We start from the raw sequence: 45,238 nt of genomic DNA, 5'->3' as shown, positions 1-45,238 counted from the left end.
TCATCTCGGGGTTGCAGCGGAAGATGACCAAGCAGGGCAACGCGTGGGCGATCGCGACGGTGGAGGACCTCGCCGGTTCCATCGAGTGCATGTTCTTCCCGGCGACGTATCAGCTGGTGTCGACGCAACTGGTCGAGGACGCGGTGGTGTTCGTCAAGGGCCGGCTCGACAAGCGTGAGGACGTGCCCCGCCTCGTCGCCATGGAGATGCAGGTCCCCGACCTGTCCAACGCCGGGACCAACGCCCCCGTCCTGATCACCATCCCGACGGTGAAGGTGAGCCCGCCGATGGTCACCCGCCTCGGCGAGATCCTCAGCCACCACCGCGGCAACAGCGAGGTGCGGATCAAGCTCCAGGGCGCCCAGAAGACCACTGTGCTCCGGCTCGACCGGCACCGGGTGAAGCCCGACCCGGCGCTCTTCGGCGACCTCAAGGTGCTGCTCGGCCCGTCCTGCCTGGCGGGCTGAACCTCCGGAGCGCGGCGCGGCTCAGGGGCGCACCCGATGCGGGTGCGCCCCTGAGGTGTATCCGTACTCGCGTCAGTTGTGGCCGAAGCGACGCTGGTGCTTACGGGCAACATCCGCAGGGCTGCCCTGGGCCTGGGCCTGCGGCTGGGCCTGCGCCTCCATGGCAGACTTCTGGGCCTCCTCCTGGCCGCGCTCGGCGGCCTGGGCGCCCTTCTGCTGCTGGTTGCGGTCGCGATTCTTGTTCTTGGCCATGGTGATCTTCCTCCTGAGGGGGATCCGGGGGCCATGACGCGATCAGACTCACATAAGTGTGCGAATGGTGCATTTCGGATAATTACCGTGAGTCATCAGGCCTGTCGGCGGGTACAGAGCCGATACGCCACGCCGAAGATCGAGTTCGGGCCGTTAACCTCCCCGAGGTCGGGCAGACTCGAAGGAAACCCGAAGTAACCTCCAGGATCCGCCGGATCTCCCGATCCTTTGAATCTCCAGGTCCCCGCCCGGGATCTGTGGGACCTTCGGGCACCTTCAGGAATCCAGGGAAAGAGGGTGGATCGCGTGGACCGCTGCATCGTCCTGGTGGACGCCGGGTATCTGCTGGGAGCCGCCGCGAGCCTCCTCGCGGGAGAGCCGTCCCGGTCCAGGATCACCGTCGATCACGCCGCCCTGATCCAGGGCCTGCGCGAGCGCGCCGAGTCCGACACCGAGCGCCCCCTGCTGCGGATCTACTGGTTCGACGGCGCCCCCGACCGCGTACCCCAGCCGGAGCACCGCAGACTGCGCGTGATGCCCCGCGTCACCGTCCGCCTGGGCGCCCTGACCCGCAGCGACGGACGCTGGGCGCAGAAGGGCGTGGACGCCGCCATGCACGCCGAGCTGACCGAGCTGGCCCGCAACCGCGCCTGTTCCGACGTCGTCCTCGTCACCGGTGACGGCGATCTGCTGCCCGGCATGATGGCCGCCAAGGAACACGGCGTCGCCGTCCACCTCTGGGCCGTGCAGGCCGCCGACGGCGACTACAACCAGTCCGAGGACCTGGTCGCCGAGGCCGACGAGCGCCGCGTCCTGGACCGCACCTGGATCACCAAGGCCGTCCAGGCCAAGGAGCTGACCGGGGTCTGCGCGCCGACGCCCGCCCCGCGCCCGGAGATCGCCGCGATCCTCTCCGCGCCGCTGCCCGAGTCCGCGCTCGCCACCGGCGCCGACCAGGCCCGCCCGCCCGCGCCCCCGCACCACCCGGCCACCGCGTCCCCCGGGCAGCAGAACGGCGAGCGGATCCCGGCCGCCAAGGGCGTGCCCACCCCCAAGGACCTGGCGGCGCTGCGCGGCCCCGGCGCGCAGCCCGCGAAGGAACCGGCGAACGCGACCCTGCGCTGGTCCTCCGACAAGGGCTGGGTGGACCGCCCCGGCACGCCCACCGAGCCCCCCGAGGCCGCGGCCCTGCCCACCCTCGCCCAGCTCACCACGGCCGAGCAGCGCTGGGCCGACCGGGAGGAGGACATCACCACCGTCGGCGGCGACCCCTTCGAGGTCGGCCAGGTCTTCGCCCGCCGCTGGCTGGGTCGCCTGCCCGAGCAGCACAACCTCCACAAGCTCGCCACGATGTACCCGCGCATCCCGCACCGCGTGGACGGCGAACTGCTCCGGTACGCGGCCCGCTTCGGCCTCCTCGCCCACAAGGACGACCAGATCGACGAGCACGACCGGTACGCGATCCGGGCGGGCTTCTGGCGCGAGATCGATGTGCGGACCGCCGCCGAGCACGGCCCGATGGGGGAGTGAGGGGGCGCGACGGCGGCCCCGGGCGCCATACCGGACATCGGACCCCGTAGTCTCGTCCTTCGTGAGTACGCGCGCGACAGGGGCGGTCCGGCAAGGGCTCCGGCAGGGATACGGCAGCGATGCCGTCTGCGTGGTGCGCGACCTCGTCAAGGTCTATCCCGCCGCCCGCGGCCGCCGCGGCAGGCCCGCGACGCCCGAGGTGCGGGCCAGCGACGGCCTCGGCATCGAGGTCGGCCGCGGTGAGATCTTCGGCCTCCTCGGGCCCAACGGTGCCGGCAAGTCCACCCTCGTACGCCAGCTCACCGGCCTGATGCGGCCCGACAGCGGCAGCGTGCGCGTGCTCGGCCACGACATCGTGCGCCACCCCGAGCGGGCCGCACGGCTGCTCGCCTACCTGGGGCAGGAGTCCACCGCCCTGGACGAGCTCACCGTCTCCCTCGCCGTCGAGACGACCGCGCGCCTGCGCGGGCTCGACGCCGCCCGCGCGCGGACCGAGCGCGACGACGTCCTCGCGGAGCTCGGCCTCACCGACCTGGCGGGACGGCCCCTGAAGAAGCTCTCCGGCGGGCAGCGCAGGCTCGCCTGCTTCGCCACCGCCCTGGTGGGGGAGCGGCAGCTGCTCGTGCTCGACGAGCCGACCACCGGCATGGACCCGGTGGCGCGGCGCGCCGTGTGGGGCGCGGTCGACCGGCGTCGGGCCGAGCGCGGTACGACGGTCCTGCTCGTCACCCACAACGTCATCGAGGCCGAGACGGTGCTCGACCGGGTCGCCGTGCTCGACCACGGCCGGGTCATCGCCTGCGACACTCCCGGCGGGCTCAAGGAGCAGGTCGCCGGGGAGGTCCGGGTCGAGCTGATGTGGCGCGAGCGGGCGCCCGTCGACGTGCCGGAGGTCGCCGCGCTGCGGTCCTCGGCTGTCGAGTCCGGGCGCAAGTGGACGCTGCGGCTCGCGCCTGAGGAGGCTCGGGCGGCCGTCGCCGCGGTTACTGGCGGGGGCGCCTTTGCCGCCCTGGACGATTTCACTCTGGCCACTCCCAGCCTGGAGGATGTTTATCTTGCCCTTGGCGGGCGCGGTGGAGATGGGCTGGTGAAGGTGTGATCGGTTCCGGCTCTGGTGCTGGTTCTGGCTACGGTTCTGGCTCCGGTTCTGGCTCTGGCTTCGGTTGTGGTGGGTTTTTCTGTGCCGCCGCTGCGCGGCGGATGTCTCCCACCCGCCCACCCGTTGCCCGGAACCGGGACGGCGGAGTACGGACGGTGCGGGCGGGGCTCGGCCTTGCGGGGCGGGGCGGCTGTGTCCGTCCGGTCGGCCTTGCGGGGCAGGGTGGCCGTGTGGCTCATGGGTGTGCTCCGTGTCAGCCCATGCGTAAGCGTCAGGACGTCGGCAGGAAGGTTGTCCGTTGAGTGCCGTTCCCCTGGAAGCCGTCGTGCGCGCCGAGGAGGGTGCCGTGCGGGTGCCGGACGCCGCGGCGCCGCTCGGGGCGCGGGCGCGGCTCCTGCCGGCCCTGGCCGCGGTCTACCGGGCGCAGCTGTCCCGCGCCCGGGTGGCGCGGATCCCGCTGCTCTTCGTCGCCACGTTCCAGTCCGTCGGGATCATGATCCTGATGCGGGGCGTGGTGGACGGCGGCGGTGAGGCGCACGCCGTCGTGGCCGGTTCCTCCGTCCTCGTGGTCGCGTTCGTCGCGCTGAACCTGCTCGCCCAGTACTTCGGCCAGCTCCGCGGCGACGGCGGCCTCGACCACTACGCCACCCTGCCGGTGCCGCCCGCCGCCGTCGTCCTCGGCGCCGCCGCCGCGTACGCGTCCTTCACGGTGCCCGGCACCATCGTCACGGCCGTCGTCGGCTGCGGTCTCTTCGGGCTCCCGCTGACTCACCTGTGGGTGCTAGCCGCGGTGATCCCGCTCTCCGGCGCCGCGCTCGCCGGGCTCGGTGCGGCGCTCGGCCTGCTCGCGCCGCGGCCCGAACTGGCCACCCTGCTCGGGCAGATGGGCATGTCCGCGGCGCTGCTGCTGGGTGTGCTCCCGGCCGAGCGGATGCCGGAGCTGCTGCAGTACGCGCGCGACCTGCTGCCGTCCACGTACGGCGTGGAGGCCCTCGCCCGCACCTTCGGTCCCGACCCCGACTGGGGCGCGGTCGCCCTCGACCTCGCGGTGTGCGCGGGCGTCGGCGTCGCCTCGCTGGCCGTCGCCACCTGGGCCTACCGGCGGGCGGCCGTCCGCTGACCCGGATCCGCCGTCCGGTGGCGCGGCGCACAGGCGGAGCTGGCACCATGTGTGCGTGACCGCACCGCTTAACCCTCCCCAGCCACCGCACGGCAAGCCCGACGACAGCGACCCGTGGCAGGAACCCGCGCGGGCCGCGGGGCCCGTGCCCGAGCAGGCGCACGAGGAGGACGGCCCCGGCATGAGGACCGAGCTGCGGGACGCCGCGGTGATCGCGGTCGCGGTGGCCGCCTCCGGCGTGCTGCTCGGGCTCCTGTGGCTGTGGCTGGCGCCGCGCGTGCCGCTGATCGCCGACGACAAGGCGGTGTTCCTCAAGGACACCGAGGGCGAGCAGGCCATCGGGGTCGACGGAACGTTCACGCTGCTCGGGCTCGCGTTCGGGGTCGTCGCCGCGCTCGTGGTGTTCCTGGTGCGCAGGCGCGGCGGCATCCCGCTCGTCGTGGGTCTCGCGGCGGGCTCCCTGCTCGGCGCCGTGCTCGCCTGGAAGGTGGGCGTGTGGGCCGGGCCCGAGACGGACGTGGTGGCGCACGCCAAGTCCGTGGGGCAGGGCGTCGTCTTCGACGCGCCCATGGAGCTGAAGGCCAAGGGTGTGCTGCTCGCGTGGCCGGTCGCCGCCATGGTGGTCCAGCTGGCCCTGACGGGCCTCTTCGGGCCGAGGGACCCCGAGCCCCTCTCCTCGTACGACGACGGCTACCGCGACCCGTACGGAGCACCGGAGCGGTAGCCGCCACCTGTCCCGGCGGGCTCGGGGGCCTCAGGCAGGGCGTCTGCCGTGGTTGGCCTTGCCCTTTTTGATCCGCCACTTCCGCTTGCGCGTCTTCTTCGACATGGGAGTGGTCCTAGTCGAGGACCGGGGTCCCGTCGAGGGTTCATTCACGCCCGATCGGCGCGAGCACCGCGCCGGTGAGCGCCGCCAGGTCGGCGGGGGACAGCTCCACCTCCAGGCCGCGGCGGCCCGCCGAGACACAGATCGTCGCGTGGCCGTCGGCCGAGTCGTCGAGGACCGTGCGGAGCTGCTTGCGCTGGCCGAGGGGTGAGATGCCGCCGCGGACGTAGCCGGTGGTGCGCTCGGCCGCGGCCGGGTCCGCCATCGTCGCGCGCTTGCCGCCCACCGCCGTGGCCAGGGCCTTCAGGTTCAGCGTCCCGGCCACCGGCACGACCGCCACGGTCAGCTCCCCGTCGACGTCGGCGACCAGTGTCTTGAAGACCCGGTCCGGCGAGACGCCCATCGCCTCCGCGGCCTCCTGGCCGTAGCTGGGGTGCGCGGGGTCGTGGTCGTAGGAGTGCAGGGTGAAGGCGGTGCCCGCGCGGGTCAGGGCGACCGTCGCGGGAGTGCCGCCCGCCTGCGTCTTCTTCTGCTTCTTCGCCACGCTGCTCGTCACTTCCCGGCTTCGTAGGTCGGTTCTTCCTGGCCCGGTGGGTCGGTTCTTCCCGGCCCGGTGGGTCGGTTCTTCCCGGTCCGGTGAGTCAGTTCATCCCGGTCCGGTGGGGCAGTTCTTCCCGGCCCGGTGGGGTCGCTCGGCGCTGCCTCGTGGGTCGGTCGGGGCCGCCTCACGTATCAGTTGAGGCCGCCTCACGTATCAGTTGAGGCTGGTCGTGCCGCGCGTCAGTTCCGTCGCGGGCAACGACGGCAGATTGCGGATGATCGCGGTCTCGGCGCGCAGCACGGTCAGCTCGTCGCGCAGCCGGGAAGCGGTGTCGTCCGCTTCGAGGAGCCGCTGCTTGGTGGGGGTGTCGAGGACGGCGGCGGCCGCGACCAGGTACGACACCACCGACGGGTCGTCGGGCAGCTCGGTGCCCGACGACAAGGAGCGCTCCCGGGCGCCCGCGAGCCGCTTCTGGTACGAGCGGAAGGCCCGCAGCACGCCCTCGGCGAGTGCGCCCGCCTCCTCGCCCGGCTTCTCCTCCAGCGGTTCGAGTTCGGCGGTCAGGAACGGTCCCGAGGCGTCCACCGAGCGTAGCCGGACCCGGGTGGTGCCGGTGGCGAGGACCTCGAAGCCGCCGTCCTCGCGCTCACGGATGGTCGCCGCGTCCGCGACGCAGCCCACCTCGTGGAAGGCGCGCAGCGGGTCGTCGCCGAAGCCGGCGGCGGGCCCCTGTGCGGGCTGCGCGGTCTGGTCGGGGAGGCCTGGGGCGCTCGGCGCGACCTCCCTGCCGTCCCGGATCGCCACCACGGCGAACTGCCGCTGCTCCTCGTCGGGAACCTTCAGGAGTTCGCGCATCATGGCGCGATAGCGCTCCTCGAAGATGTTCAGGGGCAGCACCAGCCCCGGGAACAGCACCGAGTTGAGCGGGAAGAGCGGAAGCCGGACGGTCGTCACGATCCGAAAGCCTAACGGCCGCCGGGACTCCCGCCGTCCGCCCGCCCGCGCCGGTCCCGCAGCGGTGTCCGCGCGGCCACCTCTATCCGCACCCCGTCCCGCAGCTCCAGGAACTGTCCGAGGGGGTCGTCGGAGAGCCGGTCCCAGGGGAACGACGTCGCGTACGGGCCGATCAGGCGGAGCTGGTCGAGCGCGTCGTGCCAGCGTTCGAGCCGGATCAGGACATGGGTGAGGAGGTTGCGGACCTCGGCGGGCCAGGGGTCGCAGGCCGCGTACTCGCCGGACAGCGCGATCGCCAGGTCGGCCGCCTTGTCCAGGCGCTCCCGCGGCAGGTTCCCGGCCGCGCTGGTCAGATAGGCGAACGCCGCCCGCACCGGCAGGGCCTGTATCAGCGATCCCGGCAGGGCGTCCGCCGCCGCCCGCTCGGCGAAGGCGAAGCACTCGGTGTGCGAGCCGTACCAGTTCGCCGACAGGTACATCAGGGCCGAGGCGTGGCAGCCGTAGTGGTACGAGGAGCGGCGCACCGCCTGGGCCCACAGCTCCTCGAACTCCGTGTGCGAGGCGTGCGTGCCGCGGGCGTGGTCCAGCGCGATGCGCCACGGCACCGGGTCCCTGGGGTCGGCCTCGGCGGCGGCGGTGAGCAGCGGGCTCGCCTCGCGCAGCAGGTCCGCGCGGGCGGGCGACTCCCAGCCGCGGACCACCGCGAGCTCGGCCTTGAGCAGGAGCGCGTCCGGGTCGTGCGGGGCGGTGGAGAGCCAGTCGTCGAACCACTCGGCGCGGGAGCGGGCGAACGCGGCGAGGCGCGTCGCGTACCGGTCGCGGTTCTCCCACTCGGCGGCCTCGCGGGTGGTGGCGAGGAGCTTGGCCGCCGGGCCGTGGTCGCCGCGGCCCGCGGCGACGAGGGCCGGGCCCAGGCGGTCGTCCGGCACGTCGAGCAGCACCTCGTCGTCCGGGGGGAGGCCGGCGGCCAGGCGCGGGGTGTGCCGCACCATGCGGGCGGTACGGATCAGGGCGCGCAGGAGCGGCATCTGGCTTCCCCCTTCACGCCCGGGTTGCGTTCGTCGTCCGTTCGTGGTCCGGGAACGGTGCGGTGCTGCGCTGCACTCGCTGCACTGTGCAGTGCGGTTTGGTGCGGTGCGGTGCGGTGCGGTGCTGTTGCTGGTCGCGTGTGTTGACGGGTGGGTGGGGGCGATGGTTGTCCTGCGCTTGGTAACGGTTCGGCTGCGAACGGTTCGGCTGCGATGGACTGATGGGGCTTCGCCCCTTTCCCCCTGTCGGCCTTCGGCCTCGTCCTCAAACGCCGGACGGGCTGAAACATGTCGGCGCGGGCCCGAAGGGTGCTCGGCGCTGCCCGAAGGGTGCCTGGCACGGCCCGGAACCCGTCAGGACCTGCGCAGCAGTCGTGTCGCCCCCGCCGCCACCGTCGTCGCCAGGATCCAGCCGCTGAGGATCAGGCACGCCGCCAGCCACTGCCAGCCGCCGCGGAGCTGCCAGTAGGTGTCCTGGCCGAGGTTGATGACGGGCAGCAGCAGGTCGAGGGCGAAGAGGGAAGGGTTCCAGTTGGGGTGTTCGCCGGGTTTGAGGGGAGGGTGGTCCGCCCGGGAGAAGGCGACGGCGCTGACCGCCCACAGGACCGCCATCCACAGCGCGGCCCGGCCGGGGCGGTAGCCGTAGGCGACCGTCCAGTCCTGCGCGTACCCCCACAGCTTGGCCGCCGGGGGGAGCGTCTCGCGGCGGCGGCGCTGCTTGGCGAGCAGCACCTCGCGGGCGTCGGCGTCCTCCCCGCCGTTGCGCAGGACGGTGGCGAGCTTCTCGTAAGGCTCGGGGTTGTACTCGGCGGTGGCCGCCGTCACCCACTGCAACCGCCGCGACAGCGGGAAGCTGCCCTGCGGGATCAGGTTCTCGTACGTGAAGCCGCCCATCTGGAGGGCGCCCGGCCCCGGCCAGCTCGACGCCCGGTCCATCAGGTTGACCACCCGGGCGCCGGACAGGACGATCTTCCCGCGCCGGGGCGCCTCGGAGAGGAAGCGCAGCTCGGGCGTCTGGACGCGGCGCAGCGACACCTCCTGGTCGCTCTGGAGGACGAATCGGGCCTGGCCGAAATCCACCGCGTCGCCGAAGCGCCCGTCGTCGAGCCGGACGCCGCCCTCGCACTCGAAGCGCTGCACCCGGGTCCCGCGCGCGGGCGTCGTGCCGCTGGTCTGCGGCGGATTGCCGACGCCAGCCGGGGTCAGATAGAGCGTGCGCTCGACGGTGAGCTGGGGGGCGTTCAGGGCGCGGCGGCCGTAGGGGTTGGCGAGGCGGCTGCCGCGCAGGCTCAGGCTGACGCCGACCTTGGCGCCGCGCAGGCTCAGCTCGCCGTGCGACTCCAGCATCTCGGCCTGGAGGTCCTGGCCGACCGTCATGCCGTCGCCCATGATCGAGCGGGCGCGCCGGTCGCGGTAGACGACGGCCTGGTTGAGCAGCAGGTCCGTGCCGATGTGGGCGTCCGTGAGCCGCATGCCGTTGTGGATGCGGCAGCGCGGCAGATGCAGATCACCCTCGGTGTGCAGGCGGGCCGCCTCCAGGCGCGGGATGGAGCAGTCGACCATCCGCAGCGTGGTGAAGCGCGCCTCGGGCAGCAGCACCTCCTTCTCGAAGCGGCAGCCCTTCAGCTCCGTGTACGGCACGACCGTGCCGCCCGCCAGGTCCAGCACGTCCGTGATCTGCACCCCGGCGAGCTTCAGGGCCGACACCCGCCCCGACAGCGCGGGCGGCCCGTCCAGGAGCAGCCAGCACACGATCCGCGCCCGCACGCTCCGCTCGGGGCCCCAGGGGTGGCCGCCGTGCGGGTCGTCCACGGCGGTGTCCCCTGACCTGAGGTCGTACACGCTGCCGTTGCGGAACGCCTGCCACATGCCGATCTCCGCGGCGGTCAGCCCGTCCGGCGGGTCCCCGATGCCGGTGTCGTCGACCACTGCTGATGTCCTCCCGTTGACCGTCCGCGGTGCGCGCATGCCTCGTACACCTGTTCATGCCCGCTGTGTGACCGCCTGAACGCTAGTGGTGAACGCGGGCTCCCGTTAATTCGCAGGCCAGTCCACCCGCGTCCGTGCGACGCGTATCAGCCATTGATACGGGCGACCGGCCGTGTTCGGCGGTCTGCGAGAATTGGCCATGTGATCTCTCGAATCGATCTGCGCGGCGATGCCCTCACGGAGTTTCCGTCGGGTTCCGCTCTGCGCGCCCTGCTGCCCCGTGCCGACTTCGACGTCGCGGCCGCCCTGGAGAAGGTGCGGCCGATCTGCGAGGACGTGCATCATCGTGGCGACGCGGCGCTGATCGAGTACGCGGAGAAGTTCGACGGGGTGAAGCTGGAGCGGGTCCGGGTGCCCGCCGCCGCCCTCGCCGAGGCCCTCGAAGGCCTCGACCCGGACGTCCGCGCGGCCCTGGAGGAGTCCGTCCGCCGCGCCCGCGCCGTCCACCGCGCCCAGCGCCGCACCCCGCACACTACGCAGGTCGTCCCCGGCGGCTCCGTCACCGAGAAGTGGGTGCCGGTCGAGCGCGTCGGTCTGTACGCGCCGGGCGGGCGCTCCGTCTACCCCTCCTCCGTGATCATGAACGCGGTGCCCGCGCAGGAGGCCGGTGTCCCCTCCATGGCGCTCGCGTCCCCGCCGCAGGCCGACTGCGGGGGCCTGCCGCACCCGACGATCCTCGCGGCCTGCGCGCTGCTCGGTATCGACGAGGTGTACGCGGTCGGCGGCGCCCAGGCCGTCGCGATGTTCGCGTACGGCACGGCCGAGTGCGCCCCCGCCAACATGGTCACGGGCCCCGGCAACATCTGGGTCGCCGCCGCCAAGCGCTACTTCACGGGTCGCATCGGCATCGACACCGAGGCCGGGCCCACCGAGATCGCGGTCCTCGCCGACGACACCGCCGACCCGGCGCACGTCGCCGCCGACCTGATCAGCCAGGCCGAGCACGACCCGCTGGCCGCCGCCGTCCTGGTCACGGACTCCGCCGCCCTCGCCGACGCCGTCGCCGAGGAGCTGGAACCGCAGGTCGCCGCCACCAAGCACGTCGAGGACCGGATCGCCCCCGCCCTCGCGGGCAGGCAGTCCGCGATCGTGCTCGTCGACAGCCTGGAGGAGGGCCTGCGCGTCGTCGACGCGTACGGCGCCGAGCACCTGGAGATCCAGACCCGGGACGCCGCCGCGCTCGCCGAGCGGGTCACGAACGCGGGCGCGATCTTCGTGGGCCCCTGGGCGCCGGTCTCCCTCGGCGACTACTGCGCGGGCTCCAACCACGTGCTGCCGACGGGCGGCTGCGCGTGCCACTCCTCGGGCCTGTCCGTCCAGTCCTTCCTGCGCGGCATCCACATCGTGGACTACACCCGCGAGGCCCTCGCCGACGTCGCCCACCACGTGGTGACCCTCGCGGAGGCGGAGGACCTGCCCGCGCACGGCGCGGCCGTCAAGGCGAGGTTCGGCTGGAAGCTGCCGGAGCTGCCGGAGCTGCCGGAGGTGCCGGGCCAGTGAGCGACACAGGACCGGAGAAGAGCAGCGCGCCCGGGAGCGACACCGGACCGGGGAGGAACGGCGCGCCCGGCAGCGAGACCGGACCGGGGAGGAACAGCGCGCCCGGGACCGACCTCGGGATCGACGACCTGCCCGTCCGCGACGAGCTGCGCGGCAAGTCCCCCTACGGGGCGCCCCAGCTCGACGTACCCGTACGCCTGAACACCAACGAGAACCCCTACCCGCTCCCCGAGCCGCTCGTCGAACGGATCGCCGAGCGCGTGCGCGAGGCCGCCCGTGACCTGAACCGCTACCCCGACCGGGAGGCGGTGGAGCTGCGCACACGGCTCGCCGAGTATCTGACGCGAACCGGCAGCCACGAGGTCACGCTCACCAACGTGTGGGCGGCCAACGGCTCCAACGAGGTCATCCAGCAGCTCCTGCAGACCTTCGGCGGCCCCGGCCGCACCGCGATCGGCTTCGAACCCTCGTACTCGATGCACGCCCTGATCGCGCGCGGCACGGGCACGGGCTGGATCTCCGGACCCCGGCGCGACGACTTCACCATCGACACCGAGGCGGCCATCGCGGCTGTCGCGGAGCACGCCCCGGACGTCGTCTTCATCACCACGCCCAACAACCCCACGGGCAACGCGGTCTCGGCGGACACGGTGGTCTCGCTGTACGACGCCGCGCAGGCCGCCAAGCCGTCCGTCGTGGTCGTCGACGAGGCGTACGTGGAGTTCAGCCACGGCGAGTCGCTGCTCCCGCTCCTCGCGGGCCGGCCGCACCTCGTCGTCTCGCGCACCATGTCCAAGGCCTTTGGCGCGGCCGGACTGCGCCTCGGCTATCTCGCCGCGCACCCGGCGGTCGTCGACGCCGTCCAGCTGGTGCGCCTTCCGTACCACCTTTCGGCCGTCACCCAGGCCACCGCCCTCGCCGCCCTGGAGCACACCGATACGCTCCTGGGCTACGTGGAGCGCCTCAAGGCCGAGCGCGACCGCCTGGTCGGCGAGTTGCGGGCACTCGGCTACGAGGTGACCGAGTCGGACGCCAACTTCGTACAGTTCGGGCGGTTCGCCGACGCCCACGGGACCTGGCGGAAGATCCTCGACCGGGGCGTCCTGGTCCGGGACAACGGAGTGCCGGGGTGGCTGCGCGTCACCGCGGGAACCCCCGCCGAAAACGACGCGTTCCTCGATGCGGTACGCGCACTGAAGAAGGAGCAGGACGCATGAGCCGCGTAGGCAGGGTCGAGCGGACCACCAAGGAGACATCGGTCGTCGTCGAGATCGACCTCGACGGCACCGGCAAGGTCGATGTGGCGACCGGAGTCGGCTTCTACGACCACATGCTGGACCAGCTCGGCCGGCACGGCCTGTTCGACCTCACGGTCAAGACCGACGGCGATCTGCACATCGACACGCACCACACGATCGAGGACACCGCCCTGGCCCTCGGCGCCGCCTTCAGGCAGGCGCTCGGCGACAAGGTCGGCATCTACCGCTTCGGCAACTGCACGGTGCCGCTCGACGAGTCGCTCGCCCAGGTGACCGTCGACCTCTCGGGGCGCCCCTACCTGGTGCACACCGAGCCCGAGAACATGGCGCCGATGATCGGTACGTACGACACGACGATGACCCGGCACATCTTCGAGTCCTTCGTGGCGCAGGCCCAGATCGCGCTGCACATCCACGTGCCCTACGGCCGCAACGCCCACCACATCGTGGAGTGCCAGTTCAAGGCCCTGGCCCGCGCGCTGCGGTACGCCGCCGAGCGCGACCCGCGCGCGGTCGGCATCCTCCCCTCCACGAAGGGCGCGCTCTAGCCATGAACGGCATCTCCACCCTGCTGCTCTTCGTGGGGCTCTTCCTGCTCGGCGGCGTCTACTCCTTCGCCAAGCAGAAGCAGTCCAAGAGCGTCATCACGCTGCTCTCGGTCGCCGCCGGGATGTGCCTGATCGCGGGCATCGTCCGCCTGGAGGTGTGGAATTGAGCACCTCCGGCTCCTCGCACTCCTCCAGAGCCGCGAAGAAGGTCGTCGTCCTCGACTACGGCTTCGGCAACGTCCGCTCGGCCGAGCGCGCCCTCGCGCGCGCGGGCGCCGACGTGGAGATCACCAGTGACTTCGACGCGGCCATGAACGCCGACGGACTCCTCGTCCCGGGAGTCGGCGCCTTCGCCGCCTGCATGCAGGGGCTCAAGGACGCGCGCGGCGACTGGATCGTCGGCCGCCGCCTGTCCGGGGGGCGCCCCGTCATGGGGATCTGCGTCGGCATGCAGATCCTCTTCGCACGCGGCATCGAGCACGGCGTCGAGACCGAGGGCCTGGACGAGTGGCCCGGCTCCGTCGAGCCCCTCAAGGCCGACATCGTGCCCCACATGGGCTGGAACACGGTGACCGCGCCCGCCGACTCCGAACTGTTCAAGGGCCTCGACCCGGACGAGCGCTACTACTTCGTGCACTCGTACGCGGTCCACGACTGGTCCCTCGAGACGGCGAACCCCGTCATGCGCGCCCCCAAGGTCACCTGGTCCACGCACGGCGAGCCCTTCGTCGCGGCCGTCGAGAACGGCGCCCTGTGGGCCACCCAGTTCCACCCCGAGAAGTCCGGCGACGCCGGCGCCCAGCTCCTCACCAACTGGATCGGAACCCTGTGAGCACCCTCGAACTCCTTCCCGCCGTCGACGTCCGCGACGGCCAGGCCGTACGCCTCGTCCACGGCGAGTCCGGCTCGGAGACCTCCTACGGCTCCCCGCTGGAGGCGGCCCTCGCCTGGCAGCGGTCGGGCGCCGAGTGGCTGCACCTGGTCGATCTGGACGCCGCGTTCGGCACCGGCGACAATCGCGCCCTGATCGCCGAGGTCACGGCCGCCATGGACATCAAGGTGGAGCTGTCCGGCGGTATCCGCGACGATGACACCCTCGCCGCGGCCCTCGCCACCGGCTGCACCCGCGTCAACCTCGGCACCGCGGCCCTGGAGACCCCCGAGTGGGTCGCCAAGGTCATCGCCGAGCACGGCGACAAGATCGCGGTCGGCCTCGACGTGCGCGGCACCACGCTGCGCGGCCGCGGCTGGACCCGTGACGGCGGCGACCTGTACGAGACCCTGGAGCGCCTCAACGCCGAGGGCTGCGCGCGCTACGTGGTCACCGACATCGCCAAGGACGGCACCCTCCAGGGCCCGAACCTGGAACTCCTGCGGAACGTGTGCGCGGCCACGGACCGCCCGGTCGTCGCCTCCGGCGGCGTCTCGTCCCTGGACGACCTGCGGGCCATCGCCGAGCTCGTGCCGCAGGGCGTGGAGGGCGCGATCGTGGGCAAGGCGCTGTACGCCGAGGCGTTCACGCTGGAAGCGGCTCTCGAGGCAGTGCGATCATGAGCGGCGGCGTACAGCGGGTGCAGAGCGGCAGCCCCTGGGAGGACGCCTTCGGCTTCTCCCGGGCCGTCGCGGCGGGCGACCGGGTCGTCGTCGGGGGCACCACCTCCTTCCAGGGCGACATCCTGTACGGCGAGGGCGACCCCTACGAGCAGGCGCGGGTGGCCCTGGCCAACGCGCTGGCGGCGATCGCCGAGTTCGGGCTCGGCCCCGAGTCCGTGATCGCCGTTCGGCTGCTCCTCACCCACGCGCGCGACGTCGACGACGTGGGCCGGGCGCACAAGGAGGTCTTCGACTCCGTGCGGCCCGTGATGACCATGGCGGTCGTCTCCGGGTTCGTCGACTCGCGCATCCTGGTCGAAGTGGAGCTGGAAGCCTTCCGAGGAGACCTCGCATGACGCTGGCCGTGCGGGTCATCCCCTGCCTCGACGTCGACAACGGCCGGGTCGTCAAGGGCGTCAACTTCCAGAACCTGCGCGACGCGGGCGACCCCGTCGAGATGGCGAAGGTGTACGACGCCGAGGGCGCCGACGAGCTGACGTTCCTGGACATCACCGCGTCCTCCGGCGACCGCGAGACGACGTACGACGTGGTGCGCCGCACCGCCGAGCAGGTCTTCATCCCGCTCACCGTCGGCGGCGGCGTCCGCACGGCCGACGACGTCGACAAGCTGCTGCGCGCGGGCGCCGACAAGGTGGGCGTGAACACCGCGGCCATCGCACGCCCCGACCTGATCCGGGAGATCGCGGAGCGCTTCGGACGGCAGGTCCTGGTCCTCTCCGTGGACGCCCGGCGCACGCCCGGCTCCTCGTCGGGTTTCGAGGTCACCACCCACGGCGGCCGGAAGTCGGCCGGGATCGACGCCGTCGAGTGGGCGCACCGGGCGGCCGAGCTCGGCGCCGGTGAGATCCTGCTCAACTCGATGGACGCCGACGGCACGAAGGACGGCTACGACATCGAGATGATCGAAGCCGTCCGCAAGCACGTCACGGTCCCCGTCATCGCCTCGGGCGGCGCGGGCCGCCTCGCCCACTTCCCGCCCGCCGTCGCAGCGGGCGCGGACGCGGTGCTCGCGGCTTCCGTCTTCCACTTCGGCGATCTGCGCATCGGCGAGGTGAAGGGGGCGTTGCGGGGGGCGGGGAGTCCTGTGCGGTAGGCCTCCGGCACGGTTCGCGGAGGGGTGGGGCCCCGGTTCACCTTGCGGTGGCCGGGGCCTGGCCTTTTGCGCAGGCGGCAGCTGGACTGGAGAGACGCCGAGCACAGTCTCGTCCAGGGACATCGGGCGCGCAGCGCGGCGGCGGACGTGAGCCCTGGTGGGGGTGTGGCGGCTGCGGGGCGTGCGGATGCGCGGAGCGGGCGCGGAGCCCATGCTGGAGGTGACCGACGAAAGCAAGGAGGCCGGCTATGTCTGTGATGGACAAGCTGAAGCAGATGCTCAAGGGTCACGAGGACCAGGCCGGGAAGGGCGTCGACAAGGCCGGTGACTTTGTCGACGACAAGACCCAGGGCAAGTACAGCAGCCAGGTCGACACCGCTCAGGACAAGCTGAAGGACCAGTTCGGCAGGGACCAGGACCAGCCGCCCCGGTAGGCGTACCGGCTGCCCCGGCAGGCGTACCAGCCGCCCCGGAGGTGACCGGGCAGGCGCACCTGCCCTCGGTGCACCTCGGTGCACCTCGTGCACCTCGGTGCACCTCGCGCCCGCCGTGGCAGACCGCCGACGCCGACATCGGCACCCGACGAGCGGCCCCGCGGCCGCTCCCCGCTCCGGGGAGCGGCCGCGGCCCGTCAGGGACCGAGGCGGCCGCAGCCCCTCAGAGCCCCAACTGCTTCGTCTCGTGCAGCCGCGCGATTGCGTCCTTCTCGCCGTCAAGGTCCACGTCCGCCGCCTCTTGGCGGCCGAAGGCGAAAAGGAGCAGTTCCGACGGCTCGCCCGTCGCCGTGACGACCGGCGTGCCGCGGTGCGCCACCGCCGTCTGCCCGTCGGGCCGCCGCAGCACCAGACCCACCGGCGCCTTGCGCCCGACGACCCGGGCGAGGCGCTCGAGACGCGACCACAGGGCGTCGGAGAACACCGGGTCGAGCTCCCGCGGCGTCCAGTCCGGCTGCGCCCGGCGCACGTCCTCCGTGTGGACGTAGAACTCCACCGCGTTCGACGCCTCGTCGACCTGCTTCAGGTTGAAGGGCGAGAACCGCGGCGGTCCCGTACGGATCAGCTGGATCAGCTCCTCGTACGGCTTGGCGGCGAACTCGGCCTGCACCCGCTCCAGGCGGGCGGCGAGCTGCTTGATCAGGATTCCGCCGGCGGCGTCCGCACGCCGCTCGCGCACCACCACGTGGGCCGCGAGATCACGGGTGCGCCAGCCGTCGCAGAGGGTCGGAGCGTCCGGTCCCGCCGCCTCCAGCAGATCAGCGAGCAGAAGCCGTTCACGCTTGGCATGGGTCGACATGCGGCCAGCCTACGACCGGGTGGCCGGTCCGCACAGTGGACGTCCGCCGGGCAGCCGCCACGCGGGCGGCACAATGGCCCCATGAGCGCATCACCCAAGGCCAGCAGCCTCGACCCCAGGATCGCCGCCCGCCTCAGGCGCAGCGCCGACGGCCTGGTCCCCGCCATCGCCCAGCAGTACGACACCGGCGAGGTGCTGATGCTCGGCTGGATGGACGACGAGGCGCTGCACCGCACCCTGACGACGGGCCGCTGCACCTACTGGTCGCGCAGCAGGCAGGAGTACTGGGTCAAGGGCGACACCTCCGGGCACTTCCAGTATGTGAAGTCCGTGGCCCTGGACTGCGACGCGGACACCGTCCTCGTCCAGGTCGACCAGGTCGGCGCGGCCTGCCACACGGGCGCCCGCACCTGCTTCGACGCCGACGTGCTCCCTGTCTCCGCCGATGTTCTCCCGGTGTCCGCCGACGTGCTTCCGGTGTCCGACACCCCCGCCCCGGGTCAGTAGGGTCTGTCCCCATGGACCTGGAGACCTTCCGCAAGCTCGCGGCCGACCGCCGAGTGATCCCCGTAAGCCGCCGCCTCCTCGCGGACGGCGACACCCCGGTCGGGCTCTACCGCAAGCTCGCCGCCGAGCGGCCCGGCACCTTCCTCCTGGAGTCCGCGGAGAACGGCCGCGCGGCGTATCTGTGGTCCCGGTACTCCTTCGTCGGCGTCCGCAGCGCGGCGGCCCTCACCGTCCGCGACGGCGAGGCCCACTGGCTCGGCACCCCGCCCGTCGGCGTGCCCACCTCCGGCGACCCGCTCGCCGCCCTGCGCGCCACCGTAGAGACCCTGCACACCCCGCGCGACCTGACCGGCGCCGAGGGACTGCCGCCCTTCACCGGCGGCATGGTCGGCTATCTCGGCTACGACATCGTGCGCCGCCTGGAGAAGATCGGCCCGGGGGAGCGGGACGACCTGCGGCTCCCCGAGCTGACCATGCTCCTCACCAGCGACCTCGCCGTGCTCGACCACTGGGACGGCTCTGTCCTGCTGATCGCCAACGCGATCAACCACAACGACCTGGCCAGCGGCGTCGACGAGGCCTACGCCGACGCCGTGGCCCGCCTCGACGCCATGGAGGCGGACCTCTCCCGGCCCGTCTCCCAGCCCCCGGCCGTCCTGCCGCCGTCCGAACTGCCCGCCTACACCGCGCTGTGGGGCGGCGAGCAGTACCAGGAGGCCGTCGAGGACATCAAGGAGCGCATCCGCGCGGGCGAGGCCTTCCAGGTCGTGCCGTCGCAGCGCTTCGAGACCCCCTGCGACGCGAGCGCCCTCGACGTCTACCGCGTGCTGCGGGCCACCAACCCGTCCCCGTACATGTACCTGTTCCGCTTCCCGCACGGCGACGGTGCGGCCTTCGACGTCGTCGGGTCCTCGCCCGAGGCACTCGTCAAGGTCGAGGACGGGCGCGCCATGGTCCATCCCATCGCGGGCACCCGGCACCGCGGCGTCACCCCGCAGGAGGACCAGGCGCTCGCCGAGGAACTCCTCGCCGACCCCAAGGAGCGCGCCGAGCACCTGATGCTCGTCGACCTCGGCCGCAACGACCTGGGGCGGGTCTGCACGCCAGGCTCCGTCGAGGTCGTCGACTTCATGTCCGTCGAGAAGTACTCGCACGTGATGCACATCGTCTCGACCGTCACCGGCCGCGTCGCCGACGGCCGCACCGCCTTCGACGTGCTCACCGCCTGCTTTCCCGCGGGCACCCTCTCCGGCGCCCCCAAGCCCCGCGCCATGCAGATCATCGACGAGCTCGAGCCGTCCCGGCGCGGCCTGTACGGCGGCTGCGTCGGCTATCTCGACTTCGCGGGCGACTCCGACACCGCCATCGCCATCCGCACCGCGCTGCTGCGCGACGGCACGGCGTACGTGCAGGCCGGAGCCGGGGTCGTGGCCGACTCCGACCCCGTCGCCGAGGACACCGAGTGCCGCAACAAGGCCGCCGCCGTGCTGCGCGCCATCCACACCGCGAACCGCCTGCACACCGCCGCGGGCCGTGAGGGATAGTGGACGGGTGACTTCTGCAGTACCAACGCCCCGTACCGAGGACGTGCCGCAGGTGGCCGCCGACCCCGCCCCGCGCGGCGGCCGGCGCAGCCTCGCCGCCGCCCTGCTGCTCGGCGCCGCCGGCGCGGCCCTCGCGCTGCTCGCGTCCCGGCAGTCGTGGGCGCACGGCACCGCGGCCGTCGCGGGTGGCGACTTCCCGCTGACCGCCAAGGGCAGCGACGTCACGGGCGTGCCCGCGGCCCTCGCGATAGTGGGCCTCGCCGCGCTCGTCGCCGTCTTCGCCGTGCGCCGCACGGGCCGGTTGCTCGTGTCGCTGCTGCTCGCGCTCAGCGGCGTCGGCATCGTCGTCGCCGCGCTGCTCGGCGCGGACGACAGCGCCGCCCTCGACGACAAGGCCGCCGAGACCTCCGGCGACGCCGCCGCGCGGATCTCCGACCTCAGCCACACCGGCTGGCCCTACGCCGCCGTGGCCGCGGGCGCGCTGATCCTCGCGGCCGGTCTGCTCGCCCTGTTCTGCGGCCGGAACTGGCCCGCGATGTCGGGCCGCTACGAACGCGACGGCGCCCCCCGTCCGCGGGCCCCGCGCCGCGCCCCCGACCCGGACCGCCCCGAGGACCTGTGGAAGGCCATCGACCGCGGCGAGGACCCCACCCGCGAGCCCTGAGGCCCGCCGTTCCGCAGCCCCCACCCCCGCGCAAGGCCCGCCGCGGGGGTACGGGACAATGGTCCGGAGCACCACCCCACACGCATAGCTACGAGGAGCAAGTCATGGCGGGCAGCAGCCACGGACACGGTCACACCCCGGCCGCCTGGACCGGTGTCATCATCGCCTTCATCGGTTTCTGTGTCGCGGGCGCGTTCATGGTGATGGACAACCCGGTCGGCTTCTGGGCCGGTATGGCGCTCACCCTCGTGGGCGGCGTCGTGGGCGGCGCCATGCGCCTCGCGGGCCTCGGCCAGAAGCCGCAGCGGCCCGCCCGGGTGGCGACCTCCGAGAGCTGACCGCGACAGCGGAACCCTTCACCCGCGGGGCGGCCGGAACACTGCGTTCCGGCCGCCCCGTCGGCGTACGACGTCATGGCCCTGCCCCCGCGTCGGCGTACGACAGCATCGGTGTGCCCCTCCGTCGGCTCACCGGATCCCGCCCTTCCGGCCCGGCACGGGAGACAATGCCCGGGTGAACACAGATCCCCGGGTGAACACAGATCCGGAGACCGCCGCGCCCCCGCGCGCGGACGGCGCGTTCCCGGGCACGTACCGGCGCGCGTTCCGGCGCCTGGGTGTGCCGCTCGCCGTGCTCGGCTCGGTCGCCGCGGCCTTCGCGTACGTCGCCGCCGTCGACCCGAACGAACCGGGCCACTACCCCACCTGCCCGCTCCTGTACTACACGGGCCTGTACTGCCCCGGCTGCGGCGGCCTGCGCAGCGCCCACGCCTTCGCCCACGGCGACCTCACCGCGGCGCTCGGCGCCAACGCGGTGGCCGTCGTCGGCTACGGCGTCCTCGCGGCCGTGTGGGTCCTGTGGGTGGCCGCGGCGGCGCGCGGGCGCCCGGTGCGGCTCGGGCTCGGGCGGGCGCACCTGTGGGGTGTCGGTGTCGCCGTCGCCCTGTTCACCGTCGTACGGAACCTGCCGTTCGGCGCCTTCCTGCACCCCTAGCCCGTAGGCCGTAGCACTCCGCCGGGCGCCTGACACATGTCCAGGTGGTGGGACCCGCGTCAACCGGATGCGGGTCCTTCGCCCCGCTGCGGATACCATCGCAGTGACCAAGTGACCATGGGGCCGCCCGCCGAGGGCGGGCCGAGTACCGCTGCAGTGCTTGAACGTAGGTTCAACCGTCCTGGAAAGGGGGCCGCTCGCGTGAGTGTGCTCGACGAGATCATCGACGGAGTCCGTGCCGACCTCGCACAGCGACAGGCGCGCGTGAGCCTCGACGAGCTCAAGGAGCGCGCGGCGAAGGCTCCCGCCGCCAAGGACGGCGTGGCCGCGCTGCGCGGCGACGGCGTCAAGGTCATCTGCGAGGTGAAGCGCTCCAGCCCGTCCAAGGGCGCGCTCGCCGCGATCGCCGACCCCGCCGGGCTCGCCGCCGACTACGAGGCGGGCGGTGCCGCCGCCATCTCCGTGCTCACCGAGGAGCGCCGCTTCGGCGGTTCGCTCGCCGACCTGGAGGCCGTCCGCGCCAAGGTCGACGTCCCGGTGCTCCGCAAGGACTTCATCGTCACCTCGTACCAGCTGTGGGAGGCCCGTGCGTACGGGGCCGACCTCGCCCTGCTGATCGTCGCCGCCCTCGACCAGCCGGCCCTTGAGTCGCTGATCGAGCGCGCCGAGTCCATCGGTCTCACCCCGATCGTGGAGGTCCACGACGAGGACGAGGCCGAGCGGGCCGTCGACGCCGGGGCGAAGGTCGTGGGCGTCAACGCGCGCGACCTGAAGACGCTCAAGGTCGACCGCGCCACCTTCGAGCGCGTCGCGCCCGAGCTGCCCGACTCCGTCGTCAAGATCGCCGAGTCCGGGGTGCGGGGGCCGCACGACCTCATCGCCTACGCCAACGCCGGGGCCGACGCGGTGCTCGTGGGCGAGTCCCTCGTCACCGGCGGCAACCCCAGGTCGGCGGTGTCCGACCTCGTCGCCGCCGGGGCCCATCCCGCGCTGCGGCACGGGCGGGGCTGACTCCGGCCATGCGCAGCGACCGCCGTCGTGCCACCGCCGTCCGTCCGGGCTCCCGCCCGGACGGCGGACGCGTGCGCGTGCGGTCGGCCGCGGCGGCGCCGGGTGCGGGCCGGGATCCGTATGCCCGGCTCGCCCGCGGGTGCCGGCCCCGTGGGTGCAGGGCGCCTGCTCGGCGGGTGCGTGGGCGTCGCGTGCGGTACGTCATCGGGGACGAGCCCGGTCAGGTGAACGGCATGCGATGGCGCCTCTCCGACGCGCGCCGTCGCCTCGGCCCACGACCGGCCTAGGCCGACTCCGCCGCTCCCGGACACCGGCGTCCCCGACACCGGTCCGTCGGCCTCGGCCTGCTCGCCCTGGCTGGCTCGCCCTGGCCTGTTCGGCACCGCCGGACCGCGCCGTGCGGGTTGCTCGCCGTCGCGGCGGATGCTCCCTTCCCCGAGCCCGCCCCTTCCCGAGACCGGGGGCTCTGCCCCCTGGACCCCCGGGGCGGGCCGGGGGCTGAGCCCCTGCGGCCGGGGAGGGCGTCCACGGCGTCCGGGCGGGATGATCCGCCGCGAAGCAGCGGGCCTTTCCCGCACCCCTCGAGACGCCGTCCACGGGCGGGTGGGGAGTTTCCGCCGCGAAGCGGCGGGCCTTTCCCCTGCTTCGGGGAGGGCGTCCGCGGGCGGCAGGCCGGGTGGGATGATCCGCTGCGAAGCAGCGGCCTTTCCCGTACTGCCCGGGACGCGGTTCACGGGCGGGTGGGTGGGGACATTCCGCCGCGGAGCGGCGGGACAGGTGCCGCCCCCGGCACCCCCCGGCCCCCGCACCCCCCGGCCGGCAAGGCAAGCGCGCATACGGTGACCCCAGCCCACCCCACTCCACGTGAGGTTCCACATGCCCAGCGAGTACTTCATCCCCGACCCGGAGGGCCGCACGCCGAGCGCCGAAGGCTACTTCGGGGCGTTCGGCGGCAAGTTCATCCCGGAGGCCCTCGTCGCCGCCGTCGACGAGGTCGCCGTCGAGTTCGACAAGGCGAAGTCCGACCCGGAGTTCGCCCGCGAACTCGACGACCTCCTGGTGAACTACACCGGCCGCCCGAGCGCCCTCACCGAGGTGCCGAGGTTCGCCGAGCACGCGGGCGGCGCCCGCGTGTTCCTCAAGCGCGAGGACCTCAACCACACCGGGTCCCACAAGATCAACAACGTTCTCGGGCAGGCCCTGCTCACCAGGCGGATGGGCAAGACGAGGGTCATCGCCGAGACCGGCGCGGGCCAGCACGGCGTCGCCACGGCCACCGCCTGCGCCCTGTTCGGCCTGGACTGCACCATCTACATGGGTGAGATCGACACCGAGCGCCAGGCCCTGAACGTGGCCCGCATGCGCATGCTCGGCGCCGAGGTCGTCGCCGTGAAGTCCGGCAGCCGCACCCTGAAGGACGCCATCAACGAGGCGTTCCGCGACTGGGTGGCGAACGTGGACAGGACGCACTACCTCTTCGGTACCGTCGCGGGCCCGCACCCCTTCCCCGCCATGGTCCGCGACTTCCACCGCGTCATCGGCGTGGAGGCCCGCCGCCAGATCCTGGAGCGCGCGGGCCGCCTGCCCGACGCGGCCGTGGCCTGCGTCGGCGGCGGCTCCAACGCCATCGGCCTCTTCCACGCCTTCATCCCGGACACCGGCGTACGGCTCATCGGCTGCGAGCCCGCGGGGCACGGCATCGACACCGGAGAGCACGCGGCCACCCTCACCGCGGGCGAGCCCGGCGTCCTGCACGGCTCGCGCAGCTACGTGCTCCAGGACGAGGAGGGCCAGATCACCGAGCCGTACTCGATCTCCGCGGGCCTCGACTACCCGGGCATCGGCCCCGAGCACGCCTTCCTCAAGGACAGCGGCCGCGGCGAGTACCGGGCGGTCACCGACGACGCCGCCATGCAGGCCCTGCGCCTGCTCTCGCGCACCGAGGGCATCATCCCGGCGATCGAGAGCGCGCACGCCCTCGCGGGCGCCCTGGAGATCGGCCGCGAGCTGGGCGAGGAGGGCCTGCTCGTCGTCAACCTGTCGGGCCGCGGCGACAAGGACATGGACACCGCAGCCCGTTACTTCAACCTGTACGACACCGGCGCCGACGCGACCGTGGCCGCGGACGCCGCCGGTGAGAGTGCCGAGATCGAGGGGGACGCCAAGTGAGCGGCAACATCGAGCTGTTGGACCGTACTCTCGCCGCCGCGAAGGCCGAGGGCAGGTCCGCCCTCATCGCCTACCTGCCCGCGGGCTTCCCCACCGTGGACGGCGGCATCGAGGCGGTCAAGGCGGCCTTCGACGGCGGCGCGGACGTGGTCGAGGTCGGCCTCCCGCACAGCGACCCCGTCCTGGACGGGCCGGTCATCCAGACCGCCGACGACATCGCCCTGCGCGGCGGCGTCAAGATCGCCGACGTGCTGCGGACGGTCCGTGAGGCGCACGCGGCCACCGGCAAGCCCGTCCTCGTCATGACGTACTGGAACCCCGTCGACCGCTACGGCGTCGAGCGGTTCACCGCCGAGCTCGCCGAGGCGGGCGGCGCCGGGTGCATCCTGCCCGACCTGCCGGTCCAGGAGTCGGCGCTGTGGCGCGAGCACGCCACCAAGCACGGTCTCGCCACGGTCTTCGTGGTCGCCCCGAGCAGCAAGGACGAGCGGCTCGCGACGATCACCGCGGCCGGTTCCGGCTTCGTGTACGCGGCGTCGCTGATGGGGGTCACCGGCACCCGGGCGTCCGTGGGCGCCCAGGCGCAGAACCTGGTGGAGCGCACCCGCGCCACCACGGACCTGCCGGTCTGCGTCGGCCTCGGCGTCTCCGACGCCACGCAGGCCGCCGAGGTCGCGGGCTTCGCCGACGGCGTCATCGTGGGTTCCGCGTTCGTCCAGCGGATGCTCGACGCGGCCGACGAGGCGGCCGGGATCGCCGCGGTGCGGGCACTCGCGGGTGAACTCGCCGAAGGAGTGCGCGGACACGCGTAATCCTTAAGGGTGGCCTTGGGCCGGGGAGGCACGCTGCCGCCTCCCCGGTTCGTTTGCCCGGATGTGAGTGAGACGAACCGAGAAGGCAAGCGAACGGCCCGCGAGCGAATGGCGGAAGAGCGAGAGCGGCAGAAGGCGCGCGACAAGCGGCGCCGGGTGCTCCTGGTGAGCGCGACCGTCGTCGCGGTGCTCGCCCTGGCCGCGGTCGTCGGCCTGCTCGCGGCGAACTCCGGCGACGACAAGAAGAAGGACACCTCGGGCCCGGTCGTCGCGCCGAAGGGGGCGAGCGGCGACGGCGGCCTCGCGATCCCCCTCGGTAAGGACGGCGCCAAGTCGAAGCTCACGGTGTGGGAGGACTTCCGCTGCCCGGCCTGCAAGCAGTTCGAGGACATGTACCGCTCGACGATCAACGAGCTGACCACCCAGGGCAAGCTGAAGGTGGAGTACCACCTCGCGACCCTCATCGACGGCAACATGGGCGGCAGCGGCTCCCTGCGCGCGGCCAACGCCGCCGCCTGCGCCCAGGACGCCGGCAAGTTCGCGCCGTACCACGACGAGCTGTTCAAGAACCAGCCCCCGGAGCCGGACGACGCCTTCGGGAACAACCACAAGCTCCTCGACCTGGCGGGCAAGGTCGACGGCCTGGTGACGGACACGTTCAAGAAGTGCGTGAACGACGGCGGCCACGACGCCTGGGTCGGCAAGTCCAACGAGGCGTTCCAGAAGGCCAAGCTGCGCGGCACGCCCACGGTCCTGCTCGACGGCAAGGACATCTTCGCCGACCAGAAGAATCCGCTGACGCCCCAGAAGCTGAAGGCCCAGGTGGAGAAGGCCGACCAGTAGCCCGGTGCGGCCGGCCGGACGCCGCCCGGCGGCGTGCGGCCGACCCGGCCCGGGACGGACCCCGTGGCGGGCGGGGGGGCGATTGGTGTTTTTGTCCTCCCTGTTGCGGGGGGGGGCGGGCGGGCGCCCGCCGGGGGGGGTCCGCCCGACCGGTCCCGTTACGGACCCGTTGCCGGGCTGGCTGCCGTCGCGCACGGCCGGCACGGTAGCGTCGACCCTGCCATGGAATTTGCCTACATCCCCAGCCCGTCCCGCGGAGTGGTCGACCTCGGCCCCATTCCGCTGCGCGGCTACGCGTTCTGCATCATCATCGGCGTCTTCGTTGCCGTGTGGCTCGGCAACAAGCGATGGATCGCCCGCGGCGGCCGACCAGGCACCGTGGCGGACATCTCCGTGTGGGCGGTGCCCTTCGGGCTCGTCGGCGGCCGCCTCTACCACGTGATCACGGACTACCAGCTGTACTTCAGCGACGGCCGCGACTGGGTGGACGCCTTCAAGATCTGGGAGGGCGGCCTCGGCATCTGGGGCGCGATCGCCTTCGGCGCGGTCGGCGCCTGGATCGGCTGTCGCCGGCGCGGGATTCCGCTGCCCGCGTGGGCCGACGCCCTCGCGCCCGGCATCGCCGTCGCCCAGGCCATCGGCCGCTGGGGCAACTGGTTCAACCAGGAGCTGTACGGCAGGGAGACCGACCTGCCGTGGGCCCTGAAGATCACGTCCGCGGAGGACGGACGGGTGCCCGGCACCTACCACCCGACCTTCCTGTACGAGTCGCTGTGGTGCGTCGGCGTCGCCGTCCTGGTCATCTGGGCCGACCGCCGCTTCAGGCTCGGCCACGGCCGCGCCTTCGCCCTGTACGTCGCCTCGTACTGCGTGGGCCGCTTCTGGATCGAGTACATGCGCGTCGACGACGCCCATGAGTTCCTCGGTCTGCGCCTCAACAACTGGACCGCGCTCGCCGTCTTCGTGCTCGCCGTGGTCTACCTCGTGGTGTCGGCGCGTACGCGGCCGGGGCGCGAGGAGGTCGTCGAGCCGTTGACCGGCTCCGGGGTTTCGGACGGAGACGGCGTCAAGGACAAGGAGGGCGAGCCCTCGGACCCCGCCGACACCGAGTCCGACTCCGTGGCGGCCGACGCGAAGTCCGAGGGGGCCGCGGAGTCGGCCGCCGAGAAGAGCTGAGCGCCCGGACGCGAGCGCGGTGAGGCCGAGCGCGCGGACGCCCGAAGGAGGCGTCGGGGCGTCGCGGGCCTCACGCCGTGCCGCCCGCCGCCCCGTCGATCTCCGTGCGGTACGGCATGGACGCCGACGCCCCCGGCCGCTGCACGGAGAGCGCGGACGCCGCCGACGCCCACTCCAGGGCCTGTGGCATGGGTGTGCCCTCGGCGAGTGACACCGCGAGGGCGCCCACGAACGTGTCACCTGCGCCCGTGGTGTCCACCGCGGTGACCCGGCGCGCGGGCACCGTCACGGGTGCGGCGCCGCGGGCCGCGTAGAGGCTGCCCGCGGCGCCGAGCGTGACGACGACCTCCGGGACCTGGGAGAGCAGGGCGGCCGCCGCGGCGGCCGGGTCGTCGATGCCGGTGAGGGCTGCGGCCTCGTGCTCGTTGGGCAGCAACAGGTCGGTGGCGGCGAGGAGCTCGGGCGGCAGCGGCTGGGCCGGGGCCGGGGTGAGGAGCGTGCGCACACCGCTCTCGCGGGCGGCCCGCGCGGCGGCCAGCACCCCCTCCAGGGGAGTCTCCAGCTGGAGCAGCAGCGCGTCGGCGGCGGCGATCTCGGCCGTGTCGCCCGCGGACAGGGCGGTGAGCGAGGCGTTGGCGCCGGGGACGACGACGATCGCGTTGCCGCCGTCGTCGTCGACGACGATGTGGGCGGTGCCGCTCGGGCCCTCCACGGTCCGCAGCAGGTCGGTGTCCACCCCCGAGTGGTCGAGGGCGGAGCGCAGCCCGCTGCCGAAGGCGTCGTTGCCGACCGCGCCGATCATCGCGACGGTGGCGCCCGCGCGGGCCGCGGCGACTGCCTGGTTGGCGCCCTTGCCGCCGGGCAGGGTGCGGAACTCCCGGCCGGTGACGGTCTCCCCGCGCTGCGGGGCCTTCGCCACGTACGCGACGAGGTCCATGTTGGTGCTGCCGAAGACGGCGATATGGGTCATGAGCGCTGTGTCTCCCGGGTGGTGAGGTCTGCGGGGGTGCCGAGTCCGTGGAGGCTGCCGCCGGACGCCTCGGAGCATCTCTGCCACACCGCGGCACACAAGGGGGCACGACCCCGCTCAGCGTCACTCCTTCGGCGCGTCTTCGCAGGTAAGTACGGCCTTCCTTGCTGGCGGGCGGGATTTTTCGCGCGTACTTTCGATGTTGTTCAGGGGGAGGAGGCGGGGCCCGGAGGGCCCTGTCCGTGTGTGCCGGGGCGCAAAGCCGCGAGGCGCGCCGTGTCCCCGTCCGCACGAGGAAGGAGCACGGGTCCGTCATGGCCGTCATCGAGACCGAAGCAGCACTGCACGAGGCGCACCGCGACAACCACACCCACCGTGACGTCAACGGTGGCTGGCTGCGCCCCGCCGTGTTCGGTGCCATGGACGGCCTGGTGTCCAACCTGGCGCTGATGACCGGCGTCGCCGGCGGTTCCGTCTCGCAGCAGACCATCGTCATCACCGGGCTCTCGGGCCTCGCGGCCGGGGCCTTCTCCATGGCGGCGGGCGAGTACACCTCCGTGGCCTCCCAGCGCGAGCTGGTCGAGGCGGAGCTGGACGTGGAGCGCCGCGAGCTGCGCAAGCACCCCAAGGACGAGGAGGCGGAGCTGGCCGCGCTGTACGAGTCGCGCGGCGTCGAGGCGGGCCTCGCCCGCGAGGTCGCCCGGCAGCTGTCCCGGGACCCGGAGCAGGCCCTGGAGATCCACGCTCGCGAGGAGCTCGGCATCGACCCGGGCGACCTGCCCTCGCCGCTGGTCGCCGCCGTGTCCTCCTTCGGCGCCTTCGCCCTCGGCGCGCTGCTGCCCGTGCTGCCGTATCTGCTCGGTGCCGATGCCCTGTGGCCCGCGGTGCTGCTGGCCCTGGCCGGTCTCTTCGCGTGCGGTGCCGTGGTGGCCAGGGTGACCGCGCGGTCCTGGTGGTTCAGCGGGCTGCGGCAGCTCGCTCTCGGTGGCGCCGCGGCGGGTGTGACGTACGCCCTGGGCAGTCTGTTCGGGACGGCCGTAGGATAGGCGGCCGCAGGTGTATGCAGGATTCTGCATAAGTAGCCGTTACCGTGCGGTTTCGATTCCTCGGTGGCTGGGCATGAGCCGTAAGCGCTGCGGGCAATGAGGCCCCTGGCGCTCCGGGTCCGCGGCCATCGATCTGTCCGCCGGAACCCCTTTCCTCCGCTCGCCACCCCAGAGCGCCTTGTCCACATGTTGGAATGAAGTATCCGCTTTTCGAGAAGCGGTCCATCATGTAACCTGCACGAAATTTAGCCAGGGCCAACGTCGTCCCTATCGCCGCTCGCGCCCCCGGAGCCCCTAGTCGCCCGGGAGGTTGCCCCCATCACGACGACGGGAGTGCCGATGCGTTCCGACGCCTGGTCGCCCATGGACGGTCGCCCCGCCCCCCAGGGGATGTACGACCCCAGGAACGAACACGACGCCTGCGGTGTCGGGTTCGTGGCCACCCTCACCGGTGAGGCGAGCCATGAGCTCGTCGAGCAGGCGCTGACCGTACTGCGCAATCTCGAACACCGCGGCGCCACGGGCTCCGAGCCCGACTCCGGCGACGGTGCCGGCATCCTGCTCCAGGTCCCCGACGCGTTCCTGCGCGAGGCGGCCGGATTCGAGCTGCCCGCCGCGGGCGAGTACGCCGTCGGCATCGCCTTCCTGCCCACCACCGGCACCGACGAGACCGTCTCACGCATCGAGACGATCGCCGCCGAGGAGGGCCTGACGGTGCTCGGCTGGCGCGAGGTCCCGGTCGCCCCGACGCTGCTCGGCGCCACCGCCCGCTCGACTATGCCGGTCTTCCGCCAGCTCTTCGTGTCCAACGGCACCAGCGGGCTCGACCTGGACCGCAAGGCGTTCGTGCTGCGCAAGCGCGCCGAACGCGAGGCGGCCACCTACTTCCCGTCGCTCTCGGCCCGCACCATCGTCTACAAGGGCATGCTGACCACCGGCCAGCTGGAGCCCTTCTTCCCGGACCTGTCCGACCGCCGCTTCGCCACGGCCATCGCGCTCGTCCACTCGCGGTTCTCCACGAACACCTTCCCGAGCTGGCCGCTCGCGCACCCGTACCGCTTCGTGGCGCACAACGGCGAGATCAACACCGTCAAGGGCAACCGCAACTGGATGCGTGCCCGCGAGTCCCAGCTCGCCTCCGACCTGTTCGGCGACGGCAAGCTGGAGCGGATCTTCCCCGTCTGCACGCCGGACGCCTCCGACTCCGCGTCCTTCGACGAGGTCCTGGAACTCCTGCACCTCGGCGGGCGCTCGCTGCCGCACTCGGTCCTGATGATGATCCCGGAGGCCTGGGAGAACCACGCCTCCATGGACGCGCAGCGCCGCGCCTTCTACCAGTACCACTCCACGATGATGGAGCCCTGGGACGGCCCCGCCTGCGTCACGTTCACCGACGGCACCCAGGTCGGCGCGGTCCTGGACCGCAACGGCCTGCGCCCCGGCCGCTACTGGGTCACCGACGACGGCCTGGTCGTCCTCGGCTCCGAGGTCGGCGTCCTGGACATCGACCCGTCCAAGGTCGTCCGCAAGGGCCGCCTCCAGCCAGGCCGGATGTTCCTCGTCGACACCGCCGAGCACCGCATCGTCGAGGACGACGAGATCAAGGCGGGCCTCGCCGCCGAGAAGCCGTACCAGGAGTGGCTGGAAGCCGGCGAGATCGAGCTGTCCGACCTGCCCGAGCGCGAGCACATCGTGCACACGCACGCCTCCGTCACGCGCCGCCAGCAGACCTTCGGCTACACCGAGGAGGAGCTGCGGATCCTGCTCGCGCCGATGGCCAAGACCGGTGCCGAGCCGATCGGGTCCATGGGCACGGACACGCCCATCGCCGCGCTCTCCGAGCGCCCGCGGCTGATCTTCGACTACTTCACCCAGCTCTTCGCGCAGGTCACCAACCCGCCGCTGGACGCCATCCGCGAGGAGCTCGTCACCTCGCTGCACTCCACCCTCGGCCCCCAGGGCAACCTCCTGGAGCCGACGGCCGCGTCCTGCCGGTCCGTCACCCTGCCCTTCCCGGTGATCGACAACGACGAGCTGGCCAAGCTCATCCACATCAACGCCGACGGCGACATGCCCGGCATGAAGGCCGCGACCCTCTCCGGCCTCTACCGCGTCGGCGGCGGCGGCGACTCCCTCGCCGCCCGCATCGAGGAGATGTGCGCCGAGGCCGACGCCGCCATCGAGGCCGGCGCCCGCCTGATCGTGCTCTCCGACCGGCACTCCGACGCCGAGCACGCCCCGATCCCCTCGCTCCTGCTCACCGCGGCCGTCCACCACCACCTCATCCGCACCAAGCAGCGCACCCAGGTGGGCCTGCTCGTGGAGGCGGGCGACGTGCGCGAGGTGCACCACGTCGCGCTGCTCATCGGCTTCGGCGCCGCGGCCGTCAACCCGTACCTGGCCATGGAGTCCGTCGAGGACCTGGTCCGCGCGGGCACCTTCCTGACGGCCACCGACGGCGGCGCCGAGACGGCGATCCGCAACCTCATCAAGGCCCTCGGCAAGGGCGTGCTGAAGGTGATGTCCAAGATGGGCATCTCCACCGTCGCCTCCTACCGCGGCGCCCAGGTCTTCGAGGCCGTCGGCCTGGAGGAGTCCTTCGTCGAGAAGTACTTCAACGGCACCACCTCCAAGATCGGCGGCGTCGGCATCGACGTCATCGCCGGGGAGGTCGCCGCCCGGCACGCCAAGGCCTACCCGGCCTCCGGCATCGCGCCCGCGCACCGCGCCCTGGAGATAGGGGGCGAGTACCAGTGGCGCCGCGAGGGCGAGCCGCACCTGTTCGACCCCGACACGGTCTTCCGCCTCCAGCACTCCACGCGCAGCCGCCGCTACGACATCTTCAAGCAGTACACGGGCCGGGTGAACGAGCAGTCGGAGCGCCTGATGACGCTGCGCGGACTCTTCGGCTTCAAGAGCGGCCGCGAGCCCATCTCCCTGGACGAGGTCGAGCCCGCGTCCGAGATCGTCAAGCGCTTCTCCACCGGCGCCATGTCGTACGGCTCCATCTCCAAGGAGGCGCACGAGACCCTCGCCATCGCCATGAACCAGCTGGGCGGCAAGTCCAACACCGGTGAGGGCGGCGAGGACCCGGAGCGCCTGTACGACCCGGCGCGCCGCTCGGCCATCAAGCAGGTCGCGTCCGGCCGCTTCGGCGTCACCTCCGAGTACCTGGTCAACGCCGACGACATCCAGATCAAGATGGCCCAGGGCGCCAAGCCCGGCGAGGGCGGCCAGCTGCCCGGCCACAAGGTCTACCCGTGGGTGGCGAGGACCCGGCACTCGACGCCGGGCGTGGGCCTCATCTCCCCGCCGCCCCACCACGACATCTACTCCATCGAGGACCTCGCCCAGCTCATCCACGACCTGAAGAACGCCAACCCCGGGGCCCGCATCCATGTGAAGCTGGTCTCCGAGGTCGGCGTCGGCACGGTCGCCGCGGGTGTCTCCAAGGCGCACGCGGACGTCGTCCTCATCTCCGGCCACGACGGCGGCACCGGCGCCTCCCCGCTCACCTCGCTGAAGCACGCGGGCGGCCCCTGGGAGCTCGGCCTCGCCGAGACCCAGCAGACCCTGCTGCTCAACGGCCTGCGCGACCGCATCGTCGTGCAGACCGACGGCCAGCTGAAGACCGGCCGTGACGTGGTCATCGCCGCGCTGCTCGGCGCCGAGGAGTTCGGCTTCGCGACCGCGCCGCTCGTCGTGTCCGGCTGCGTCATGATGCGCGTCTGCCACCTGGACACCTGCCCGGTCGGCATCGCCACGCAGAACCCGACGCTGCGCGACCGCTTCAGCGGCAAGGCCGAGTACGTCGTGAACTTCTTCGAGTTCATCGCCGAGGAGGTCCGCGAGCTCCTCGCCGAGCTGGGCTTCCGCTCCATCGAGGAGGCCGTCGGCCACGCCGAACTCCTCGACACCGAGCGGGCCGTCGACCACTGGAAGGCGCAGGGCCTGGACCTGGAGCCGCTGTTCCACGTCCCCGACCTGCCCGAGGGCGCCGTGCGCCACCAGCTCGTCGCCCAGGACCACGGCCTGGAGAAGGCCCTCGACAACGAGCTGATCAAGCTGGCCGCGGACGCGCTCGCCGCGGACTCCCTCCAGGACGCCCAGCCGGTCCGCGCCCAGGTCGCCATCCGCAACATCAACCGCACCGTCGGCACCATGCTCGGCCACGAGGTGACGAAGAAGTTCGGCGGCGCGGGCCTGCCCGACGACACCGTCGACATCACCTTCACCGGCTCCGCGGGCCAGTCCTTCGGCGCGTTCGTGCCGCGCGGCGTGACGCTGCGCCTGGAGGGCGACGCCAACGACTACGTCGGCAAGGGCCTCTCCGGCGGCCGGATCGTCGTCCGCCCCGACCGGGGCGCCGATCACCTCGCCGAGTACTCCACCATCGCGGGCAACACCATCGCCTACGGCGCGACCGGCGGCGAGCTGTTCCTGCGCGGCCGCACCGGCGAGCGGTTCTGCGTACGCAACTCCGGCGCCCTCGTGGTGTCCGAGGGCGTGGGCGACCACGGCTGCGAGTACATGACCGGCGGCCACGCGGTCGTCCTCGGCGAGACCGGGCGCAACTTCGCGGCCGGCATGTCGGGCGGCATCGCGTACGTCATCGACCTGGACCGCGACAACGTCAACGCCGGGAACGTGGCGGCCGTCGAGCCGCTGGACGAGACCGACAAGCAGTGGCTGCACGACGTCGTGCGCCGCCACCAGGAGGAGACGGGCTCCACCGTCGCCGAGAAGCTGCTCGTCGACTGGGACGCGTCCGCGGCCCGCTTCAGCAGGATCATCCCAAGCACGTACAAGGCAGTGCTCGCCGCCAAGGACGCCGCCGAGCGAGCCGGTCTCTCCGAGACCGAGATCACCGAGAAGATGATGGAGGCGGCGACCAATGGCTGATCCCAAGGGCTTTTTGAACCACGGCCGCGAGGTCGCCGAGACCCGCCCGGTCGGCGAGCGCGTCCAGGACTGGAACGAGGTCTACGTCCCGGGCTCGCTCCTGCCGATCATCTCCAAGCAGGCTTCGCGCTGCATGGACTGCGGCATTCCGTTCTGCCACAACGGCTGTCCGCTCGGGAACCTCATCCCCGAGTGGAACGACTACGCCTACCGCGAGGACTGGTCCGCCGCCTCCGAGCGGCTGCACGCCACGAACAACTTCCCGGAGTTCACCGGGCGGCTGTGCCCCGCGCCCTGCGAGGCGGCGTGCGTCCTCGGCATCAACCAGCCCGCCGTCACCATCAAGAACGTCGAAGTCTCCATCATCGACAAGGCCTGGGAGACCGGTGACGTGGCGCCGCAGGCGCCCGAGCGGCTCTCCGGCAAGACGGTCGCCGTGATCGGCTCGGGCCCGGCGGGCCTCGCCGCCGCCCAGCAGCTCACCCGGGCCGGGCACACCGTCGCCGTGTACGAGCGCGCCGACCGCATCGGCGGTCTGCTGCGCTACGGCATCCCCGAGTTCAAGATGGAGAAGCGGCACATCAACCGCCGCATCGAGCAGATGCGCGCGGAGGGCACCAAGTTCCGCACCGGCGTGGAGATCGGCCGCGACATCGACGCCGCCAAGCTCCGCAAGCGCTACGACGCCGTGGTCGTCGCCGCGGGCGCCACCACCGCCCGTGACCTGCCCGTCCCCGGCCGCGAGCTCAAGGGCGTCTACCAGGCCATGGAGTACCTGCCGCTCGCCAACAAGGTGCAGGAGGGCGACTACGTCACCACGCCCGTCTCCGCCGAGGGCAAGCACGTCGTCGTCATCGGCGGCGGCGACACCGGGGCGGACTGCGTGGGCACCGCGCACCGCCAGGGCGCGGCCTCCGTCACCCAGCTGGAGATCATGCCCCGCCCCGGCGAGGACCGGGCGCCCGGTCAGCCCTGGCCGACGTTCCCCATGCTCTACAAGGTCACCTCGGCGCACGAGGAGGGCGGCGAGCGGGTGTACTCCGTCTCGACCACCCACTTCGAAGGCGACGAGGACGGGAACGTGCAGTTCCTGCACCTGGTCGAGGTCGCGTTCGTGGACGGCAAGCTCACGCCGAAGCCGGGCACCGAACGGCGCATCCCCGCGCAGCTGGTGACCCTCGCGATGGGCTTCACCGGCACGGACCGTGACAACGGCCTGGTGGACCAGTTCGGGCTCGACCTGGACGAGCGCGGCAACGTCGCCCGTGACGGCGAGTTCCAGACCAACGTCCCCGGTGTCTTCGTCGCCGGTGACGCGGGCCGCGGGCAGTCGCTGATCGTGTGGGCCATCGCCGAGGGCCGCTCGGCCGCCCGGGGCGTGGACCGCTTCCTCACCGGTGCGAGTGATCTTCCCTCGCCCATTCGCCCGACCGACAGGTCCCTCACGGTATAGCCCGTACGGTCCCTTCATTCGTCCCGTACAACGGCGTACGGAACTGGCGCGACGCCTGCCCTGTCCCCGACCGGACACTGGGTGGGCGTCGCGTTTTTCGGTGCCCGGGAGGTTAACGTGCCGTTGCGGGAGGCGCAACGGCAGTTGCACGGCATAGCGCACCGCGCAACGGTGATTACGGTTCGGCCGCTTCGCGAAAAGGGTCTAGACCGCCCACACTCTGTGTGACCAGAATCGCTCACACCAAATGAACCTGAAGGGGGCCGGTATGAAGCGACGTGTCATCGCGGCGGGTTGTATCGCCTTGACGCTCACTCTCACCGCAACCGCGTGCGGCGATGACGGCGACGGCGGCAGCGGCGACAAGGCTGACGGCAAGGGCAAGACGCTCACCGTGTGGATCATGGAGGGCACCAACCCCGACCCCCGGCCCTTCTTCAAGGAGGTCGGCGCGGCCTTCGAGAAGAAGACCGGCGCCAAGATCAAGGTCGAGTACCAGCAGTGGGCGACCGCCCAGAAGAAGTTCACCACCGCCATCGAGGGCGGCGAGGACCAGGTCCCGGACGTGGCGGAGGTCGGCACGACCTGGGTGCCGCAGTTCGCCGAGACCGGCGCGCTCGTCGACGTGACGGACGACGTGAAAAAGTCGGGCCTCACCAACGACCTCGTCGAGGGCCTGAAGGACGCGGGCACGCTCGACGGCAAGCAGTACGGCATGCCGTGGTACGCGGGCGTGCGCTCCATCGTGTACCGCAAGGACATCTTCGAGAAGCACAAGCTGAAGGCGCCGACGAACTGGAAGGAACTCCAGGAGACGGCGAAGACGCTGAAGGAGAAGGAGCCGGGCCTGGTGCCGTTCCCGGTCGCGGGCGGCGCGGAGATGTTCGCGACCGCCTTCGTCTGGGGCGCGGGCGGCGAACTCGCCACCAAGCAGGGCGACGTGTGGAAGTCGGAGATCAACTCCCCGAAGTCCATCGAGGGCCTGGAGTACTACACGGGCCTCGCCACCAAGGACAAGGTCTCCCCGGCCAAGGTGAACACCTGGACCGAGAAGGAGGTCGGCGACGCCTGGAACAAGGGCGAGATCGCCATGTCGGTCAGCGGCAACTGGACGCCGAAGGCCATCGTGGAGGCGAACCCGAAGCTCAAGGGCAAGCTGGCCGCCATCCCGATCCCGGGCCAGACCGGCGGGATGAGCAAGTCCTTCCTCGGCGGTTCCTACTTGTCCGCGTTCAACACGGACAAGAAGGACCTCGCCTGGGAGCTGGTCAAGCTCATGACCACCGGTGAGTTCGCCGCGAAGTGGGCCAAGCAGACCAACTACTTCCCCGGCCAGAACTCCGAGCTGAAGAAGATCGAGGACCAGAAGGACCCGCTGGTCGAGCCGTTCGCGAAGCAGATGATCGAGGCCGGCGCCACGGTGCCGAAGACCAAGGCGTACGGCGAGATCCAGGGCTCCCAGGTCATCCCCGGCATGGTGCAGTCGATCCTCACCGGCAAGTCGTCCGTGAAGGAGGCCGCGGACAAGGCGGCCAAGGACATGGACGAGATGTTCGCCAAGGACAAGTAACAGAGGCGAGTGAAAGTGAAAGAAATGCTCGTCGGCGACGGCTCGAAGGCCGGTTCCTCCGGCTCTTCGGGCCTCAGCCCCGCCGCCCCGACCGACAACGGCGAGGCCGCGCGCCGCCGCAAGAGACTGGTCAACCTCACCCGCCCCTGGGTCCTCCTCGCCCCCTCGCTGATCGTCCTCGCGGGCCTGCTGCTGTGGCCGCTGATCCAGGTCGGCAAGCTCTCGCTCCAGGACTACAAGGTCAAGTTCGGCGGCGGCGAGGCCACGTTCACCGGGTTCGACCACTACAAGGACCTGCTCAAGAGCGATCTGCTGTGGAAGACGGTCCTTCCCAACACGGTGTTCTTCGCGATCGCCTGCGTCGGTCTGACCGTCGCGCTCGGCACGGCCGTGGCGCTGCTCCTGAACCGGCTCGGCCCGACCTGGAAGCTGATCTGCTCCGTGTCGATCCTGGCCGCCTGGGCGATGCCCGCGGTCACCGGCACCTACGTCTGGATCTGGCTGTTCTCGCCGGAGGACGGCATGGTCAGCCAGATGGCCGACTCCATGGGCCTGATCGACGCCGAGACCACCAACTGGTTCACCGAGCGCCTGCCGTTCTACGGCATCGCCACCCTGAACGTCGTGCACCACGGCTTCCCGTTCGTGGCGATCACCGTCCTCGCCGGGCTCCTGACGATCCCGAAGGAGCTGTACGAGGCCGGGGAGCTCGACGGCGCCAACGCCTGGCAGCGGTTCTGGAAGATCACCGTGCCGACCATCAAGCCCGTCTTCCTGGTGGTGACCATCCTCTCCACCATCTGGGACTTCAAGGTCTTCACCCAGGTCTTCCTGATGCCGGGAGGCAGCGGCTCCAACCCCGACGTCTACAACCTCGGCGTGTACTCCTACATCGAGGCGTTCGCCAAGAACGACTACGGCGCGGGTGCCGCGGCGGCCGTCCTCCTGACGCTGCTGCTGCTCGTCATCACCATCGTGTACATCCGCACACTGTTCCGGCAGGGGGAGGAGGACCTGTGACCACCCGACGCACCCCGCTCGCCTCACGCATCGGCCTGCCGCTCGCCGTCGCGGCGCTCCTGGTCTTCACGCTGTTCCCGGTCTACTGGATGGTCTCCACGGCCTTCGACCCGAAGGCGCTGACACGAGGCTCGGACCTGCTGCCGAGCGGCGTCAGCTTCGAGCACTTCGACTTCGTCTTCGACCGGGGCAACTTCGGCCAGTACCTGCTGAACTCCGCGATCGTCGGCATCGCCACGATCCTGGCGGCGGCCGTGCTCTCGCTGTTCGCGGCGATCGCGGTGGCCCGCTTCAAGTTCAAGTTCCGCACCTCCGTGCTGATCATGGTCCTGATCGTGCAGATGGTGCCGCTGGAGGCCCTGGTCATCCCGCTGTTCATCCAGATGCGGGACTACGAGATGCTCAACTCGCTGCTCGGCCTGTCGATCGTCTACATCGCCCTCTCGCTGCCGTTCGCGATCTGGACCCTGCGCGGCTTCGTCGCGGCGGTGCCCAAGGAGGTCGAGGAAGCCGCGTACATCGACGGGGCGTCCTGGTTCCGGATGTTCTGGTCGGTGCTCCTTCCGCTGGTCGGACCGGGCCTCGTGGCCACGTCGATCTTCGCCTTCATCACGGCGTGGAACGAGTTCGTCTTCGCGTACACCTTCATGAAGGGCAGTGACAAATACACGGCCGCGGTGGGAATCTTCCAGTTCTTCGGGGAGAACACCACGTCCTGGGGGCCCGTCATGGCCAGCTCCACGCTGGTCACGGTGCCCGTCATGATCTTCTTCGTCCTCGTCCACCGCAGGCTCGGCTCGGGCCTCGCGGCGGGAGCCGTCAAGGGCTGACGCCTGACAAGGGGGGCGGGGCAGGTGCCACGGCACCTGCCTCGCCCCCTTTTTCGGGCTTTCCGCGCCCGCCCGCCCCCTCGGCGGGGCGGGCGGGGGCGGTGGGGGACCATGGGCGGGTGACGATCATCAGCGAGGAGCGGGCCCCGGCTCCGTACACGTACGAGAACACCTCACGCACCCGCCGGGCCGGTGGTCTCGTGCTGCACTTCCACGAGGCGGGTCCCGCGGACCCCGGTGCGCCGGTGCTCGTGATGCTGCACGGTGGCGGGCCCGGTGCCACCGCCTGGTCGGCGTTCGGCGCCTCGCTCGCCGCCTTCGCGCCGCGCTTCCGGGTGCTCCTCGTCGACCAGCCGGGCTTCGGCCGGTCCGACAAGCCCGAGCTCGACAAGGACTTCTTCGCCTTCAGCGCGGACGCGGTCGCCGCGCTCCTCGGCGAACTCGGCGTCGCCGAGGCGCACTTCGCGGGCGCGTCCCTCGGCGGCGGCGTCTGTGTGCGGATGGCGCTGGACCACCCGGGCCTCGTGGACCGGCTCGTCCTGACGGCGCCCGCCGGTCTCGCGCTGAACCTGTTCACCGCCGAGCCGACGGAGGGCGTCAAGCGGCTCCTCGACGTCACCCTCGCCCCCGAGCCGACCCGCGCGCACGTGCGCGGCTTCCTCACCTCCCTCGTGCACGACCCCGCCCTCGTCACCGACGAACTCGTCGAGGAGCGGTACGCGCGCGCCGCCGACCCCGGGGCCAGGCTCGGCGCCCGCCGGATCGGGGCCGCCTTCGGCAAGTGGCCCGAGACGGGCATGCTGTGGCGCGAGGCGCACCGGGTCACCGCCCCCACGCTGCTGACCTGGGGCCGCGAGGACCGGGTCAACCCCGTCGACGGCGCCTTCGTCGCCCTCAAGGCCATGCCCGACGCCAGGCTGCACGTGTTCCCGCGCTGCGGGCATCTGGCGTACGAGGAACGCGCGGCGGAGTTCCAGCGGCTCGCCCTCGACTTCCTCGGGGGCTGACGGTGGACGCGGCCATCAGCCTGGAGAAGGTGCAGGCCACGGCTCCGCGCCTGGTCAGCCTGTACAAGACCGCCGGCGAGCGGCTGCGGGCGCGCGGGCTCGGCGGCGAGCGTGCCGCCGTGTACCTCGTCGTGGACCACTCCGGCTCCATGCGGCCCTACTACCGGGACGGCAGCGTGCAGGCGCTCGCCGACCGCGTCCTTGGCCTGTCCGCGCACCTCGACGACGACGGTGTCGTCCCGGCCGTCTTCTTCTCCACGGACGTGGACGCGATCGCCGACATCGAACTGGCCGCTCACCACGGCCGGGTCGAGGAGATCGTCGCCGGTCTCGGCCACATGGGGCAGACCAGCTACCACCTGGCGATGGACGCCGTCATCGACCACTACCTCGACAGCGGCGGCGGCGCCCCCGCCCTCGTCGTCTTCCAGACCGACGGCGGCCCGCTCAGCAGAGCGGCCGCCGAGCGGTATCTGTGCAAGGCGGCGAGACTGCCGCTGTTCTGGCAGTTCATCGGCTTCGGCAACCCCGCGAGCAAGCAGTTCGACTATCTGCGGGGGCTGGACGAGCTGGCCGTACCGGCCCGGCGCGTCGTCGACAACTCCGGGTTCTTCCACGCCGGGAAGGACCCCTTCGCCCTGTCCGACGACGAGCTGTACGACCGCCTGCTCGGCGAGTTCCCGCGCTGGCTGGCCGCCGCGCGCGCACACGGGATCGTCCCTCCGGCCGCCGGAGGTTCGACCGTACGTCCATAGCCCTGGTGGGGGCGGTACCAGGGGGGCTACCGGGAGAGCCGGGCCGCCGCCCGGTGCTGCCGCTCCGCCGCGCCGTCCAGGAAGCGGATCACCGTCTCCAGCTCCGCCGTGGTGAAGTCGGCGCACAGCTCCTCCACCTCGCGCGCCCAGTCCGCGAAGACCTCCGCCATGCCCGCCATCTTCTCCATGCGGATCTCGACGAGCACCCGCCGCTTGTCCGTGGGGTGCTTCACCCGGCGGACGTAGCCCTTGGTCTCCAGGCGGTCCACGAGGCCCGTCACGGACGCGGGCGCGAGGCCCGTCTCGGCGGCGAGGTCCTTGGCGGTGAGCGGCCCCTTGCGCATCAGCAGGTCGAGCGTCTTGCTCTCGGTGGCGTTCAGGCCCTGCCGGGCGGCCACCGCCGAGTGGAACATCACCGTGACCGCGCTGTTGGCCCGGCCCGACGCGGCCAGACGGGCCATGACGCCGGCACGCTCCGGGTCCCGGTCCCCGGCGGGCTGCGGGGCGCAGTCCCCGGCGGGCTCCGGGCCACGGCCTCCGACGGGCTCCGGGGCCCCTTCCCCTCCGGGCTCCGGCTCCTGCGGCGTACGGCTCTTCGGCATGCGCCGAGCCTAGCGAAAGCTTCGTTCGGTCGAACGAAAGACTTTGCGGCGCCGTGGGCGTCCTGGTGCAGCTCTTCTTCGCCGTCGGCATGCAGGGCTTCTTCCCGGTCTTCGCGATCTGGCTGCAGGGCGGCGAGGGCTACACGCCGATGCAGGCCGGGCTCGTCACCGTCGCCTTCTCCGTCGGCGGCTTCCTGACCGCGCCCGCCGCCGACGGGCTCGCCGTGCGCTTCGGGCGGTTCGTGCTCGCCGCCGGGGCCCTGCTGATGGCGGGCGGCTTCGCCTGGGTGTGGTCGGCGGTGACCGGCGCGAGCGCCGCGCACACGGGGGCCTGGCCGCTGGTGCCGGGGCTGGTCGTGGCGGGGGCCGGGCTCGGCCTGCTCGTCGTGCCGCTGGTGAACGTCGTCCTGTCGGCTGTGCCCGGTGACATCGCGGGCGGCGCCTCCGGCATCTTCTCCACGGCGCAGCAGTTCGGCGGCGCCCTCGGTGCCGCAGCCATCGGCACGGTCTTCTTCCGCCACGTCCCCGCCGGGGCGCCCGCGCGGGACGGGGCGGCGCCCGCGCTCACGGACGCCCTCGACGCGGCGATGCCGTGGGTGGTGGCCGCGTTCGCCCTCAGCGCGGTGCTGTGCCTGGCGCTGCCGGGGCGGGCCGCCGGGCGCGCCGCCCTGACGTACCCCGTCCCCGGCGGCCCCCCGCTGCCGGGGACGGGGCACGTGTTAGTGTTGAGCGTTGCAGTTTTGGTACCCATGAACTTTATGTGCGCCTGCCGGGATGCTCCGAGGGCGCATTATTTTGTTTCTCCGGCTCTTTCGGGCCGGACTCCGGTCTCTCCGGATGGGGGTCAATGCGGCGCCGGGAGGACCACAATTCCGTGGCTCTCCTTAATCTGCCCCTGTTGAGGAGATTGATATGGCAACCGGAACCGTGAAGTGGTTCAACTCGGAAAAGGGCTTCGGCTTCATCGAGCAGGACGGCGGCGGCCCCGACGTCTTCGCCCACTACTCGAACATCGCCACCCAGGGCTTCCGTGAGCTCCTGGAGGGCCAGAAGGTCTCCTTCGACGTGACCCAGGGCCAGAAGGGCCTGCAGGCCGAGAACATCGTTCCCGCCTGATCGTCGCGGATCGCGAACCTCGCAGCCGGGGCCCGCACCTCCACGGTGCGGGTCCCGGCTCGTGTGCTGTCACCGGCCAGGAAGGCTGCCCCATGAATCGCTCCGACCGTCCCGCGCGCCCCGCCCGCCGGCGCTCAACGAATGCCCGCACGGCAGGCTCGGCCACGCGTGGCGCGGGAGGCTCCGCGGGGGGCTCCTCCACTTCCCGTGGCGCGACCGGGGGCTCCGCCGCCCGCGGCGCTTCGGCGGGCTCGTCCGCCCGCGGCAAGAGCGGCGACGCCGGTAAGCGGCCGGTGAACGGTGGCGGCCGAGGCGGCCGCAAGCCGTCACGGCCCGCGGGGCGCACCGCCCCCGCGGACTTCGCGCTGCCCGAGACCACGACCCCCGCGCTGCCCGCCGTCGAGGCCTTCGGCGACCTCGACATGCCCGAGGCGCTCCTGAAGACCCTCGCCGCGCAGGGCGTCACCACGCCGTTCCCGATCCAGGCCGCGACGCTGCCGAACTCGCTCGCGGGCCGTGACGTCCTCGGCCGCGGCCGCACCGGCTCCGGCAAGACCCTGGCCTTCGGCCTCGCCGTGCTCGGCCGCACCGCGGGCCGCCGCGCCGAGCCCGGCAAGCCCCTCGCGCTCGTCCTCGTCCCCACCCGTGAGCTGGCCCAGCAGGTCACTGACGCGCTCGCGCCGTACGCCACGTCCGTGAACCTGCGCGTCAGCGCCGTCGTCGGCGGCATGTCGATCAACAAGCAGGCCGCGACGCTGCGCCGCGGCGTCGAGGTCCTCGTCGCCACCCCCGGCCGCCTGAAGGACCTCATCGAGCGCGGCGACTGCGCCCTCGGGCAGGTCCGTGTCACGGTCCTCGACGAGGCCGACCAGATGGCCGACATGGGCTTCCTGCCGCAGGTCACCGCCCTGCTCAAGCAGGTGGAGCCGGACGGCCAGACCATGCTGTTCTCCGCGACCCTGGACCGCAACGTGGACCGCCTCGTACGCGGCTACCTCAGCGACCCCGTCGTGCACTCGGTCGACCCGTCCGCGGGCGCGGTGAGCACGATGGAGCACCACGTCCTGTACGTCGCCGACGAGACCGACAAGAAGGCCGTCGCGCTGCGCATTGCCGCCCGCGAGGGCAACGTCATCCTGTTCCTGCACACCAAGCGGGCCGTGGACCGTTTCACCAAGCGGCTCCTCGCCAACGGCGTGCGCGCCTCCGGGCTGCACGGCGGACGCTCGCAGCCCCAGCGCAACCGCACCCTGGAGCAGTTCAAGAGCGGTGAGGTCACCGCGCTCGTCGCCACCAACGTGGCCGCCCGCGGCATCCACGTCGACGACCTCGACCTGGTCGTGAACGTGGACCCGCCCGTCGACCACAAGGACTATCTGCACCGCGGCGGGCGCACCGCGCGGGCGGGGGAGTCCGGACGTGTCGTCACGCTCGTCCTGCCCGACGAGAAGCGCGAGGTGGCGCGGCTGATGTCCGACGCGGGCATCAGCCCGCAGACGGTGGCGGTCCGCTCCTCCTCCGAGGAACTGGTGACGATCACCGGTGCCCGCGAGCCGTCCGGCGTGCCGGTCGTCATCGCGCCGCCCGTGCAGGTCCCGGCCCAGCGCAAGAGCTCGGGCGGCAGGCCCTCCGGCGGGGGCAGCGCCTCCGGCACGGGCGGCGCCGCCCGCCGCCGGGGCCGCGGCGGCCGCGGTCGCCGGGGCGGCCAGAGCCGCAGCGCGGCGGCCTGAACCGAGAGCACGACAGGGGCGACACCCGGGCGCGGACCGTACTCGCGCTCAGGTGTCGCCCCTGTCGTGTCGTACTGGAGGCGCGCTCAGGCACCGCCTCTGCCGTGCCCCCGCGGCGCGCTCAGGCACCACCTCTGCCGTCCCCCCCCGCAGCGCGCTCAGGCACCGCCCCTGCCGTGCCCCCCGTGCGGCGCGCTCATGTGTCGCATTCGAGCACCGTCCGGCACAGCCCGCACCGGGCCCGGACGCGCCCCCGTGCGGGGACCCGGATCCGCTGGTGGCAGGTGGGGCACGGGAAGGTCACCCGCAGCGGTCCGGTGCCGTCGGAGCGGGAGAAGGAGTAGGGGCCGCCGGGGCGCGGACCGGCCGCCGCGCCGCGGTCCTGGGCCTGGCGGCGGTCCTTCGCGTACCGCCGCCTGCCCGCCCAGCCCGCCGCGGTGAGCGGTGGCTGCTGCTCGTCCTGCCGGGCCCGCGCGAGCCCCTTCGTGTACGCCGTGTACGCCTGCGGGCTGGTGAACCACGTCTCGGGTGCCTCGCCGAACGCGAGGGCCCGCTTGGCGAGGACGTACCCGAACTCCTCCGGCGTCAGATAGCCGAGCTTCTGCGACGTGGCCCGGTCCTCGCGGTAGGCGTCGAGCAGCAGCCATCCCGCGCCCAGATACGTCGTCGCGGTGTCGGTGAGGATCTCGTTGTCCCGGGTGCCGGGGAAGGAGAGGTCGAGGCGGTGCAGGTACACATGCATCACCTCGTGCGCTAGGGCCGCGCCGATGTCCCGCCGGTGGGTGCGGAAGCGGTCGTTCAGCTCGATGAAGTACTCGGGGCCCGCGGCCAGTTCGACGTTCGCCGCGTGCTGCATCTCGCGGAACGACACGATCATGCGGGCGTCCGGGAGCCGCAGATGGCGCACCATCTCGCGCGCGATCCGCTGCACCCCCAGGTGCAGGTCGTCCGTGTCGCAGAATGCCACGTCCGCGGGGGCCACGCTGGTGTCGAAGGTGTGCACGGTGTCGTAGGAGAGCCGCCGGTACAGCGCCGTGACGGCCGCGCGCACCGTCTCCAGATGGGGATAGCCGTGTGCCACGGGTCCGCCGTCCGCCACGCCGCCACCCCCTGACCCGCCGAGCCGCTGGGCCGCTCCGCGCGCGGAGTCCCATTCGTCCTCACTCTACGGGGGTTGCGCGCACCGCTTACCAGCCCCGGCGCCAACGCCTGGCCGAAAACCGCCCCTTGTCGCCCGGTCGTGGCCCTCCCCATAATCCAACAACGCTTGGCGGGCTCATGCCATGCAACGCCCCCGGCACGTGCGGCATGGCCCGCCGCGTGCGCAACCCCCCACAACTCCCACGAAGGGGCAAGAAGTTGAAGACGAAGTTCCGTGGTTTCAAGAGAGCCGCTGTTCTCGGGT

General features: G+C 72.2%; 46 protein-coding genes and 1 pseudogene (1 of these 47 only partly in view). 37 read left to right on the top strand and 10 right to left on the bottom strand.

What is annotated here, in order from left to right:
* Positions 1-467 (top strand): OB-fold nucleic acid binding domain-containing protein (locus GPA10_RS20485; protein WP_246259463.1); only part of this gene is annotated, 467 nt, incomplete at its 5' end.
* A 72-nt stretch (positions 468-539) separates the two neighbouring features.
* On the opposite strand, the gene GPA10_RS20480 is transcribed toward GPA10_RS20485, so the two are convergent.
* Positions 540-719, bottom strand: a complete 180-nt coding sequence (locus GPA10_RS20480; protein WP_058851695.1) for a hypothetical protein — start codon at positions 717-719, stop codon at positions 540-542.
* A gap of 306 nt (positions 720-1,025) precedes the next feature.
* On the opposite strand from GPA10_RS20480, the gene GPA10_RS20475 reads away from it, so the two are divergent.
* The 4 genes from GPA10_RS20475 (at position 1,026) to GPA10_RS20460 (ending at position 5,192) form a co-directional block, all read left to right on the top strand.
* A complete protein-coding gene (locus GPA10_RS20475; protein ID WP_343041140.1) occupies positions 1,026-2,249 on the top strand; it encodes an NYN domain-containing protein in 1,224 nt (407 codons plus the stop codon).
* Between the two features lie 61 nt (positions 2,250-2,310).
* Positions 2,311-3,348 (top strand): ABC transporter ATP-binding protein, encoded by a 1,038-nt coding sequence (locus GPA10_RS20470; protein WP_079086960.1) that lies wholly within the window; start codon positions 2,311-2,313, stop codon positions 3,346-3,348.
* Between the two features lie 298 nt (positions 3,349-3,646).
* Positions 3,647-4,468, top strand: coding sequence for an ABC transporter permease (locus tag GPA10_RS20465; protein WP_058851692.1), 822 nt, complete (start codon positions 3,647-3,649; stop codon positions 4,466-4,468).
* A gap of 55 nt (positions 4,469-4,523) precedes the next feature.
* The gene (locus GPA10_RS20460) at positions 4,524-5,192 is read left to right on the top strand and encodes a DUF2567 domain-containing protein (RefSeq protein ID WP_343041139.1); all 669 of its coding nucleotides are present in this window, start codon (positions 4,524-4,526) and stop codon (positions 5,190-5,192) included.
* A gap of 30 nt (positions 5,193-5,222) precedes the next feature.
* On the opposite strand, the gene GPA10_RS44280 is transcribed toward GPA10_RS20460, so the two are convergent.
* The 5 genes from GPA10_RS44280 to GPA10_RS20440 all read right to left on the bottom strand — a co-directional run bounded on the left by GPA10_RS44280 (position 5,223) and on the right by GPA10_RS20440 (position 9,785).
* Entirely contained in the window at positions 5,223-5,297 is a 75-nt protein-coding gene (locus tag GPA10_RS44280; protein ID WP_465270599.1) for a hypothetical protein, read from the bottom strand.
* A gap of 40 nt (positions 5,298-5,337) precedes the next feature.
* Entirely contained in the window at positions 5,338-5,838 is a 501-nt protein-coding gene (ybaK, locus tag GPA10_RS20455) for a Cys-tRNA(Pro) deacylase (protein WP_343041146.1), read from the bottom strand.
* Positions 5,839-6,048: 210 nt separating this feature from the next.
* On the bottom strand, positions 6,049-6,789 hold the full coding sequence (locus tag GPA10_RS20450; protein ID WP_058851691.1) for an LON peptidase substrate-binding domain-containing protein: 741 nt from the start codon (positions 6,787-6,789) through the stop codon (positions 6,049-6,051).
* A gap of 11 nt (positions 6,790-6,800) precedes the next feature.
* Entirely contained in the window at positions 6,801-7,817 is a 1,017-nt protein-coding gene (locus GPA10_RS20445; protein ID WP_157166711.1) for a hypothetical protein, read from the bottom strand.
* A gap of 354 nt (positions 7,818-8,171) precedes the next feature.
* Positions 8,172-9,785, bottom strand: coding sequence for an oxidoreductase (locus GPA10_RS20440; protein ID WP_157166710.1), 1,614 nt, complete (start codon positions 9,783-9,785; stop codon positions 8,172-8,174).
* A 162-nt stretch (positions 9,786-9,947) separates the two neighbouring features.
* Between GPA10_RS20440 and hisD the strand changes: the two genes are divergently transcribed.
* From hisD to GPA10_RS20400, 9 genes are all read left to right on the top strand, one after another.
* The gene (hisD, locus tag GPA10_RS20435; RefSeq protein WP_343041138.1) at positions 9,948-11,306 is read left to right on the top strand and encodes a histidinol dehydrogenase; all 1,359 of its coding nucleotides are present in this window, start codon (positions 9,948-9,950) and stop codon (positions 11,304-11,306) included.
* Positions 11,307-11,425: 119 nt separating this feature from the next.
* Complete coding sequence (locus GPA10_RS20430; protein WP_343041145.1) at positions 11,426-12,523, top strand: histidinol-phosphate transaminase; 1,098 nt, start codon at positions 11,426-11,428, stop codon at positions 12,521-12,523.
* Positions 12,520-13,113, top strand: a complete 594-nt coding sequence (gene hisB / locus GPA10_RS20425; RefSeq protein WP_157166708.1) for an imidazoleglycerol-phosphate dehydratase HisB — start codon at positions 12,520-12,522, stop codon at positions 13,111-13,113. The genes GPA10_RS20430 and hisB overlap by 4 nt, the downstream gene beginning before the upstream one ends.
* A 2-nt stretch (positions 13,114-13,115) precedes the next feature.
* On the top strand, positions 13,116-13,280 hold the full coding sequence (locus tag GPA10_RS41735; protein WP_030564456.1) for a hypothetical protein: 165 nt from the start codon (positions 13,116-13,118) through the stop codon (positions 13,278-13,280).
* A complete protein-coding gene (gene hisH / locus GPA10_RS20420) occupies positions 13,277-13,945 on the top strand; it encodes an imidazole glycerol phosphate synthase subunit HisH (RefSeq protein ID WP_058851686.1) in 669 nt (222 codons plus the stop codon). The genes GPA10_RS41735 and hisH overlap by 4 nt, the downstream gene beginning before the upstream one ends.
* The gene (gene priA, locus GPA10_RS20415; protein ID WP_343041137.1) at positions 13,942-14,667 is read left to right on the top strand and encodes a bifunctional 1-(5-phosphoribosyl)-5-((5-phosphoribosylamino)methylideneamino)imidazole-4-carboxamide isomerase/phosphoribosylanthranilate isomerase PriA; all 726 of its coding nucleotides are present in this window, start codon (positions 13,942-13,944) and stop codon (positions 14,665-14,667) included. Before hisH ends, priA begins: the two co-directional genes overlap by 4 nt.
* Positions 14,664-15,062, top strand: coding sequence for a Rid family hydrolase (locus tag GPA10_RS20410; protein ID WP_157166707.1), 399 nt, complete (start codon positions 14,664-14,666; stop codon positions 15,060-15,062). Before priA ends, GPA10_RS20410 begins: the two co-directional genes overlap by 4 nt.
* Positions 15,059-15,820, top strand: coding sequence for an imidazole glycerol phosphate synthase subunit HisF (gene hisF / locus GPA10_RS20405; RefSeq protein WP_157166706.1), 762 nt, complete (start codon positions 15,059-15,061; stop codon positions 15,818-15,820). The genes GPA10_RS20410 and hisF overlap by 4 nt, the downstream gene beginning before the upstream one ends.
* A gap of 248 nt (positions 15,821-16,068) precedes the next feature.
* Entirely contained in the window at positions 16,069-16,254 is a 186-nt protein-coding gene (locus GPA10_RS20400; protein ID WP_157166705.1) for an antitoxin, read from the top strand.
* A gap of 223 nt (positions 16,255-16,477) precedes the next feature.
* On the opposite strand, the gene GPA10_RS20395 is transcribed toward GPA10_RS20400, so the two are convergent.
* Complete coding sequence (locus tag GPA10_RS20395; protein WP_157166704.1) at positions 16,478-17,113, bottom strand: TIGR03085 family metal-binding protein; 636 nt, start codon at positions 17,111-17,113, stop codon at positions 16,478-16,480.
* An 81-nt stretch (positions 17,114-17,194) separates the two neighbouring features.
* On the opposite strand from GPA10_RS20395, the gene hisI reads away from it, so the two are divergent.
* From hisI to lgt, 11 genes are all read left to right on the top strand, one after another.
* Positions 17,195-17,620: a phosphoribosyl-AMP cyclohydrolase gene (hisI, locus tag GPA10_RS20390; RefSeq protein ID WP_157166703.1), complete on the top strand. Its 426-nt coding sequence runs from the start codon at positions 17,195-17,197 to the stop codon at positions 17,618-17,620.
* A gap of 11 nt (positions 17,621-17,631) precedes the next feature.
* Positions 17,632-19,164: an anthranilate synthase component I gene (locus GPA10_RS20385; protein ID WP_157166702.1), complete on the top strand. Its 1,533-nt coding sequence runs from the start codon at positions 17,632-17,634 to the stop codon at positions 19,162-19,164.
* Positions 19,165-19,171: 7 nt separating this feature from the next.
* On the top strand, positions 19,172-19,828 hold the full coding sequence (locus GPA10_RS20380) for a TIGR02234 family membrane protein (protein WP_343041136.1): 657 nt from the start codon (positions 19,172-19,174) through the stop codon (positions 19,826-19,828).
* Between the two features lie 104 nt (positions 19,829-19,932).
* The gene (locus GPA10_RS20375) at positions 19,933-20,166 is read left to right on the top strand and encodes an HGxxPAAW family protein (RefSeq protein WP_058851677.1); all 234 of its coding nucleotides are present in this window, start codon (positions 19,933-19,935) and stop codon (positions 20,164-20,166) included.
* Between the two features lie 175 nt (positions 20,167-20,341).
* Entirely contained in the window at positions 20,342-20,821 is a 480-nt protein-coding gene (locus tag GPA10_RS20370; RefSeq protein ID WP_425505791.1) for a DUF2752 domain-containing protein, read from the top strand.
* A gap of 201 nt (positions 20,822-21,022) precedes the next feature.
* Entirely contained in the window at positions 21,023-21,832 is an 810-nt protein-coding gene (gene trpC / locus GPA10_RS20365) for an indole-3-glycerol phosphate synthase TrpC (protein ID WP_058851676.1), read from the top strand.
* Positions 21,833-21,840: 8 nt separating this feature from the next.
* Positions 21,841-22,119 carry a tryptophan biosynthesis modulator TrpM gene (gene trpM / locus GPA10_RS44060; protein WP_425505790.1) on the top strand — a complete coding sequence of 93 codons (279 nt, stop codon included), beginning with the start codon at positions 21,841-21,843 and terminating at the stop codon, positions 22,117-22,119.
* A gap of 589 nt (positions 22,120-22,708) precedes the next feature.
* The gene (trpB, locus tag GPA10_RS20355) at positions 22,709-24,001 is read left to right on the top strand and encodes a tryptophan synthase subunit beta (protein WP_157166700.1); all 1,293 of its coding nucleotides are present in this window, start codon (positions 22,709-22,711) and stop codon (positions 23,999-24,001) included.
* Positions 23,998-24,813 carry a tryptophan synthase subunit alpha gene (gene trpA, locus GPA10_RS20350; RefSeq protein WP_343041135.1) on the top strand — a complete coding sequence of 272 codons (816 nt, stop codon included), beginning with the start codon at positions 23,998-24,000 and terminating at the stop codon, positions 24,811-24,813. Before trpB ends, trpA begins: the two co-directional genes overlap by 4 nt.
* A gap of 63 nt (positions 24,814-24,876) precedes the next feature.
* Entirely contained in the window at positions 24,877-25,656 is a 780-nt protein-coding gene (locus GPA10_RS20345; RefSeq protein ID WP_343041134.1) for a DsbA family protein, read from the top strand.
* A 222-nt stretch (positions 25,657-25,878) separates the two neighbouring features.
* Positions 25,879-26,832 carry a prolipoprotein diacylglyceryl transferase gene (gene lgt / locus GPA10_RS20340; RefSeq protein WP_157166698.1) on the top strand — a complete coding sequence of 318 codons (954 nt, stop codon included), beginning with the start codon at positions 25,879-25,881 and terminating at the stop codon, positions 26,830-26,832.
* 70 nt (positions 26,833-26,902) lie between these two features.
* On the opposite strand, the gene rbsK is transcribed toward lgt, so the two are convergent.
* Positions 26,903-27,802 (bottom strand): ribokinase, encoded by a 900-nt coding sequence (gene rbsK, locus GPA10_RS20335; RefSeq protein ID WP_058851671.1) that lies wholly within the window; start codon positions 27,800-27,802, stop codon positions 26,903-26,905.
* 314 nt (positions 27,803-28,116) lie between these two features.
* On the opposite strand from rbsK, the gene GPA10_RS20330 reads away from it, so the two are divergent.
* The 8 genes from GPA10_RS20330 to GPA10_RS20295 all read left to right on the top strand — a co-directional run bounded on the left by GPA10_RS20330 (position 28,117) and on the right by GPA10_RS20295 (position 40,385).
* Positions 28,117-28,848 (top strand): VIT1/CCC1 transporter family protein, encoded by a 732-nt coding sequence (locus tag GPA10_RS20330; RefSeq protein ID WP_157166697.1) that lies wholly within the window; start codon positions 28,117-28,119, stop codon positions 28,846-28,848.
* Between the two features lie 390 nt (positions 28,849-29,238).
* Complete coding sequence (gltB, locus tag GPA10_RS20325; RefSeq protein WP_157166782.1) at positions 29,239-33,750, top strand: glutamate synthase large subunit; 4,512 nt, start codon at positions 29,239-29,241, stop codon at positions 33,748-33,750.
* Entirely contained in the window at positions 33,743-35,203 is a 1,461-nt protein-coding gene (locus tag GPA10_RS20320; protein WP_157166696.1) for a glutamate synthase subunit beta, read from the top strand. The genes gltB and GPA10_RS20320 overlap by 8 nt, the downstream gene beginning before the upstream one ends.
* A 304-nt stretch (positions 35,204-35,507) precedes the next feature.
* Positions 35,508-36,773: a sugar ABC transporter substrate-binding protein gene (locus GPA10_RS20315; RefSeq protein WP_246259460.1), complete on the top strand. Its 1,266-nt coding sequence runs from the start codon at positions 35,508-35,510 to the stop codon at positions 36,771-36,773.
* Between the two features lie 9 nt (positions 36,774-36,782).
* The gene (locus GPA10_RS20310; protein ID WP_343041133.1) at positions 36,783-37,793 is read left to right on the top strand and encodes a carbohydrate ABC transporter permease; all 1,011 of its coding nucleotides are present in this window, start codon (positions 36,783-36,785) and stop codon (positions 37,791-37,793) included.
* Positions 37,790-38,623, top strand: a complete 834-nt coding sequence (locus GPA10_RS20305) for a carbohydrate ABC transporter permease (RefSeq protein ID WP_058851666.1) — start codon at positions 37,790-37,792, stop codon at positions 38,621-38,623. Before GPA10_RS20310 ends, GPA10_RS20305 begins: the two co-directional genes overlap by 4 nt.
* A gap of 119 nt (positions 38,624-38,742) precedes the next feature.
* Positions 38,743-39,630, top strand: coding sequence for an alpha/beta fold hydrolase (locus tag GPA10_RS20300; RefSeq protein WP_343041132.1), 888 nt, complete (start codon positions 38,743-38,745; stop codon positions 39,628-39,630).
* Positions 39,631-39,632: 2 nt separating this feature from the next.
* Complete coding sequence (locus GPA10_RS20295) at positions 39,633-40,385, top strand: VWA domain-containing protein (protein ID WP_058851665.1); 753 nt, start codon at positions 39,633-39,635, stop codon at positions 40,383-40,385.
* A 26-nt stretch (positions 40,386-40,411) separates the two neighbouring features.
* Here GPA10_RS20295 and GPA10_RS20290 read toward each other — a convergent pair whose 3' ends face one another.
* Positions 40,412-40,987 carry a MarR family transcriptional regulator gene (locus GPA10_RS20290; RefSeq protein ID WP_246259457.1) on the bottom strand — a complete coding sequence of 192 codons (576 nt, stop codon included), beginning with the start codon at positions 40,985-40,987 and terminating at the stop codon, positions 40,412-40,414.
* A 35-nt stretch (positions 40,988-41,022) separates the two neighbouring features.
* Between GPA10_RS20290 and GPA10_RS20285 the strand changes: the two are divergent.
* From GPA10_RS20285 to GPA10_RS20275, 3 genes and pseudogenes are all read left to right on the top strand, one after another.
* A pseudogene (locus GPA10_RS20285) lies at positions 41,023-41,889 on the top strand (MFS transporter); the annotation flags it as partial.
* A 10-nt stretch (positions 41,890-41,899) separates the two neighbouring features.
* Entirely contained in the window at positions 41,900-42,103 is a 204-nt protein-coding gene (locus GPA10_RS20280) for a cold-shock protein (protein ID WP_055701108.1), read from the top strand.
* 293 nt (positions 42,104-42,396) lie between these two features.
* Complete coding sequence (locus tag GPA10_RS20275) at positions 42,397-43,833, top strand: DEAD/DEAH box helicase (RefSeq protein WP_425505789.1); 1,437 nt, start codon at positions 42,397-42,399, stop codon at positions 43,831-43,833.
* A gap of 196 nt (positions 43,834-44,029) precedes the next feature.
* Here the strand turns inward: GPA10_RS20275 and GPA10_RS20270 are convergent, their stop codons facing one another.
* Positions 44,030-44,932 carry a hypothetical protein gene (locus tag GPA10_RS20270; RefSeq protein WP_343041131.1) on the bottom strand — a complete coding sequence of 301 codons (903 nt, stop codon included), beginning with the start codon at positions 44,930-44,932 and terminating at the stop codon, positions 44,030-44,032.
* Between the two features lie 260 nt (positions 44,933-45,192).
* On the opposite strand from GPA10_RS20270, the gene GPA10_RS20265 reads away from it, so the two are divergent.
* Positions 45,193-45,238, top strand: the start of a protein-coding gene (locus tag GPA10_RS20265; protein WP_058851662.1) for a S1 family peptidase. It continues 752 nt past the right edge of the window; the window shows 46 of its 798 coding nt (coding positions 1-46); the start codon lies at positions 45,193-45,195; the stop codon falls past the right edge of the window.

This window comes from Streptomyces typhae, from assembly GCF_009755605.1.
In the GTDB taxonomy this organism is placed as follows: Bacteria; Actinomycetota; Actinomycetes; order Streptomycetales; family Streptomycetaceae; genus Streptomyces; species Streptomyces typhae.
This window is presented reverse-complemented; position numbering and strand designations above follow the sequence as displayed.

Excerpts from the sequence above, each read along its gene's own strand:
- trpM (WP_425505790.1), top strand. The coding sequence starts at position 21,841 with ATGCGCAGCGACCGCCGTCGTGCCACCGCCGTCCGTCCGGGCTCCCGC.
- hisB (WP_157166708.1), top strand. The coding sequence starts at position 12,520 with ATGAGCCGCGTAGGCAGGGTCGAGCGGACCACCAAGGAGACATCGGTC.
- gltB (WP_157166782.1), top strand. The coding sequence starts at position 29,239 with ATGTACGACCCCAGGAACGAACACGACGCCTGCGGTGTCGGGTTCGTG.
- GPA10_RS20375 (WP_058851677.1), top strand. The coding sequence starts at position 19,933 with ATGGCGGGCAGCAGCCACGGACACGGTCACACCCCGGCCGCCTGGACC.
- GPA10_RS20385 (WP_157166702.1), top strand. The coding sequence starts at position 17,632 with ATGGACCTGGAGACCTTCCGCAAGCTCGCGGCCGACCGCCGAGTGATC.
- rbsK (WP_058851671.1), bottom strand. The coding sequence starts at position 27,802 with ATGACCCATATCGCCGTCTTCGGCAGCACCAACATGGACCTCGTCGCG.
- lgt (WP_157166698.1), top strand. The coding sequence starts at position 25,879 with ATGGAATTTGCCTACATCCCCAGCCCGTCCCGCGGAGTGGTCGACCTC.
- GPA10_RS41735 (WP_030564456.1), top strand. The coding sequence starts at position 13,116 with ATGAACGGCATCTCCACCCTGCTGCTCTTCGTGGGGCTCTTCCTGCTC.
- hisI (WP_157166703.1), top strand. The coding sequence starts at position 17,195 with ATGAGCGCATCACCCAAGGCCAGCAGCCTCGACCCCAGGATCGCCGCC.
- GPA10_RS20410 (WP_157166707.1), top strand. The coding sequence starts at position 14,664 with ATGAGCGGCGGCGTACAGCGGGTGCAGAGCGGCAGCCCCTGGGAGGAC.
- GPA10_RS20280 (WP_055701108.1), top strand. The coding sequence starts at position 41,900 with ATGGCAACCGGAACCGTGAAGTGGTTCAACTCGGAAAAGGGCTTCGGC.
- GPA10_RS20480 (WP_058851695.1), bottom strand. The coding sequence starts at position 719 with ATGGCCAAGAACAAGAATCGCGACCGCAACCAGCAGCAGAAGGGCGCC.
- GPA10_RS20330 (WP_157166697.1), top strand. The coding sequence starts at position 28,117 with ATGGCCGTCATCGAGACCGAAGCAGCACTGCACGAGGCGCACCGCGAC.
- hisF (WP_157166706.1), top strand. The coding sequence starts at position 15,059 with ATGACGCTGGCCGTGCGGGTCATCCCCTGCCTCGACGTCGACAACGGC.
- trpB (WP_157166700.1), top strand. The coding sequence starts at position 22,709 with ATGCCCAGCGAGTACTTCATCCCCGACCCGGAGGGCCGCACGCCGAGC.
- GPA10_RS20290 (WP_246259457.1), bottom strand. The coding sequence starts at position 40,987 with ATGCCGAAGAGCCGTACGCCGCAGGAGCCGGAGCCCGGAGGGGAAGGG.
- GPA10_RS20400 (WP_157166705.1), top strand. The coding sequence starts at position 16,069 with ATGTCTGTGATGGACAAGCTGAAGCAGATGCTCAAGGGTCACGAGGAC.
- GPA10_RS20445 (WP_157166711.1), bottom strand. The coding sequence starts at position 7,817 with ATGCCGCTCCTGCGCGCCCTGATCCGTACCGCCCGCATGGTGCGGCAC.
- GPA10_RS20320 (WP_157166696.1), top strand. The coding sequence starts at position 33,743 with ATGGCTGATCCCAAGGGCTTTTTGAACCACGGCCGCGAGGTCGCCGAG.
- GPA10_RS20395 (WP_157166704.1), bottom strand. The coding sequence starts at position 17,113 with ATGTCGACCCATGCCAAGCGTGAACGGCTTCTGCTCGCTGATCTGCTG.
- GPA10_RS20440 (WP_157166710.1), bottom strand. The coding sequence starts at position 9,785 with ATGCGCGCACCGCGGACGGTCAACGGGAGGACATCAGCAGTGGTCGAC.